Here is a 52,985-nt window from a genome sequence, read left to right on the forward strand (position 1 = left end):
CCAGCCGCGGATGCCCGAGACCTTCCTCCGCCTGCTCCTGGGCACACTGGCCGCCGGACTCGGCACCCTCTACGCGATCAACGCGCTGCGCTGACCTGCCTCGTCAACCCACCACGTCGGCAGGTCGGAAGAGGCAGCACGGCAGCTTTCGTGCACGGTGTCACCACCAGTGAGCGCGATTCCTGCCCGCCCGGCGAATCTGCCGAGCGATGGTCTTCCCCGACTCCATGAGGTATTGCCTGCCGTCAGACGTGCTGGCCTCGACCTCCACGATCCGATGCTGCAAGCGTGGCGGCAGATGTTCACAGTGATCCGATCGCCTCTGTCGCCATCTAGTGGTCGAAGCCAGAGACAACGCGTAGACCTCGCCGCGCAGGTCCCGGTAGTACAGCATCCGGTGGGTGAGAACGAATTTCCCCTCCGGCGCCGGAAAGCACGAAAGGACGACCATGCTGGCCACTTCTCAACGGCGTGAGGTGCCTCGCCGCCGCCGGCATAGGGTGATCGGCCGACCGCATCGCTGGCGGGAAGCTGACCAGACTCAACTCCCGGATCCAGGTCCCGCCTCCAGCGTTCCGACTCACTTTTTCTCAGGGCATAGACGACCCGGGGAAAGCGGTCATCCCGCTCCTGCCCTGCCCTGTCTCGTCGGGGGCCGGCCATCGGTCGCATCGCGCGGGAAGACGCGGTGCTGTTCCGGATGGCCTCTTTGAGCGCGAACCGAAATCGGGTCGGCAGTCAGGCCGCAGTGGCGTCAGCCGTTCTGACGGCGGTATCGACGCGGGCGTGCACTACCAGGCCCCCACCCTGAGCAGCGGCCTGCGCCTGCAGGGTACGGCGGGCAGGAGCACTGGGCGTCGCCACCGATATCAGCACATCCGATCGCCTGCACCTGCGGTACGCCTCCACAACCGCCTCGATCACCTCATCGGGCACCACGGTCCCAAGAACGACGACCGCGGGCGTGGGATCGTGCACGTGGACCAAGTCGCTGATCAAGGCTGCCAGATTCTGCTCTCGTAAGCCGGGCGCGTCCTCCACCGTGAGGACCAGCACGCCGTTCTCAAGCCTGTGGGACAGCATGGCCCTCTCCATCCCGAAACTTCGTATCACCTGCAGGTGCAGGGCGTGCTCGGTGCTGGTGGTCCCGGATCGCCTCTTCCAGGGCTATGCGAAGTCCCAGATTGAGTTCACCAGTGGGCACCCAGGCGGCGAGCAGTTCGGCGACTCGGCCCAGCGTGATACCCGTGCGATCAGAGACCTCAGACAGGACAGTTCCAGCCTTGCCGGCGTCGAACCGTCCCAGAGCCATCACCACACCCGTCGCATGCTCGACCACGGCCTGCCGCACCCCATCTCGCTGCGGCTGCGCGGCCTGCGGTATCTGCTCATTCTCCGTGCGGGGCGCGGGCTGCTCGCTGGGGCCGTGCGTCAGTAGCTGACTCATCAGCGCGCCCTCCTTCACTTCCGGGCCTCCGGTCACTGCGCCAGGGCCCCTCGGCGTACGCGGGCGCAGCTGCGGGAGATGAGGCGGGAGACGTGCATCTGCGAGATGCCGAGCTTTTCGGCGATGCGCCCTTGCGTCATGTCCTCGAAGAAGCGCATGTAGAGGATGGTCCGCTCCCGTTCGGGGAGCCGGCGCAGCTCCTGGGCGGCCGCCTGGCGGTCGACGATGGTGTCGAAGGAGGAGTCGGTGCCGCCCAGGGTGTCGCCGAGGCTGTATCCGTCGTCGCCCGCGCCTACTTCCACGTCGAGGGAGAGGGCGCTGAAGCCTTCCATGGCCTCCATCCCGGCACTCACCTCTTCCTCGGTGAGGCGGGCGTGGGCGGCGATCTCAGCGATCGTCGGCTCGGCCGGGCCGGGCTGCTGGCGGAGTTCCCGGCGGGCGACCCGGACACGGTTGCGCAGTTCCTGGACACGGCGCGGAACCCGCACGGCCCACATCCGGTCCCTGAAGTGACGTTTCACCTCGCCGGTGATCGTCGGGACGGCGTAGCTCTCGAAGGCGCCGCGGACCGGGTCGAACCGGTCGACGGCCTTGATGAGCCCGAGGGCTGCGACCTGGCGCAGATCCTCGATGGCTTCACCCCGGTCGCGGAAGCGGCCGGCGATCCGGTGCGCCATGGGCAGCCAGAGACCGACCAGCTCATCGCGCACTGCGTCCCGCTCGGGCCCGTCCTCCAGTTCCACCAGCCGGATGAACAAAGCGCCGGCTACGGGTGAATCGTCAAAGCCTCGGTCTGCAGCAACCGCAGCGGCGTCGGCCGGCTGGGCCTCGGAGACGGCGTCGGTGTGCGGACGGACTGCGGGGTTCTCTGTAAGCACGCGGGATCCCTCCTGGACGGCGCGTCCGGGCGGTGCGCGAGGACAGCGGCGCGGGGCCCGAACGAGGGTGATGGGACATGCCGCGCAGAGAAGGGCTACGCAGACCGCAGAAGAAGCCGCGGCCGCGCGGATCAACTCCGCTTGGCTCGCGCCTCCGGTCCGAAGCACACACCCCGCCTGCCCCGCGTCCACACCCGCAAACGGCCCCCACGACGCCGCCTGTCCCCGGGTTGCCGCGACGCCTCGTCGAACAACGCGCGGGATCCTGGCCGCTTGTCGGCGCGGTGCCGGCCACCTGCTGGCCGTGGAGCGTGTGCAGTCGGGAACCGACTACCGCGCCAGTGTCGCTGTCGGCACGCCTCGGCAGCGCCTGGCTCATCCGGCATGGCCCCGTCTCATGAGGCGTTGGCTGCAGCGGCCACACACCCAGCGCACCCACAGCAATTCGTTTCCTCTCCTGAACGAGGCAGTTCGGGGTACTCGCCCAGTCATCAAAGCCCGGGCTGCCGCGGCGGCCCGGTCGGCAGGAACAGAGACAGGAGGTGATCGCATGTCGAGTACACAGCCGTACAGCCCGAACTCGGTCCAGCATTCGAACGACGTGGGGCATGAGCCGGTGGGCGAGCTGGTCCAGCGGGCCTCGCAGCAGCTGACTGAACTGGTGCGCGGCGAGATGAAGCTGGCGCAGGCGGAAATGAAGGAGAAGGGCAAGCGCTACAGCAAGAGCGGCGGCCTGTTCGGCGGCGCCTCGCTGGCCGGCCTTCTGATGCTCCAGGCGCTGGTCGCTACTGCGATCGCAGCCCTTGCGCTCCTGCTGCCGCTCTGGACTGCGGCCCTCATCATCACCGCCGTCCTCGGCGTGATCGCCGCAGTCCTGGCCCTCAGCGGCAAGAAGCAGGCCGCCGCGGCATCCCCCCTCACCCCTGAAAGCACGATCGAGAACGTCAAGGCCGATGTGGCTGAGATCAAGAGGAGCGCACACCGATGACCCACACGCCCGCCGAGCAGCACACCACTCCCACACCGGCCGAACTCCGCGAACAGATCGAGCACACCCGCCACGAACTCGGTGTCCAAGACCTAGCGGACAACGACGTCAAGGCCCGCACTCAGCAGAAGGCCGGGGAGCTGAAGGATCAGGCGTTCCTCAAAGCCGGCGAACTGAAGACGCAGGCCGCGAAGGCCGCCTCCCAGATCCAGGACAAACTGCCCGACCCCGTCAAGGAGAAGGCCGCTCAGGCAGCCGGGCACGCCCGGGCCGCGGCGGCCCAGGCCGGACGGATGTGGGAAGAGAAGACACCCCAATCCCTGCAGGACAAGACGGCTCAGTATGCGCATCAGGCACGCGACAACCGCACCGCGCTGCTCGTAGCCGCCGCGGGCGTCGCCGTGCTGTCGCTCGCCCGCCGCCGCAGGAAGAGCTGAACACAAGGGCATGTGCGAGGTGGCTAAGGGCCCGAACGCGATAGAGATGCGGGCCCTTGGCCGCTTCTGCTCCAGGGCCAGCCACCGTCCTGGTGTGTTTGAGGTAAGTCACGAGTTGCTGCGCGTGGCGGGTGACGCACGTCTGCTTCGTCTTCGCTGTCCCCGTCGGGGCTGCTCAGTTCGTGGTCCACGACCGTGCCGATGGCACCGACCGAGTGAAGCGAACGAAATGATTGATCCATCTACCGGGGCGGAAGCCGTGAAGGGATGCGAACGCCCGCCCGCCGGCGGCTCTCAACCACAAGCAGGGGCAGCGACGCCAGGTCGGCTGTGGGGGCAGTTCCCTCCCGCGGTCGTCTTGGAAATGCGCATACGGTGCAGCAGGGCGCGGGTGAGGCGGGTGTCGAGCGTGGTGCGCCAGGTGATGCGGGGTACTGGGAATGCAGGCGTGATAGTGCCCTGGTGCTCAGTCCGCAGTCGCGGAAGGGTTCGTCCAGGGTGACATCGGTGATCACGCCCTCGGCGCACGTGTCGCATGCGCGATAGGTCACCCGCCCGATCACCCTGCGGATGTGCACCAGCAAGAGACACTTCTCACCCGCGTCCCCCGGCGAGGAAGACAGCAGGATCTCGACACCGCGATAGGCAAGCAGCCTGCGATGCCACCGGCCCCGACGCCGTCCTGTACGCCGGTGCCTTCCCTCGGCAGGCCGTGGTGCGGGGTGCGCCCAAAGCCCGGCCCGAACAAGAGGGTTACTCCTGGCATACGTCTGATTTACCTGCATAGCCATCGCGAGTGCCCGCTTGTCACGGACACATGTCACGCCGCAGCAAAGGGCCTTCGCGGCTTACGGCACCTGGAGCAAGCGAGCGAGGGGCGCGCCGCCATTCGCGTGGGCTGTGCGAATGGCGGGTGACCGTGCTGTTGTCGGCTTCCAGCAGCCGGCGGTACGGGGCTGGAACCGTGAGAGGGGCCTGACATGACGGCCCGGGAGGATGTCAAGCTGTGACCTGCAGCCGCCGCGTGATCGTTTGCCATCCCGCACCGATGATCAACAGTGGCCGTTCCTGCCGTCGCCAGCAGGACAGAACGGCTCATCAAAGGGGACGCAGTGCTGGGGTTGCTGGGCTTCTACGACGAACTCGAGAAGGGCTCCGGCCAGCCGAACGGATCGATCCGCGATGCTGTCCGGTCCGTCGGCGAGCCGGACGAGGCGGACCTGGCGGCTTATCTGGACGCCGGCCATGTGCTGATCGACGTCATGGAAGCCGGGCGCGACGCCATTACCGGCAGCCCTCACCGTCACTCCCCGGGATGCTCGTCCCTGATGACCGACGGCACCTGGTTGTGGCGCCAGGACTTCTCGCACTACCTGGAGATCCACCACGTCTCGCTGCCCGAGAGGTTCCTCGAACACGTCCGCGGCCTGGCCTATCGGATGCCCACGGTCGACGTCGCGCAGTTCGCCCCGCATTACGACAAGACCATGCCCCTGGTCGGCTGGGCCTCGGCTGTCCCTTGGCGATCGACGTCGACCACACTCGTCCCTGAACCACGAGCCGCCACCAGCAAAGCCCAGTTTGACGCGATGATGCTGGAGCAGGACCGGAACAGGCCACAAGGCAGCTGGGGCAAGCGACGCAAACCGCGGCAAGCGTAGGTAGCAGCAGCCCACGCGCGCTGGCACAATCCGCGTCCTCAGGGCAGCACCTGAGCTGAGGTCGCACGACGGCGTCCACCGCTCCAACACCGCCCGGTCCCATGGACAGGGCCGGTGGTACGGGGCGCCGCAGAGCACGCTCCTGCGGCCTGAAGCACGACGCCCTCGATTCCCTTGAGCTCTCCCTGGCAAACACCGGTTCCTGCTCGGCCCGACCGCGGGGCGGGGCAGCACGGCAGGTCTGCATACCTCGGCGCAAAGGTGGCACCTGCGCGTCATGGCAGAGGAGCTAGGCCGTTTCGTTTAGATCATCGGATCGTTGGTCCGGATGTGCCGTTAACTGACGCGCAGTGGGCGCGGATCGAGCCGTTGCTCCCGGACCGGACGCCGGTGCGGGGTGGCCGCTGGCGGGATCACCGCGAGGTGATCGACGCGATCGCCTTCAAGTTCCAGACCGGGACCCAGTGGGTGCACCTGCCGGAGAAGTACGGCAACTGGCGAGGCGTCTACAACCGGCTGCGAATGTGGGCCATCGACGGCACTTGGGAACGCGTCTTCACCGCGCTGATGGCCCAGGCCGATGCCGACGAGGACCTCGGCTGGGCGGTCTCGGTGGACTCCACGATCGTGCGGGCCCACCAGCATGCGGCCGGTGCCCGCAAAAGGGGGCCCCGGCCGGCGAACCCGACGACCATGCCATCGGCCGCTCCCGCGGCGGACTGACCACCAAGATCCACCTCGCTGCTGATGCCCGCTGCCGGCCCCTGGCGTTCGTCCTCACCGCCGGACAGGCGGGCGATGCACCGGCCTTCACCGCTGTCATGGCCCGCCTGCGTGTTCCCCGACGACGCGGGCGGCCGCGCACCAGATCGGACGTGGTCCTGGCCGACAAGGCCTACGCATCCCGCGCGATCCGCGAACACTTGCGCCGGCGCGGCATCCGTGCCGTGATCCCCGTGCCCGCCGACCAGCGCGGCCACCGGCTGCGGCGCGGCAGCCGAGGCGGCAGGCCACCGGCCTTCGACCGCGAGGCCTACAAGCAGCGCAACACCGTCGAGCGGTGCATCAACCGCCTCAAGCAATGGCGAGGCATCGCCACCCGCTACGAGAAGACAGCCACCATCTACCTGGCCGGACTCCACATCGCCGGCATCTTCCTCTGGCCCACACGATGATCCAAACGAAACCGCCTAGGCGTCCGCCGCCCCGTCCGCCGCCAGCCTGGAGACGATGTTCGGCGGGAAGGGGCTGGAGCGGATGACCGAGTTCTTCACGTCCGTGCGGGACGGCGCGTGACGGGACTGCTCCCTCCCTGACGGTGACGTCCGGCACCGGCGGCCGTCACCGGAGGGCGCCGAGCCGGGTGATCTGCTGGGCCACGCTCCTTTCGATGACGGCGGCGAGGTCCTTCGCCCGCTCGGAGCTCCCTGACGTGCGTTCACTCGCGCACAGCATGCGGACCTGGACCAGATGGGCCCGCAGACTCTCGGTGAAGAGGCGGTCGAAGCTCTCCCCCGTCACCGTCCTCGCCCTGCGCACTGTGTCGAGCGTGACCATGCCCGGCATGTTGTGCCCCTCGTGGGGGCGGGTGTCGGGAACACCCGAGACCTCCAACAGCTCACGCAGGTCGACGAGTTCGTCCTTCAATCTCCTTCCCGCCTCCTCGGCCCAGCCGGCCAGGGCCGGGCGACCGGCGCGGGCGGGCGCCAAGTCGATGAGCAGCGAGGCCCGTTCGTCCATGGGGATCATCAACTGGATCCATGCCGTGTCGGTGTCGTTGAAGGCGGCGGGCGCGGGCCTGTCGGCCGCCGGCTGCGGGGTGCAGCCGGCGGCCGCCAGGCCCAGGAGCAGGGCGGCCGCCGTCCGCCGGGTCAGAACGTTCCGGCGGAGTTGCACTTGGCGCTCTGCACGATGCAGTCCTTCACGCGCTGCCCGAGGGCCGCGGTGTCCCAGGCGTTGAAGAAGTCACCGTGGATGGACGAGGCCATGCCCGACGCCAGGCTGAACCCGTCGGCGCTCCCGCTGGTCGGGTAGCTGATGACGAACGACACCGAGGGGATGGCGACCGGGTAGGCGCCGCTGCACTTGCCGTCGTAGGTGAAGGCGACGTGCGACTTGTGGTCCGGGCTGTCGAGGTGCTTACCGTCCCAGCAGTCCGGGAAGACCAGCTGGTACACCAGCTTGGCGGTGGGGGCGCACAGCGGCCAGTTGCCGTCGGCGCTGCGGCCGGTCTCGCCGCCGGGTCCGGCGCACCAGAACTGGTTGGGCGAGCCGGCCGGGGTGGCCACCTGCAACTTGGCGCTGCCCGCGATCATGCGGAAGCCCTGCGGGAAGGGCACGGTCGCCGTGGAGTCGGGCAGCCGCGACCCGTAGTAGACGATCATCCCGTCGGGTTCGACCGCCTTGCCGCGCTCGTAGAGCGTGGGGATCCAGTACGCCGAGAGGTCCTTGGCGGGTGTGCAGGTCGTGCCCGTGTTGCCCAGCAGGCTCTGGGTGGTGGTGAACGCGTCGGTGCTCTTGTTGCCGAAGAAGCTGTGCATGTGGGACGCGCCGGGCAGGCCCGGGGCGACGATCGGGTCGTCCGGCTTGGAGTGGCTGTAGGTGCAGGTGGCGTTGAACTCGGGGACGCGCACGGCGTTGGCGGGCACCGGCGCCGGGGTCATCGCCCGGAACTGGGTCAGCTGGGCCTGCCACTTGGTCTGGTCGACGTCGACCCAGCCCGGCGCGGGCTCGTCGCCGCCGCTGACGAACGAGAACCAGTTGATGTTGACGAAGTCGCCGGGCGTGGTGCTGCGCAGCACCACGAACACGGTCTGGGCGCCGGTCGGGTGGGTGGTGACGTCGGCGCTGCGCGTCGCCCAGGTCTGCCAGCCCCCGGTGGGGCCTGTCTGGATCACGGCGAGCAGGGGGCCGGTCAGGGAACCGGTGCGCAGTTCGACGGACCCGCTGCCCGTGGCGGCGGCGATGCGCGCCGACACCGTCAGGCGGCCGGCGGGCCCGAGGTCGACCTGGTCGAAGCGCATCCAGTCGCCGTCGGCGAGGTAGGCGGCATTCTGCCCGCCGCCCATGTCGGCGGTCGTCTCCAGGGCGACGCCGGACTGCGCCGCGTAGGACTCGGCCTGGACGGTGACGGTGGCGGCCCGCGCTGCGGGGGCGCCGAGGGTGATGCCGAGGGCGGCGGCCAGGGCGATCGCCAGGGCACCGACCAACACGGGATAGAGGTGTAACGGGTGTCTGCGCATGTCACTTCCTCATCGGAGGGGGTGGGGCGTGGTGCGGCTGCGGTCCGGCCCGGAACCGAGGTGTCCGGGCCGGACCTGACAAGGGGGCCGGTGCCGGCTGCGCTACTGGTACACGCGCACGTAGTCGACGAGCATCCGGGACGGGAACGGCGTCGACGCGTCGGTCGGGCCGGGCCAGTCGCCGCCGACCGCGAGGTTGAGGATCATGTAGTGCGGGTGGTCGAAGATCCAGGGTCCGCGCGTACGCTCCACCTGGTCCTTGTCCAGGGTGAACACGGTGCGCCCGTCGAGGCTGAAGACGATGCCCTTGCTGTTCCAGTCGGCGGCCCAGGTGTGGAAGTCGTCCGAGAAGTCGGCGCCCGAGGGCAGCCGGTACGGCGAGCCGATCCCGTTGCCACCGTTGTAGGCGGGGGCGTGCACGGTCGAGTAGGCCGTTTTCACGTCTTTGCCGAGGACCTCCATGATGTCGACCTCGCCGTTGTACGGCCACGGACGGCCGGTGAGGAAGTCGGCGCCCATCATCCAGAAGGCGGGCCACAGCCCGTTGCCCTTGGGCACCTTGATGCGGGCCTCGACGCGTCCGTAGGTGAACTGGAAGGTGGCGCCGGTGTTCATGCGGGCCGATGTGTACTGGCAGGTGGTGCTGCCGGTCAGCGGGTCGGGCGGGCAGGCTCGGCCGGGGCTGGCCTCCTTGCGGGCCTCCATGACGAGGTGGCCGCCGCCGTCGAGCGCGGCGTTCTGCTGGTCTGTGTAGTACTGCAGCTCGCCGTTCTGGCCGGTGCCGGGGTCGGCGCGCCACTTCGCCGGGTCGGGCTTGCTGCCGGCGGCCCCGTCGAAGTCGTCGCTCCACACCAGCCGCGGCGGCTGCGCCGGGTCCGGCGGCAGCGGCGGCGCCGGGACGGGGGCGCCTCCGGTGCCGTACACCTGGAACTCCCAGAGGGAGTAGCCGTAAGGGGTGGCGCGTTCGGTGCCGTACATGCGGACGTAGCGCCCCGTGCCGGAGACGGCCAGGGTCTGTTTGAAGCCGGTGCCGGACGTGGTCGAGTAGATCGGCGTCCAGTCGGTGCCGTTGGGCGAGACCTGGATCTGGAAGGACTTGGCGTAGGCGGGGTCCCACTGCAGGACGACCTTGGTGATCTGCGCGGTCGCGCCCAGGTCGACGGAGATCCAGCCGGGGTCGGTCCAGCCGGTGGTGGAGCTGGTCGCCCACCGGGAGGCCGGGTCGCGGTCGAAGGCCCGGGCCGGGGTGCACTCCCAGCAGTTGCCGTCGCTCTGCGACGAGGAGGCCGCGCCGGTCTTCCCATACGACAGCAGGGTGTCCCCGCCGCCGGGGTCGCCGCCGGTGCCGGCCGTGCCGTACACCTGGAACTCCCAGAGGGAGAAGCCGTATTGAGTGCCGCGCTGGGTGCCGTACATGCGGACGTAGCGGCCGGTGGCCGTGAGGGTCAGGTTCTGGGTGCCGCCGGTACCGTCCGCCGTCTCGTGGACGGTGGACCAGGTCTCGGCGTCGTCCGACACCTGGATACGGAAGGCCTTGCCGTAGGCGGCCTCCCACTGGAGGGTGACACGGCTGATCCGGGCCAGGGCCCCGAGGTCGACCCTGATCCACTGCGGGTCGGAGAAGGCGCTGGACCAGCGCGTCGCCGGGTTGCCGTCGACGGCTCCCGGCGCGGTGAACGGGTCCTCGGTGCTCGACGCGACGACGGGCCGGCCCTGCGACAGCAGGGTCTCGGCGGCGTGGGCGCGGGGTGCGGGCAGGCTGACGAGGGTGAGCAGGACGGCCGCGACCAGGGCGGGTAAGCCGAAGCGGTGAAGCAGGGGATGCACGGGCGACTCCTCAGTGGGGGAAGGGTGAGGGAGCGCTCCCTGAGGGGTGAGAATGGGCCGATGCCGGTGGCCTGTCAAGGCTTTCGGCAACAGGCCCGTAACACCCCCGACGCATGTGCTGCGTGTCAGGGAACGGTTCCTGAGATCCACTGCGGCGGTGCGCGCGACGCCGGCCGACCGGCGCCGGAGACCGGCCGGTTGAGGCGAGAGACCATCAACCAGGTGCACGGGAGGCGTCGTTGACAGGCGGATCGGGCCGAGGTCATCCTGGGGGAAACGCTCCCTGGACTCGACGACCGGGCACCGATGATCGGAAGGCGATGAAACGACCCACGCTCACGGTGGTCGCCGCCCGGGCCGGCGTGTCCAAGTCGAGCGTCTCCCGGGTCATCAACGGGGAGACCACCGTCGCGCCGGAGATCCGGGACGTCGTCATGCAGGCGGTGCGGGAACTCGGCTACGTGCCGAACGCCGCCGCCCGCAACCTGGTCACCCGCCGCACGGACGCCGTGGCCGTGGTCGTGTCCGACCCGCCCAAGGGCGTGGTGTCCGACGACCCGCTGTTCTCCACCGTGGTGCGCACCGTCAGCCGGGAGTTGGAGGCCGTCGGCAGACGCGTGGTACTGATCCTCGCCGAGTCCGACGAGAGCCGGGCCCGGGTGGAGCGCTACGTGGCGGGGGGCCACGTGGACGGCGTGATGCTCGTGGCGCTGCACGGCGCCGATCCCCTGCCGGCCGCGCTCGCCCGCATGGGCCTGCCCGTCGCGTCCTTCAACCGCACCGCCGCGACGGACGTCCCGTACGTGGCGCTGGACAACGCGGGCGGTGCGGAGCTGGCCGTACGGCACCTGCTGGAGCGGGGCAGACGCCGGATCGCCACGATCACCGGGCCGCTGGACCTGTACGAGTCCCGCGAACGGCTCGAGGGGTACCGCGCGACCCTGCGGGACACCGGCCGCCGCTCGATCGTCGCGCTGGGCGACTTCACGCGGGTGTCGGGCGCGGAGGCCATGCGGCAGCTCCTGGAGGATGACCCGGACGTCGACGCGGTGTTCGCGGCCAACGACCTCATGGCCATCGGGGCGCTGCGCACCCTGCACCAGGCGGGCCGCCGGGTCCCCGACGACGTGGCCGTGGTCGGGTTCGACGACATCGAGGCCGCCGCCTACACCACTCCCGCGCTCACCTCGGTGCGCAGTTCCATGGCCGACCAGGCCACCGCGACGGTGCGCCTGCTGCTGGCGCTCATCGAGGGCGGCCCCAGGAAGCCGGTGATCATGCCGAACGAACTCGTGGTCCGCGAGTCCAGCTGAACGGAGGGCCCGGGCCCGTTTCCCCGCGCCTTCCCCCGGCCCTGCCCGCACACGAGGTCGTGCTCCGGACGCGGGCGGCCGGCGGGCGCGTCGGACACGCCGGTGTCCACCTCGTCGAGCGACGACGCGGCCGGCTCCTCGGGCGCCCGTGCGGCGATGCCCTGCCGTGCGGGGATCACCAGGGCGGCAAACGCTCCGAGGACGACGAGCAGCGCGACGACCGGGCGGCCGCCGAACCGATCTGAGCCGATATCCCCAGCCTCCGCAAGATCACCTCCTGGATCATGCGGCCCCGGAAGGCCCTCACCGAGAGCCAGGACCAGCGGCTGCTTCAGGTCCGGCTCGCCTGCCCAGACATCACCCGGGCCTGCGACCTCGCCCGCGCCTTCGCCGACCTGGTCTGTCATCGGCGTGGATACCTCCTGCTGGAGTGGATCCGCCAGGCCGAGCAGGACGCCCCAAAGCCCATGCAGGGCTTCGCCGGCTTCCTCCGCCAGGACCTCGACGCCGTCACCGCCGGCCTCACCCTCCCCTGGAGCTCCGGCGTCGTCGAAGGACACGTGAACCGGGTGAAAACGCTCAAGCGAGCCATGTACGGCAGCGCCTCGTTCGAACTCCTTCGGACCCGCGTCCTCACCCAGCCATGAGTCCCGGGGTCAGGAGAAGGCACCAGGCGACAGCACAGCATGTACGAAATCGGTCGGCGGCAAGTAGCTGTGGGCTTCGACATAGTGAGCAACCAGCTCAGGAGCAGCGTAGGCGACGCCGTTCCTCATAACGCGTATCTCTGAACTGCCCCGTGGACTGTCGCCCCGCGGTCCGAGCAGTCTCGAGGCACACCAAGGGCAGAAGTGATGGCCGCGCGTCTGCTGGGCCCGATGCGTCTGAGTCATACGCTGCAGTGCGTCTACCAACCCCGAAGGGGGTGCCCCCTTTGCGTAGATCTTACTGCGGCTGAGCCAGCCCACGTTCAGCAGCGGGACACCTCGCCAGCAGCCTGACGCTTCTGGATCCCAATTGTCCCTGTCGTACGTGTACGGAGTCAGGTCTGCGTAGTAGGTCATGACGATTGTCTATCAACCAGAGTTGATCGCATCGCATGTGCCGGGACACGCCCACGCCACAACGCGCTCGAGGATCACGGAACTGCGGCCAGAGCCCTGAATTCGACCAGGGGCGCTCGTCGCCTCACATGCTCCGGCGGTCAACGGAGTGGGGAGCTTCAGCGAGCGTCGAGTGCCTCCGCACAGTCACCGCGACCGCACCGGCGTCGGGCCCGCACAGCCGCTCACGACCAGCTCAGGAACACCGTGTGTACGTCCAGTTCCGCGTCGGCGAGATCGGTCGCCGTTCCTCCCCGTGTGGCCGGCACCACCCGGAAGTCGGGCGCGTTGTACCCATAGTCGGGGTCCTGCTCGGCATTGGGTTGGTGGACGGAGGCGATGAACTTCGTCCCGTCGGGCGATACCAGCATCCCCTCCGCGACGGTGCCGTCCTGCGGGCCGACCACGCTGATCGGGGCGCCCGCGGCGCGACCGGTGCGGGCGTTCATGGTCCGGAATGAACCGGACGACGTGCGGCACAGCACCCGGTCGTCGCTGACCCAGCCGACGACGGCGGCGCATCCGCTGAGCAGCACGGCCTCGCGTGCCGACGTCCTGCTGAGTGGGCCTGAGGAGTTCCAGGTGTCGAAGACGGTGCCGAAGACTTTGGGTGCGGTCGCTGTGAGCCTGCGGCCGTCCGGCGCGAGGTGCACCATGTTGGCCTGGACGGCGCGCACGGGCTTGCCCGTGATGGTCAGGGGCAGGTCGTTCCCCGCGCCCGGTCCCTCGGCCGACAGGTGGTGGTCGCCCTCGGCGGACCGGGAACCGATCCTCTTCCGGCCTTCCCGGTCCGTGTAGGTGAACCACACGGTGCGCCCGTCCGGCGACATCACGGCGTTCTGCTCGTCGTCGCCCGCAGCACCGCTCAGGTGCACGAAGTCGTCCTGTTCCGCGTCGCTCTTCACGAAACCGACGTGAGAGGCGGTCTTGCTTCCGGGGTCGCGGAGGACCACCGCCATGCGTGTGTACGACAGGTCGAAGAGCGCGCGGACCCGGGGAGTGATGTGTTCCAGGCTGTCTGTGGGATAGGGGCCCGGTTCGTCCGCTTTCTCGGCGCAGAGGTCTACGAGTGGGCTGTGGATCGTCTTGGCGCCGGGATAGTTGGTGAACGCTGCGTCCTCCGGAACGGCGAACCACCGTGTCGCGCGCGGCTTCCAGCTCTGCGGATCCCACGCCGTCACCACGACGCCGACATAACGGGCGCCCATGTCGCACCTGGCGGTGACGACCGTGTCCTTGCGAGTGAAGGGACTGTCCGAAAGGGCGTATCCGCGGTTGCCCAGGTAGGGTGCCGAGCGCGCCGAAGACCCGGACGCAGGCTTCTCCGAGCTCGGTTGAGGTGTGCAGGCCTGAAGGGACAGGACCCCGAGGGCCGCGAGAACCGCGGCCTTTCCGGCTAGACCATGTCGCACAACGACCCCTCCTCGAGCTTCTGGTGGCACGCCGTCCAGGGGACGGACCCGAAGACCCACTTCTGCCGGGGGTCGGCTGGGACGGACTCCGTGCGGATACGCAGCGCGTTCCCGGCGCTGTCCTTCAGCTGGAGCCACTGCGCCTTCTGGTAGGCGTCGACGTAGTGGACCTTGATCCCCCACTCGCACGACTGTCCTTGTGGCGCGATCGCCTCCACTCGCATGGCGCCCGAGGACTGGCCGTTCCCGACCTCGATGATGTGGCTGTCGAAGTAGGGCTCGCCCTGTCCCTCGTCGTCATCGGTCAGCACCGGCTCGCCGCCCCGGGGCGGGACGTGGACCCGGATCCCCTGGTAGGCGGATCCGCCCTGCAACGGATGGCCGACGACCGTCTTGGCGGTGCTCGGCCGACAGGTGACGCCGGTGGCTTTCCAGCCGTCGATGACCACGGCGGCGGACCGGGTGCTCAGCAGTCTCAGCTTGAAGGTGCGGGAGAATTCCGTATTGCCGGTCGACGTCCCCTGCGGGTACCGCTTCGGGGCGTGTTCCAGGTAGGACGCGTAAGTGAGCAGGCGGCCACCGAGTGACCTGAGATACGCGAAGGCGGCGGCGTCATCGCTGGAGGTCAGTTTCCGCGTCTCGCCCTCGGTCAGCTCGCGGTCGAGGACCATCACCCAGTCCTGACGGGGGTCGCCCAACTCGGTTTGCACGGACGCCGTGAAAGGCGCCTGGGAGGCGTCGTACCCCTTGTTGGAATCGTTCTCCCTGGTCACGCTCGGCTTGATCATGTAGTAGCCAAGGAGCGCTCCGCCCAGGACGCTCAGGAGAGTGACCGTCGCCGTCACCGACAGCCAAAGGATCTTCTTGCGCCGGGAGGCAGCAGGGTCCACTCCGAGAACTTCGGAGGTGATCGCCCCTAAGCTCTCGTCGGCTCCGCCTCCCGTATCGGCGGACCCCTGCGGCGGGGGCTGATCAGCGGCGGACGGCGCGGGCGCATCCGAGCCTGCTTGCTGCCCCGTCGGCTCCGAAGCGCTGTCTCCGTCGGCGCTCGGCTGCGGTTCCGGTGTCCCGTCCGTTGGCGCGCTTGCCGTCATGCCGATTCCCCCACGTCGTGATACGTCCTGTGCGCCCGGTACTGGACACAGGCCGTACAGAACCCAGCTGTACCGGGCGCCCACCGCGCCTCGCGGCCACATCTCGTCGTCCCGGTCTTACCCGCCCGTCGCGTCCACGGCAACGCCCGAAGGCGCCAATGTCCTTCACCTCACCCCGAGGCACCTGCCTGGCCCGGCTGTTGGTCGCGCAGTACCTGGACACCTGGCACCATCCCTACGACAGCGATGTCAACGAGATGCCGGCCGCTCCTGCCGATCGGTGGAGAGATCCAGCGAGCAAGTCTGGGGTACCGCCGAGCAGCGGTTGGCCGTTTTCAAGGAGCGCCATCACTCCGGGACCGGGAGCCGTCCCGCATCGGCTGCCCTGGGGGCAGGTCACCTGAGCTCAACGCGGTGGGCGCGGCCCTCGCCGCCGGCCGCAACAACGACTCCTACGTCGTCATGTACGTCGCCCAAAACCCCGTCCGCATCGAAGGCAAACCGGTACGGCTGCGTGTCGCCGTGCGCAGGATGCGGCCGACGGTGGTGTGGCGCACCGTCGTCCCCGCGCCCGCGGGGGTAGTTCGTCCCACCGGAAGCCTCGGCGGCTGCACACGGCGTCGTCCCTGCGCCCGCCGGGGTAGGTACATGTGGTCCCCCGCGCGACGCGGCGCCCGCACGATCGCCTCGGCTTTGGTTCTGCGGCATGGCCTCGTGCAAGATCCCCTCCAGGACCACCGCGACGCCGGCCTCGACTCTCTGAAGCACCGGACGTCCTCGCGGCCGATCCGACGCCGGTCGTGGGCGGAGTTGCCGTGCTTCCCCGCCCACGAGGGTGCTTATCGTCCGGCCTGCAAGGCTGCCCAGGTCTGCGGGCCGACGTCGCCGTCGACGCCGAGGCTGCGGGTGGTCTGGTAGTCGCGCACGGCTTGTTCGGTGTTGGGGCCGAAGTCCCCGTCGATGCCCACGGTTCGGCCGAGTGCCGCGGTCAGTGCTCGCTGCAGTCGGCTGACGTCCGCGCCGGTCGACCCGTTCTGCAGCGCCGGTGTCGAGCCGTACGACAGCAGGGCCGTCCAGGTCCTGGGGCCGATGTCACCGTCGGCCGTGAGACCCCGGGCGGACTGGAAGGCCATCGTCGCCGTTGCGGTGTCGGGCCCGAAGTCGCCGTCCGGTTCTCCCGGATTGTGTCCGGCGGCGATCAGTCGGCATTGCGCCGCCTTGACCAGACTGCCGTTGGATCCCTGCTGGATGAGGGGGTACGCAGTCAAGTCGAGGTTGACGCCGCTGCAGGTGGGCGCTGGTGTGCCGCCGCAGTTGTTGCTGGTGACGTTCCGCCAGGTCCGGCTGTTGGCCTGGCCGTACTCGACGCCGTTGAACCAGGGGCGGATCCGTTCGGAGGTGGAGTTGCCCCAGGTGGCGGATCCGTTGTTGTCGGCGTCGTAGGCGAGTTCGAAGTGCAGGTGCGGGTGGTCGTTCGAGGTAGGCCCCGTCCTGCCGACCCGGCCGATCAGCTGGCCGCGCTGCACCGTCTGGCCGACGCTGACATCGCGGCTCTGCAGGTGCAGGTATGTCGTGAAGTAGCGCTGCCCGTGGTTGATCTGGATCACGTTGCCGGCGTTGGAGTGGTAGAAGGACTGCCGGACCGTGCCGGAGGCCGGAGCCAGCACCGGTGCTCCTTCGGTGCCGACCTGGTTGGGCTCGCGAACCATGTCGAGCGCGGGTGCGTGTGCCCAGCTGTCGAGTCGCCACTGCTGGCCGCAGGTGAAGGGCAGTTGGAAGGCGATGGGCGGGGCCGCCGCGGCGGCCGGCGCCGCGGCCTGCCAGGGCAGGACGACGAGGGCGGCAACAGCCACGAGCAGTCTGCCGAGCAGCCCTGGGCTGAGCGTGCGGATGAGGGATGTCAACGTGCCTCCTTCTTTGGTGCCGAGTTCATGCGTGTCCGGGACGGGGTGTGCGCGCGGCGATGGGACGGCAGGTGCCCATCCGCTATGGCTGGGCGCTGCGGGACGGCCGCGTCCGGTCGCGGTGTGTCGCCCGCATGGCGGTCACGATGAGGGCCGAGTTGGCGGTAGCCGTGTACGGCCCTCATCGTGAGCTCGCCGGCGGGGGGAGCGACCTGTGCGCTGAGCGTGCCCCGCGTCGGTATAGCGCGGGTATTTCCGAAGGTCACCCGGTCGCCCTGGGCGGTGGTGCCGGCCACGGACCGCTTGCAGGGGAGCATGCCGCGCCGGCGGCGTGCCCGGGTCAGGGCTGCGGGCAGAGCGCGCCGGTGTCCTGGCCGGGGAGGTGGCGGTCGAGTTGCGCTGCGGTGGGCGGTAGGGCGGTGGCTCGGCAGATGCGCCGGATGGCTTCGGTCGCGGTCAGCGGCCAGTGGATGATGCGCTGGTCGGCTCCCGCGGACAGCAGGGTTCCGTCCGGGGTGAACGCCAAGCCCTGCACGTCTGCCGAGTGGCCGGTGAGGGTGGCGATGCGCCGGTGGGTTCGTACATCCCAGACGACGATCGTGTGATCCTCACCTGCCGAGGCGAGGAGGCGTCCGTCCTTGCTGAAGGCGAGCGTGCCGACCGCTGCGGTGTGGCCGGTCAGGGTGCCCCTGCTTTTCCATGTCCGGGTCGACCACAGGCGCACCGTGTGGTCCGAGCCGGCGGTGGCGATCAGATCGCCCGCCGGAGTGGCCGCGATGTCCTGCGTGGACCCCTGCGTGGCCGGAAAGGCCTTCACCAGCCGGTCGTCGGCGGTGCTCCACACGGCGATGCCGCCGGCCGGTGTGCTCGCGACTAGGAGGCCGCCCCGAGCGGGGTAGGCCATGGCGGTCGAGGTGCGCGGGCCGGTCGGCGCCGGCAGTGGACGGGGGTGTGCCGGGTCGCTGACCCTCCAGCGGAACGTTCCTCCCAGGGACATCACGGTGACCGTGCTGCCGTCCGGGCTGAAGGCGACGTCCGTGCCGGTGCCCATACCGGTGAAGGTGATGGTGGTGTGGCGCCGACCGGTCGACGGGTTCCACAGAGTCAGGGTGTGGTCGCGCGTCACCGCCGCCAGCACCGTGGCGTCCGGGCTGAACGCGACTGCCTTGACATGGTCGGAGTGTCCGCCCAGCAGCCGTTCGGCAGCACCGGAGGCATTCCAGATCCGTACGGACCTGTCGTCGCCGGCGGAGGCGACGAGCCGGCCGTCGGGGCTGACGTCCACGTCGTTCACGGCGCCGCCGTGACCGCTGAAGGGAAGGGCCGTCCGGCGCACCACGATGGTGCGTCCCAGACCGCCCGAGACCACCGTGCTCGCGTCCGGTGCCAGGTCCAGAGCCATGGTCTCCGAGCGGTAGCGGTCGGCGTGGCGGGCGATCTGCTCGCGGCGCCGGTAGTCCCAGATCGAGATCATGCCCTCTTCGTCGGCGATCGCGATCCGATCACCGACCGGCGCGGAGATCATCCAGGGGAAGGCCGTCTGCACCGGGAGGTCGGCGAACTGGCGGGCCGAGCGGCCGGTCAGCCGCCAGAACCTGATGCCGTGTTCTTCGGAGGCCGTGGCCAGGACATCGGATGTGGAGCCGAACCGGGCCACCTGGGCGCCTTCGGTGTTCAGCTCGAAGCGACGGCGACCGGTTTCGATGTCCCAGACGGCCACCGTCCCATCGGTACGGGTGACGGCGAGCGAGCGCTGATCGCCGGCCAGGCTGAGTGCCGCGGGCATACCGGTGGGCAGGAACACGGCCTTGCCACCGCCCAGCGTGGCTACCCGTGTGCCCTCGCCGGTGCCGTAGGCCACGACCGTGCCGTCGGCGCTGAAGGCCAGACCGTTGCTGAGGTCGCCGGACACTACCTGCTTGAACAGCACCTTCCTCGACCGGACCTCCCGCACGACGACCGAGCCTCCGGTCGGCTGCTTCGGATTGTTCAACCGGGCCAGGGACGCCAGCCGGGTACCGTCGGCGTTGAAGGCCACCCTCAGCGCGAAGAACCCCTGGGGGAGCGGCTTGACGACATGCTCGGTGAAGGAGGCCAGCCTCCTGTGTCGTTTCGGATCCCACAGCTCCACGGTGCCGTCGCTGGTGGCCGCGGCCACCAACGAGCCGTGAGGGGACAGGGCCAGGCCGAACGACGCGGGCCCGTTCGTGTTGAGTACGACGCTGGGCTGCGCGGACGCCGACGTACTGATCACCGCGCCCAGGGTGTCGGCGTCGGGATGCAGCCGATAGGCGGCCAGGGCGAGGGACCGGGCGACGTCCGGGTCGGTGGCGACCAGCGAGCGCGATGTGAGCGCGGCCTGATGGGCCAGGACGGTCAGGTGCTCGCGCTGTGCCACCTGCCGCTGCTGCCAGGCGGCACCGCCCCCGGACACGGTCGCCGCCAGCAGCACCGCCAGCACTATCGCCAGGACCCTCAGCCGGCGGACCCGGCGCCGCGCCGCAGCGAGTTCGGACTCGGCCAGCGCCTCGCTGGCGTCGAGGAACTCACGCTCCAGAAGGTTCAGCTCCGAGCGGTGGGGGCGCGCCTCGGCCAGCCCCAAGCCCCGATAGAGCCCTCCGGCGTCCCGCCCCGACTGCTGCCAGACTCGGGCCGCGGCAGTGAGCCGCTGCCGTACGACCAGGCGCCGGCGGTCCTCGCTCAGCCAGGCCCGCAGCCTGGGCCACGCCACGATGAGCGCCTCATGGGCGATCTCCACCCGATCCTCGTCCACGACCACCAGGCGCGCCGCCACCAGCTCGTCGACCACATCCGCGACCGCCGCGGCCGGGCCCATCCCGTCGAGTTCGGTTTGCGGGACCCGTCGCCGACTGTCCCGCACCCCGTCCTCGTCCAGGCTGATCAACCGCTGCATGAGCCGGCGCACCAGGTCCTGCTCGGCGGGTTCGAGCTCGGCGTAGACGTGTTCGGCGGTCTGGGCGATCGCATCGTGCATCCCGCCCCCTGCCTGGTACGCCGCGAGGGTCAGGGTGCGGCCGGCCCGGTTGCGCCAGGTCTCCCGCAGCGCGTGGGACACCAGCGGGAGCGCGGCGGCAGCGCCGGAGGCCTCCGCCACCACGGTCGCCAGCAGATCGGCGTCGACCGAGCAGCCCTCAAGATCCGCCGGCCGGACGATCAGCTCTCGCAGTTCCGCGGCCGACGGCGGGCCGACCAGCAGCTGCGCCTCGCTCATCAGCGCCGGCGCCAGCTCGCTCAGCCCGGTCATCTGGACGAAGAAGTCCGCACGGACACTGAGCACGACCTTCGTTCCGGCACGGGACGCCGCTAACAGCCCGGCGACGAATTCCTCCCGTACCGCGGGATCGGAGCACACGGTGAACAATTCCTCGAACTGATCGACCACCAGCAGCAGTTGACCGGCAGGCCGGTCGTGCTCGGCGAGCGCGGCCGCCAGCTGCTTCACCGGCTGGTCGGTCGGCGTCATCATGACCGGCTGCCACCGAGCGGTCGTATCCCGCCGGATCCGGCCCAGTAGGCCCGCCGCCAGCAGCGAGGTCTTCCCCGATCCCGACGCGCCGAACACGACGACCATGGGGAAGCGTTCCACGCGCTCCCACAGCAGCCCGCACAGCCGGTCGCGGCCGAAGAACCGGTCGTGATCCGAGGAGGTGAACGCCGGCAGGCCCCGGTAGGGGTTGGCCCCGACCGGCACCAGTGCCGCGACGGGGACCGGAGAGGGTATGAGGCCCTCATCGCCGCGGAGCATCGCCTGGTGCAGGCGCTGCAGACCCGGGCCGGGCTCGACGCCCAGTTCGGTCCTGTACAGCGCATGGGTCCGCCGGTAGAGCTCGAACGCCTCGGCCTGCCTGCCCGAGCGATACAGGGCCGTCATGAGCTGGCCGCGGAGCGACTCCCGAAAGGGATGCCGGGGCAGCAGCCCCGTCAGCTCCACGACCACCTCGGCATGCCTGCCGAGGGCCAGACCGCAATCGGCCCACCGCTCATGCACGGCAAGACGCAGCTCCTCCAGCCGGGCCGCCCGGGTCGCGACGGCTTCGGTATCCAGGAACTCCGCGAACGCAGGCCCGTTCCAGCACCGCAGCGCCTCACCGTGCAACTCCTGCGCGCCCGCTGTCTCACCCTGTCGCAGGGCCTCCTCCGCCTGGAGGGCCAGCCGTTCGAACCGCGTGGCGTCCAGCGCATCACCCGCCACCACGCGATAGCCGTCGCCCTGCCGTTCGATACGCTCCGGGCCCAGGGCCTTGCGCAGTAGATGGACGTACAGCTGCAGGTTCTTACGCGCCGAGCGCGGCGGTCGCTCGCCCCACAGTGCGGTCATCAGGAGCTCCGAAGGTACGGGCCGGTCGGGCCTGCTCAGCAGGACCGCGAGCAGCAGACGCACCTTGGGCGATCCGATGTCGACCGGCAAGCCCTCGCGACGGACCGCCAGATCCCCCAGAATCCCCAACTCCACTCGGCCGCCCCCCAAGGCTGCATGGATCAACGCCGGCGGCCCGAAGGTACACCAGCCTCTCCGACTCGGACCCGCGCCTGCCCGCCCGAGCCACGCATGACGCCGCACTGACGTGGATCAGCGGACTGCCGCCCGGTGCGGCCTCCCCGGCCGGCACCCCCTTGCCGCAGGCCCCAAGGGTCCGCGACGCGCAGCCGGCCGAAGCCACGCCCGATCACCTGCCGCACGCATCCCCATCAGGGCATATACGGCTCCTATACCGCGTCTCACAACGATCGCTTCCCGTACCGGGCCCACCGGCTCCGGGGCCCCTCCGATCAAGGAAGGAACGGGTGCGCCCATCCAGAACGACACCGACCAGTCCAACAGGCCCCCCGCCGTGGAGATGACGTCGGAGTCGCAGAGAACGCGAAGAAAGGACACAGCGTGAAGCTCAGGTTCAGCTCGGTAAGCGACCAGAACACCCATCAGCGGATCACCGGGAAGGCAGGACAGCGCATGCGTACAAGGCTCGCGGCAATCGCAGGAGTTGCCGCCATGACCGCCACGCTCGCACTGGTCGGCGCGTCCCCCTCGGCCGCCGGCCCCAACTGCGCCGACGGCAACCACTGCGTCTTCTACACCGACATCAACTCCGCACGGCAGTCCTTCTTCAACTCCGACCCGGACTTCTCCAACGACACCTTCGACGAATACAACGTGAGCGGGAACGGTCTCAACCGCCCGGTCAACAACAACGTCTACTCGGCCAGCAATTCAAGCACCGGGAACTACGAGAGCCACTACTGGGACAACACCAACGGAACGGGCTTCCTGTTCTGCCTGAACCCCGGTCACTACGTCAACTCCGCCTCCACCGTCGACCAGGCGGGCACGCAGAGCGGCGATCCGCTGCCCTCCGGCCTCCGGGACCGGGCCAGCCGGCTGACGCTCCCGGGCCGGACGTCGACCGACTGCTTCTGACCTCGGCGAACGTGCGGGCCCGGCGCAAACCGGGCCCGCACGTTCCGGACCTCGACAGGATTCACATGGCCCTGAGCTTCCACGGCACTCGCCGGCACATCGCCGCCTGCGTCCTGACCGCCACGGTGGGCGCAACGATCTGGGCGCTCGCCGACGCGAGGGCCCAGAACCCCGAACCCCGGCCCCATCGTCCGCCGTCCCCGGCCGCACTCGCCGAACAGGGCTTGCGTCCGCCGATCTACACCCAGCTCTACGCCTGGACCCAGGGCGGCGAACAGATCGCGACCGCCCAGCAACAGGTCCTCGTCGCCTGTATGGCCGAGCGCGGATTCACCCTCGAGCCCGCTCCCGTGGCGAAGGCGGGTGACGCGGCGGTGTCCCGCCCGACTCCGTTCGGTCTCGAGACCCTCGAAGAAATCGGGGCGGACAGCCAGACGCTGGCGCCACCGGAGCAGCCGCAAGGAGAGGCCTTCAACCGCGCCCTCTACGGCAAACCCGGAAACGAGATCTCCGTCAAGGGCAAGCTGCTCAAGGTGACCATGCCGGCGAGCGGCTGCCAGGCCGAGGCGGAGAAGCACATGCTGGGCGACGGCCGGGTGCGGTGGACTGAACTGCGGATGCAGCTCAACGAAGGGGAGCAGACAGCGTACAAGTGGCTCAAGCACGACTCCCTCTTCCGCAAGGCGAACGAGGGCTGGCGGCAGTGCATGCTCACCAACCGCGTCCAGGCCAAAGACCCCCTCGACCTGATCAGAGCCTTGCCGCCCGACGCGGACATCCGCACCCACCCCGCAACCAAGGCGGACGTCCACTGCAAGCAGGACACCGGATACCTGCGCACCGCCTACGCCAGACTCGCCGTGATGCAGCAGCGCTGGCTCGACGATCACCCCGACGTGCTCAAGGACCGCACCGCGCTGCGGGACAGGCAGCTGAGAATCGCCCGCCAGGTCCTTCAGGGGCAGATTGGCTGAGCACCCGGCGCACCCGATCTGCCCCGGCCCGGCTGCACCGGGTGCTCACGGCTGGGTGTGGTGGCGGAGGTAGACCACGCCGCTGGTGAGCCGGCGTTCGTCCAGGAGCTCGAAGCGGAGCCGGGCCCTGTCGGGGAGGAAGGGCTTGCCGCCGCCCAGCACGGCGGGGCCGACGAACAGGTGGTACTCGTCCACCAGCCCTGCGGCGATCGCGTGGGCGGCGAGGGCGGCCCCGCCGACGGTGAGGTCACGTTCGGAAGATGCCTTCAGCCGCCGAACCGCCTCGGGGTCGAAGTCGCGTTCGATCCGGGTCTGGGTGGTGGAGGCCGACTCCAGCGTCCTGGAGTACACGACCTTGTCGGCCGCCTGCCAGATCTCCGCGAACTCCCGCGCCCGGGCGACTGGCCCGCGATGTCATCGCCGCGAAGGGCTGCGTCTGGGACTGCCGCGGCTCTGGCGATTCCGCCCGGCCCGTTCGCGGACCCGGCCGCGCAGCCGGTAGTCCAGCTCGGTGACCAACGCGCCGTCGCGCCCACGTTCGACAGGCGGCGGCATCGTCCCAGCCAGGCGAACGTCCGCTCTACCACCCAACGCCGCGGGACCACCGCGAAGAGGGGTACTGCCGGAGGCGGTGCCCCTGCCTTCGCCCAGGTCGAGCGGAATCCTCCGTCGCGGCGCTGCACGACCTCCACAGTGAGCTTTTTCAGAGTGGCCACTGATCGAGTGATGGCTGGGCCGAAGCACGCTGGTTGTCACAGAGGCGGGCTTGCTGTCGCTGTGGCCGGGGCTGCATGCGTTGGACTTGACGAGCTGAACACCGTTGTCACCGTATCTGGTTGAGGCGGACAGGGGTTGTCAGTGGCTGGTGGCAGGATCACCGGCATGGTTTTCGTACGTACTACTCCGCCGCGGCCCGTGGACGTGACCGGGGTCTTTCCCGAGCTGGCGCCGTTGGCGCGTCCTGCGATTCGACTGCATCCTCGTCCCGGGTCGCCTTCGGTCGGGGAGAGCTCGGTCGGGGGGCCGTTGCTGTGGCCGGCCGATGAGCCGTGGCCGCACTGCGAAGCCTCGCACCTGCACGTGGACAGCGGGTTCCGCCAGTCGCCGGCCGACGTGCGGCTCAAGAGACGCATGCAGGCCCGGTGGCACCATGATCACAATGGCCGTGGGACAACGGCCGAGGAGGCGGCGGTCAAGGAGCGGAACGCCGCGATGCTCGCGGAGCGATTCGCCGTCGGCCCTCCGCCCGCGGACTGCCCGGTCCCCCTGCTGCCCGTGGCCCAGCTGTATCTGCGCGACATACCCCTGTTGCGGCCGCCCGGACAGGCCGATCTGCTCCAGGTTCTGTGGTGCCCCTACGACCACGATCCGGATCACAAGCCGTCGACCGCACTGTTCTGGCGGTCCGCCGCCGAGGTCGTCGACATCCTCGCCACACCGCCCGAACCGTATGAGGTGAACGATGACGGCTATCTGCCGGAGCCGTGCGTGCTGGCACCGGAAGCGATCACCGAGTACCCCGGCAGCCTCGACCTGAGCCCGCAGATGCGGCTGGCGGTGGGCGACTGGGGCAGATGGCAGGCAGCCGGCGCCGACGTGGACAGCTCCTACGCGGACTATCCGCGGGAGTTCTATGACGTCCATCTGGCTGACGCGCCCGGCTGGAAGGTCGGCGGCTGGCCTCCGTGGGGCCGCACCGACCCGTATCGCCGATTCTGCGCTGTCTGTGATGTACAGATGGTCCCGCTGCTGACCATCGCCTCCTTCGAATGGGACGGCGGTGAGGGACACAGCTGGGCACCTCACGAAGAACAGGCCGCCGCCTACGCCGCCAACACCGTCGGTAGTTGCTGTGGCCAGCGCCCCTCGCAGCCGACCAAGGTCGAAGTCGGCAGCACCGACAACATGCAGATCTACGTCTGCCCGACCTCCCCCGAGCATCCCCACACCGACCTGATCCAATGAGCTGCCAGGTCTGTCACGTACCCTCCCGCAGCCGGTTACAGAAGTGCCGCCGCGTCAGGATGGGTGACAGGCCGCTCACCTCACGGTGGCGGGACCCGCAACGCACGAAGCTCCTGTGCCGTTGGGGGGTGTTCGAAGTTCCAACCCGTCGGTGCAGGAGCCTCGTTGGTTCCCCACCCTGCCGCACTCGACCTGCCGCACGCGCTGGTCGAGTGGGTCACCATGCTCATCGTCACCCGTGAGGGTGACCGCCGCTGCAAGCTCCCACCGCACCAGCGCGCGCTGGTCGCTCTGGTGTACCTGCGCAAACACGACACCCTCGCGCAGATCGCCGCAGGCTTCGGCATCTCGGTGGGCACCGCCCACGCCTACACCCACACCGTGGTCGACCTGCTCGCGGCCCGGGCACCCGGCCTGCTCAAGGTCCTTCGTGAAGCCGACCCGGACTTCGTCCTGCTCGACGGCACCCTCGCCGCATGCGACCGCCTGGGCGATGGCCGGACCGACTACTCCGCCAAGCACCGACGCCACGGGGTGAACGTCCAGGTCGTGACCGACCCGGCCGGCCGGGTTCTGTGGTTTTCACCCGCCCTGCCAGGCCGGACCCACGACCTGACCGCGGCCCGCACCCACCGGATCATCCCGATCTGCGAACGCCAGGATGTCCCGATCCTCGCCGACCGCGCCTACCTTGGAGCCGGCCCCTGGGTGACGACACCGGTCAGACGCCCACCCGGTCGTGACCTGTCACCGACCCAGCGCACCGTCAACCGCGCGCTGTCGGCAACACGGGCACCAGTCGAACGAGGCGTGGCCCGCCTGAAGTCTTGGCGGATCTTCCATCACGCGCGCTGCAGCCCAAATCGAATGTCGTCAATCGCGGCTGCGGTCCTCACCCTGGAGCGGCAACGCTGAAAGAGCTCAGTGATGCCGGTGGCTTCCTGGGCCCAGGTATGGAAGTCGGTGCCGCGGTATCCCTGGTCCGCCCACACGTGCCGAAGGCGCGGGAAGGCATCAGCGGCCTGGGAGAACAGCACCGCGGCGCCGTCGCGATCGCCTACGCTGGCCGGGCTCACGCAGGTGACCAGGACGGTGCCACGGGTGTCGACGAGCAGGTGGCGCTTGATGCCGCTGACCTTCTTGCCGCCGTCGTATCCGTGCAGGCCGCCGCGTTCGCCGGCCCGAATGCTCTGGCTGTCGATGATGGCCGCGCTGGGAGTGGGATCGCGGCCGAGCTGCACACGTTCGTGCTCACGCAGCGCTGTCGGCATCCGCTCCCACACGCCTTCTTGCTGCCATCGCCGCCAGTAGTGGCAGACGGTCTGCCACGGCGGCAGGTCATGCGGCAGCAGTCTCCAGGCGCAGCCGGCCCGCAGCCAGTACGCCAGTGCGTTGAGGATCTCCCGCCGGGTGTGTTTTGCCGGTCGTCCACCAAGCTTGACCGCCGGAACCAGCGGACAGAGGATCTCCCACTCCGGATCGGACAGATCCGTCGAGTATCGGGTACGCAGCCCGCACACCCCAGCCCCCGAAAGTGCGACACCACCCCGCTACCAGGCGACTTGCCCGCTGACAGGCTTTTCAGACGCCCTCTAGCCGATCGCCCGCCGGACACGCCTAAGGTGCAGCATGAGGGTCGGGCTCAGCTGGACTCAACCAGCCTCCGTGACCAGTCTCATGTAGCACTTTGCCAGGAACGGAGCCGGTCGGCGATGTCGTAGACGGTGAGCCGTAGCGCGCGAATGTCGGTGATCAGGTCCCGCCACGGCTCGAAGGAGTCGTCGACTTCCTGCCCCGAGGCTCGGATGTAGGCCACCGCGACGCCGTATGCGAAATAGGCGTTGCGGGCCGGCAGCGGGCGCAGCAGGACCAGTTGCTCCAGCAGGGCGGCGGCCCGCCAGTAGGCATCGGGCTCGCCGGAGTCCAGCTGGGGTGTGTTCACCCGGTGCCGGGCGACAGCGGCCACCAGGCCGGAGTAGTCCCGGACTCCGAGCTCTTTGCCGAGTAGTTCCTCTTGTCGGTCGAGGAGCCATCGGATGTCGATGTGCAGTTCCAAGGGTCAGGCCGCCCGCCCCGCGCTGGTGTGGCGGCCGGGTGCGTCGTCGGGGAAGGCGTCGTCGAAGGCCTCGGCCAGGCCGGGGCGGGCAATGATGCCGCGGAACTCAGCCGTCGCCCTGCTCAGCGCGATCTGGTTCTCTTCAACTCTGGCCAGGTCGGCCAGGTAGGCGCGCACGCTCTGCCCGCGGGCTGCGGCGACCGCAGCGAACCGGTCCCTGGTCTCGGAGTCAACCTTCACGGTGGTGTCAGCCATACACCGAGTATGCACCCATGGGTACCTTTGCGAATACCCGTTGCGCAATTCCGGCCTCTGACTACGTGTGGCTGAGCATTTCAGTCGGCCTTTTCGGCCGACTGAAATGCTCAGCCACGCCGGGGAGCCCCAGCCGTGTGGAACCGAGCGCTCGGAGCCACACGTCTCCCGTGCATGCTGACCATCCTGGGGATACTCTTCGCCGTCGCGCCCACCGTCGTCTGGGGGATGATCGCCCGCACCCGCTCCGTCGGCTTCGCGATCGGCGGCGTGCTGCTCACCGGAGCCGGTCTGCTGATCAGCGTCCAGCAGGGCTGGATCGACGCTCCCAGGCCCGACGCCCATCTCGTGTTCACGGCCCTCGCGCCCCTGCTCATCGCCTGCGGCGCGGGACTGGAAGGACGACACGAGAACTCCCCTCCCCCGGAATGGATCCCCCGCCGCAACGGAGCGATCGGCTTCCTGGGGACGCAGTTCGCCCTCACCCTCGTGGTCGGCCTCCTGTACGCCCTGATGATCAGCGAAGGCTCGGACCCCCCGTCGTCCAAGGCCCTCCCCTCATTACCGCCAGGCATCACCCTGATCGACGAAGGCACCAGCTGCGGTTCCGGCGGCTGCTGGCGCGCCGCGACGGTCACCAGCAAAGACGGCCTGTCCCACTCGGAGATCATCCGCGTACTGGGCCTCCAGCAGGAGAGCTGCCACTCCAGCGGCTGGCTGCTCGACTGGCGTGACGTGTGCATCGGAGCCAGGGACAACGGCGAGAACGTCACCATCTACGCTGGCTGGGGATACTGAAAGAACGCTGCATCCGCCAGTCACAGCGAATTGCGAATCGCCATCGGACCGATTCCGAGCATCGGCGCCCAGATGCAGTGCGCAGTCACACCGGAGGATTCTGCCTGCGCACGATAGTTGGCCCTTAAACGCGCTACTCGGCCCCTGTGTGCGATGGATGGCCCACGCGAGAGCCGCAGGGACGTGCTGAGCTGGGATTTCTGAGTTCATATGGTCTGCGGCGTGCAGCGCCCTGGCTGCCCGGTCGCTTTGCCTGGTCCGGATCACCCATGATCCAGTCTCTGATGGATTCGACGGGGGTGTGGCGTGGGGGACTGGCGGACCGATCCGACGTTCGCGATGTACAGGGGCTCTGGTCGACGGGGCGGATCTGGCATCGTTCGCGGGAGGCCCATTCGACATCCGGGCCGTGACAGCGACCATCCGGCCCGAGAACATCGACGGAGCCGACCTCGACAACCTTCCCTGGGGAAACTTCCCTCACGGGGAGGACGCCCGGGAGGCCGTTCGCCTGCTGCACACCAAAAAACGGGTCGGCACGTAGAGCAATGGGTGTACTGATCGGCATGTGCGCCGACGACAGCCGGGCCGCCGCCGCTCTCGCCGTCCCGTTCCTGATCCGGATCGCCACCGACCCGCACCATCCACACCGCACCGTCGCCCTCAGCGGTCTCGCCGCCCCGGCCCGCGCCTGATACTTCGGTGTCGCCTCCCGCGCAGAACTCCTCCTCCACCGCTCCGGCACCCGGCACCCGGCACCCGGCACCCGGCACGACGACTACGACGACTACGGCGTCGAGGTGACCGGCTACCCGGCAGGCTGGTCGGTGACCGCTGCCCGAGCCGCGATCACCACCGGAACCCCCCTGCTCCTGCCCCTCCTCGACGACTTTGACCCTGCCCTCCGGTCCTCACAAGTCGATCAGTTCCTGTCGTGGCTCCCGCGGCGGTCCCGCGTCCTCACGCCGGGCCGCCGCGCGCCGTATGAACCACGGAACACCGGCGCCGAGAGCCAAGCCCACCGCGAGTCCGGGCAGCACCCACCGCGCCCGGTCCACCGCGTCCGGCTCCGCCACGGCGGCCACCGCCGCGGGCCGGGAACCGAATAGCCTCCCCTCCTGCGCCAGTTGCCCGAACATCGCGCTCGGCGCCCGATGCCAGCGGATGTCGTCGTCCACCACGTCGGGCGAGGGATCCGAACGCACCCACAGCGTTCCGCCCGGCGTGAGGAACAGCTGGTCCTGGCGCTCGACGGCGACATCGCCGCCGGGCGCCCGACTGGTCTGCGGCCAGCCCCCGACACCGGTCAGCCCCCAGATCACGGTGACCCGCACCTCGGGAAAACGGCCGTGCGTCCACGCTTCGGGCACCCTCTCGGTCCCCGTGTACCGGGGCGACAGCAGCCGCCACAGCCGTCCGAAGTCCCGCTCCTCGGCGTGCAGCGTGGTCGTCCGCCCCGTGTCGCCCGCGATGACCAGGGCCATGTCCGGGCTGTCGCCCTTACCGAGCCCCCAGGCACCCGCCGAGGCAGGGGCCTGTGCTGCGCCGAGCGCGGCCAATGCCATGGACACGAGTAACAGGACCCGCACCCCGTTCCTGATCCGTTCGCCCCGGCCCCTCATACGTCCCCCTCGATCCGGCCGGCACCTACACGTCCCGCAGCTCCTGTCGAGGCTCCCCCTTGTGAGGCCGTCGTATCCGGGCCAGCACGGCTCCTGCCGCCGCCCCGGGTATCGCCCACCACCAGTCGGTGCCGTCGCCGGTCGCGGCGGCGGTCCTCGTGGCCGGCCCGGCGGCGGGAGCGGGCGTCCGCGCGGGTGCGGGAGCGGCGCTCGTGACCTCCGGCGTCTGCCAGGGCCCCGGGCGGATTCCCCCGTCGCCCCGCTGCTTCGCCTTGCCCAGGACGCCCAGCTTCTTGAACAGCGCCCGCACCTGGGCCGGGTGCTGGGCCTTGTGCCAGTAGCTGTTCATGGTCGTCATGTCGGTCGTGGTGTTGATCCAGACGTCCCGGCTCCGCGGAGCGTCCGGATAGACACGGTCCACCCGCCAGGCAGACACGTCATGGACCAGCCACGTCACATTGAGCTGGTGTCCGTCGGCGACGCCGAGCCCGGGTGGATCCTTTCGGCTGCCCGAGCTCGCCTCGCCGAGGAGCCGCATCAACTCGCCGTACCGCGCGTCCGAGTAGTAGAGAGCGGCGCCCTCCGAACTCTCCGGCGAGACCACCAGCACACTCGTCGGGCCGCCGGCGAGGGCGGACGGCGCCGCTGACAGCGCCACCGCGAGAACCACCACCAACGCCCCCACCACCGTGAGCAGTTCACGAACTCTGCGCATGGAACCCCCCGAACCGGCCGGTCGATCGACGTGCGGCCCGCCCGCACGTCGCGTGTCACTTCTGGTACACCGCTCGACCGGCCGGGGTTCCCGTCCGCAGCCCACGCATTCCGAGCCGGGTCCGGAGACGGCGAACCCGGCTACTTCAGCGACCTGGCGATCTCCAGTGCCCGGGTCCTCGAGGACACGCCCTCCAGCCGGAGCGTCACCTCGCTTTCGTGCATCCACAGCAGCGTGGGCCCGGCGGTCCGCTCGGAGCGGGTGAAGCGGCCGCCGTCCGCGCCGACGAGCCAGAAGCTCAGACGATGCGGCCTCGGGAACCACAGCGCCGGATCGCCGAACTCCTCGTCGCCGTCCAGGCGCAGCCACTCCGGCGGCTCCCGGACCGTCTTGGTGAAGCCGATGTCCAGCCGCGCCGGATACGCGTCGATCCGGACCGTGCGCCCGTGCTCGATCCAGCACAGGCTCATCAACAGCCGGCCTCCCGGTTCGGGTGTCACGGTCACGGCGTCCGGCGCGCCGAGGGCGTCGGGCACGAGAGGTTCGAACCCGGCCCGTCGCCCGGCCTGCGCCAGGGTCAGCGAGGGCCCGGGGCAGCCCGGCACCCGGGCCCCGGCCGAGGGCACCGCCGACGGGTCGTAGCGCACCTCGACCCCGCCGAAGCCGAACCAGTCGACGACCGCCGCCCGCACCGGGGGCGTGAGCACCAGGACCGCCAGCACTCCGCACAGGCCCGCGGTGAGCGCGCGCCGGCGGGCCCTCGCCCAGCGGCGCACCGCGCGCAGCCGCTCACGGGGGCCCCGAGCCCCGTACGCCGGGTCCGGGATCCCCTCCCGCCGCCCGGAAGGCGCGGGCGGTACCCCCATCGCGAGTATGTCCTCCAGCACCCGCTCGACCATCGACTCCTCGACGCCGGCCCCCGGGCCGTCCAGCGACCGCCCGAACGCCCGCAGCTCGTCCGGCAGCCGGGAGACGTCCGCACGGGCTCGCCGGGCCCCCTCGCGGCCGGACTCCGCATCGTCGGCGCCTCCGCCCTCGTACGGCTCACTCATGCTCGTCACCCCCTTCCCGAGGCTCCCGAGGTTCGAAGGCGGGCAGCAGCCGGCCCAGCTTGCGCAGGGCGCGGTTGAGCCGGGACTTCACCGTGCCGCGCGGCCAGCCCAGGGCCTGGGCCGTCTCCGGTTCGTCCATCTCCAGGAGATAGCGGTACGTGACGACGAGACGGTGGTCCTCGCTCAGCTGCTCCAGAGCCGCCAGCAGCGCGGAGCGCCGCTCCGACTCCAGCGCCGCGACCGCCGGGTCCGCCGATTCCGGTATCAGCGGCGCCGCCTCCGCCAGCGCCGCCTCCCGGCCGGCCAGCGTCCGCTGACGCACCGCCGTCCGCACTGTGTTCCTCGTCTCATTGGCGACGATCGACAGCAGCCAGGGCTTGAACGCCGAGCCGTCCCGGAAGCGCCCCAGCGAGCAGTACGCCTTGATGAAGGCCTGCTGCACCACGTCCTCCGCGTCCGCGCCCGCTCCGAGCGCCCTGGCCGCCCTGATCGCGATGCCCGTGTGGGCACGGACCAGCTCCGCGTACGCCTCCGACTCCCCGGCGCGTACCCGTGCGATCACCACGGCCTCGTCGACGACGATGCGGCCCCCCTCCCGCGTCCTCACACTCTTGCTACACCGCCCGCGGCCCATCGGTTCCCACCCGCGGCACATCTGTTTCCGGCCAGTTCCGGAGCGGGCCCCTGTACCTGAGAGAATGGTGAACATGGCCTCTGACAATCCTCGCGTGTCCCTCCCCTCGTAGCGTGGAGTCCGTGATTGCAGGGGAAGTTGGGGTTCATGGGGTCCAAGCAACGGACGTACACGCCTGAGTTTCGTGAGGGTGCTGTACGCATTGTGATCGAGACGGGCAGGCCGATCCCGGAGGTCGCCGAGGAGCTCGGTGTGCATTCCGGCACGCTGCACAGCTGGGTGTCGCGGTGGCGGCGCAACGGATCGGCGTCGTCCGACCAGCCTGCCGAGCCCGCACCGGGCGGGCGGCTGCGCGAAGCCGAGCGGGCCGAGCTGGAGCGGCTGCGGCGGGATGCGGCGGAGAAGAACAAGCGGATCCGCGAGCTGGAGATGGAGCGTGATGTCCTCAAGCGATGCATGGTCCTCTGGGTGAAGAGTCCTTCTCCATGCCGGTGGCGAAAGAGTGGAGGCCCGGAAGCTCCTCGGCTCGCGCGCTGAAGACCCAGTCCTTCAGATGCTGGCCGGTGCGAGTGGTGAGGATGGCAGCGAAGCTGCGGACGAGGCGGTGGGCCGCCTCGAGCTCCGGGCAACGGGTAAGGACTTCGGTCAGCTGTTTTCCCTCACTCTCCGAGAGCCGGTCGGGGTGCCGCATGATCCACCCAGTGACTTGTCGGAGTCCTGGTGGCGCGGGCCCGACGACGCGGATACGGCGTCGGCGTCGTGGCCGTGGATAGTCGCTGATGATCTGGTAGCTGCCGCGGTAGCCGAGGTCCTGGAGCTCGGAGTGGAGCTGGATCGCGTTGGTGCACCCTTCTGCCCAGCGTTTGTCCAGGTGGGACTTGTAGGGGTCGAGCTGGCTTGACCGAGGTTGCTGTCGGCCGCCGAGCAACTCCTCAGGAGTTGCCGCGCGGGCGCATCGGCGGACCGTGTTTCCACCCATGTGTAACTCACGAGCGATCTCCCGAATGCCATGGCCCTTATGGAGGAGCGCGTGGACGATGGCGTGACGTTCACGGATACGGGCTTCGATCGGCGACATCTCCCTTGCCGACGGCGGTTCAATATCCGGCAGTTCACCCAGGCCGGAGCCGGGTGACCGCAGGCAGACGGCGTGCCAGCGCACGCATTGTTCCACCGCGGTGCCAAGGTTCTGCCACAGGTGAAAGCGGTCAGCGACCTGGACTGCCTGTGAGGCCCCAGCGCGGGCGCCCTCAGCGTAGGAGCCGGCACGATCCCGGCAGATCACCTCGATCCCAGGATGCTCACGCAGCCACGTGGCCAGCGTCCGCGCGTCCCGTCCTGGCAGCAGGGCGAGCGGTTTGCGGGTCTCGCAGTCGATGAGCACGGTCCCGTAGTGCTGCCCGCGGCGGGTGGCGAAATCATCGACCCCGAGCACCTTGGGCGCTTCCCAGTAGGGATCAGGAAGGGCCATCAGCAGCCGCAGCAGCGTTGTCCGGCTGACCGCACTGTGCAGTGTTACGGCCAGCCGGGTGCCAGCGCGGCCTGCGAGCGCGACGGCCAGTGCCTCCAGAACCCGGCGCGAAGCAGGCCCCCTGACGGGCTGTGTCGCGGAGCGTCGAAAACGGGCCCCAGGCGTCGTCGCTGCTGCGGCGAGGGACGTGCCGGGGCCCGTTTCTGGTGATCGTTGATCAGGTGTTGCAGCCGGTTCCGGTGGTGGGGTTGGTGCAGGCATTGTGGCCGGTTCCGCCGTTGTTGGTGTTGGTCCCGGGTCCGCCGTTGAGAGCGTCGTTGCCGGGTCCGCCCTCGATGGCGTCGTTGCCGTTGCCGCCGGTGAGGGTGTCGTTGCCGTTGCCGCCCTCGACGCGGTCGTTGCCGTCGCCGCCGGACAGCACGTCGTTGCCGTCGCCGCCGCAGATCAGGTCGTTGCCGCCGCGGCCGTCGACCACGTCGTTCCCGGCGAGAGCGAAGATCACGTCGTCGCCGGGGGTGCCGGTCAGGACGTCATTGCGGTTGGTGCCGGTGATGGTGGCCGTGGCGGTCGCGCAGGTCAGCGCCGGCTGGGGCACGACCCCGATCGCCACCCCGAACGGGAGGTCGCCGACGGGGACGGTGGCCACGACGGTGTTGGTGTTCGTGTTGATCACGGACACCGTGTCGGCGTTGGCGTCGGTGACGTAGGCGCGGGTGCCGTCCGGCGACACCGCCACCTCTCGAGGCGCATCGCCGACGGGGACGGTGGCCACGACCGTGTTGGTGTTCGTGTTGATCACGGACACCGTGTCGTCGTCGGCGTTGATGACGTAGGCGCGGGTGCCGTTCGGCGACACCGCCACTCCCTGGGGCGCATCGCCGACGGGGATGGTGGCGACAACCGTGTTCGTCGCCGTGTTGATCACGGACACCGTGTCAGCGTTGAAATTGGTGACGTAGGCGCGGGTGCCGTTCGGCGACACCGCCACCCCGAACGGGAAGCCGCCGACGGGGATGGTGGCGACGACCGTGTTCGTCGCCGTGTTGATCACGGACACCGTGTCGGCGTCGGAATTGGTGACGTAGGCGCGGGTGCCGTTCGGCGACACCGCCACCCCGATGGGAGCAGCGCCGACGGGGACGGTGGCCACGACGGTGTTGATGTTCGTGCTGATCACGGACACCGTGTTGGCGCTGAAGTTGGTGACGTAGGCGCGGGTACCGTCCGGCGACACCGCCACCCCCAGGGGCTCAAGGCCGACGGGGACGGTGGCGACGACTGTGTCGGTCGCGGTGTTGATCACGGACACCGTGTCATCGGCGCGGTTGGTGACGTAGGCGCGGGTGCCGTCCGGCGACACCGCCACTTCCCACGGCGCATCGCCGACGGGAACCGTGACCGCCACCGTGTTCGTCGCTGTGTTGATCACGGACACCGTGTCAGCGTTGAAGTTGGTGACGTAGGCGTAGGTGCCGGGCGGCACGGCCTGGGCGGGCTGCGGAGCCACCATGGGCAGGGCCAGGCCGGCCACTACGACGAGACCTGCCACCAGCGCCCGCAGCAACCCACCCCACCACGAGCGACGCACTCGAAGACCAGGCGGAGCCGGCGACGGGAGGGCCGCCAGACCAAGATCGCGCAGGCTACGGACGGCGGTGTTGCGTTCAGGCATGGCGGAGCTCCTTCAGGGACGGAAAGAGGGGCTTGGCCGACGTAGACGGCGACCCCCGCACACCCTCACCGGACTCCAAGCGCCCCGCCATCACAGCAGATCAGACGGGTGAACAGACGAGCCCCAGCAGCAAGGCCCGACCTGTCGAGCGCCGGCGCCCTCGCCTGCGCCACCGCCCGCGAAACCCACACCAGCAACCTGGTGCGGTCCGCGGGCGGCGACTCGATACGTACCACGTCAGTCAGCGCCTGCCGGTAGCGCCGTAGCTCTCGCTCTGCTGCCGCCGACTCGTCGATTGTGCAAGCCACCAGGAGCAGTGCACCGTCCTGCCCGCTATCGACGGCGAACTCGTCCTCCACGTCGCTGAACTCAGTGCACCCGGCCCGCCGCAGAACCTTGCGGATCCTCTCAGCACCCCGGCCACGCGGGTCCGATAACAGGCGCAGGCCCCGCCCAACCTGCGGCCGGGCGACTTCATGCGTCGTTGTCATGGCCCCCAGTGCGGTCAATGCCGCTTGACCCCGAGCAGCAACTGACCTTCAACAACCAAGATCAGCCGTTAAATTGACACACCCGATACCTTCTGGGCGAGCGTCGTCGTCGCTGTGGTCGGCTACCTCATTCGCCGCAGGCTCGAGGAAACGCCCGCCTTCACCCAGGTGCCCACCGGCCCCAACGTACTGATCACGGTCAGCTATCGGCATGCCCACCAGAAGCCCGCCGAGGGCACCCTCACCGCAGGTGCCGACGTGCACATCAAGAACGGAACGGTGCTCAGTGTCACCGCCACTGACAAGTCGTAGCCCCGATCTGAAGCGCTTGGTGGACGAGGGGTACGAGGTAGAGATCCGCTCCGGGATGCTGCTGGTGCACCATGTCCCTTACCTGGACCGCGGTCGCACCGTGCGGTACGGGACCCTGGTGTCGGAGCTGTCCCTGTCCAATGACGTGACCGTGGCGCCCAACACTCACGTGGCCATGTTCACCGGCCTCGAACCGTGCGACGGTCTCGGGCAGCCTCTGGAAGCTCTCATCAACAGCCGGGGCCGCCAGACGCCTGCACAGGATGTCGAGATCGACTTCGTCTTCTCCAGCAAGCCGGCCGCTGGATACCCGGACTACCACGCGAAGATGACCACCTACATCGCCATCCTGGCCTCCCCTGCCCAGCAGTTGGACCCAGAAGCGACCGCGACGACCTTCTCCGTCCCTGGCATCACCGGGGAAAGGTCCGTCTTCCGCTACGCCGACACCGCCACCGGCCGGGCCGGCATCGGCACGGCTGCGGCACGCCTGGCAGGACATCGCATCGCCATCGTGGGTCTGGGCGGCAGGGGGAGTCACGTCCTCGACCTCGTCGCCAAGACGCACGTCGCCGAGATCCACCTCTATGACGGCGACGTCTTTCTGCAGCACAACCCGTTCCGCTCCCCCGGCGCCACGGCTCCCGAGGACCTGGCCGGCTCCCCCAACAAAGCCGAGCACTACGCGGCTCTCTACTCCCGCATGCGGGACGGGGTCGTCGCCCATCCGGTCCGTGTGGACGACGCGAATGTCGGTGGACTGCGTTCTTCGGATTTCGTCTTCGTCTGCGTGGACGACAACGGCGCGCGCCGGCTGATCGTCGAGCATCTCGAACAGGGCCAGGTCCCGTTCATCGACGTCGGGATGGGCATGTACGAGACGGACGACGGCCGGCTCTCGGGCTTGGTCCGAGTCACTGCCAGCACTCCGTCCCCGCGGGAGCACGTCCACCGCAACCAGCGCATCCCGCTCGCCGACGGATCCGGTCCCAACGCCTATGACCGCAACATCCAGATCGTCGACCTCAACGCGCTCAACGCCGTCCTCGCAGTCATCAAGTGGAAGAAGCTCCAGGGCTTCTACCTGGACCTGGAGGAGGAGATGCACAGCGTCTATCAGATCGACGGCAACGTGCTCACCAACGAGGACACCCCGTGAAACCGGTCCGCCTCACCCACCGCTTCGTCGACTACATCCCCGAGCCCCTGGAACGCGGCGTTCTGTACGTGTCACTGACGTTCACAACCGCGGTCCATCTGTGCGCCTGCGGATGCGGCAGCACCGTCGTCACCCCGCTCAGCCCCACCGACTGGTCCCTCACGTTCGACGGGACAACCGTCAGCCTCTCCCCCTCCGTCGGCAACTGGAGCTACCCCTGCCAATCCCACTACTGGATCCGCCACGACACCGTCTCCTGGGCCAGCCGCTTCACTCCGGCGCAGATCGCCGACACGCGCGCACGCACCGGACGCACCGACTCCCCTCCCAGCGGACGACCACCCCTGACCGTCCGGATACGTCACCGCCTTCGCCGCGCGCTAGATCGCTCTAGGACCCCCGGTCCCGAGGCCAGGGAGTGACGCGCGCGGGGTCGTCGGTCGCCACTGGTACAGCCCAACTCCTCAAGGAATTCGGTGAGGAGGCTGTCGCCGGCAGAGCGTCGCTATCATCGGCACCTTCGACGGCCGCATCCTGGCCGGAGAAGTCAATCCCAGTCCCGATGACTTCAATGCAGAGCAGATCGTCCACGAAGCTCTCAGATATCATCTGATCGCGCTGTGACCTGCAAGCTCCGTCAGCCAGCGGCCACCCCCGCTGTTCGGCGCGGGCGCGGGTTGCTGACGAAGCCACGCCGACCCTGCTGCCCGGGGCGGCAGGGTCGGCGTGGCTCAGCGCTGGAAGGTCGCTGTCGCCACAGGCACCGCCAGCAGCAGGCTGAGCCCGATCAGGGGCAGCCGGTCCAACCACAGGACGGCGGCGAACTCACGCAGGGTCGCGGAGAGCCAGTACGCGGGAGAGGTCGGCGCCCCCACGACGTGGACAAGGACGCCGGCGCGACGGGCCAGCAGGGCCGTGCGGTAGACGTGGAAGCCGCTGGTGACCACCGTGGCACGGTGCCCGGAAGCGGTGCGGTCCATGAGAGCCGCGCTGAAGCGGAGGTTCTGCCCGGTGTTCACGGAGCGGTCCTCCCGCACGATCCGGTCGGCAGCCACCCCGCGTGCGCGCAGATAGTCGGCCATGGCGTCCGCCTCGGAGCGCACCTCGTCGTCGCCCTGGCCGCCCGAGACGACGAACACCACACCGTCTGCGTCCGGTGCGCCGGCGTCGTCGACCGCGAGGGCCCGCTCCAGTCTGCGGCGCAGCAGCGGACCGGGCCGGTCGCCATTGAGCCCGGCGCCCAGGACGACGACATGGGTGGTCTCCGGCGGCGGGGTGCTGCGGCCCTGGACGAACACGTAGACGGTGAAGGCGAGGAAGAGCAGGCTGAGGTATCCGGCGGCCGCGTTCACCGCCACCATGAGGGCACCCGCCACCTCGCCCCCGGCAGTCTGGACGACCGCGTCGAGGCCGAGCACCGCCAGCAGGGCGCAGCCGGCGGCGCCGGTGGCCAGCAGGGACGCCTGCGGTCCGTAGCGCCGGACCAGGACGATGCTGTCGACCAGCAGGAGCAGCCCCAGCGCGAGGGTCATGAGCAGGGCGGCGACGGCGAGCACGGTCACGACGGTGGGGTGAGTCTCCGCACTGCGGGCGGCCCCGCCGAGCCCGGCCGACGTCACCGCGAGGCAGAACAGGACAGCGGTGGAGAACCGGTGCGGCGCCAGCACGGCATGGACGACGACGCCCACGGCGAACACCGCCGCGGCAACGTACTCCGGGTACTCCGGCACGTCCCCCACCACTCCGCTCTCCTGCCCGCCGGTCCCGACCCCGTCCGCCCGTCGCCGCCTGCGCATTTCCGGACCCGCGCAGCGCTGCGGGGCCCGGTGCGGACGCCGCCGGACATCCTCGCAGACCCGTCGGGGCGCGCCGTACGCGGGCGGGCGCCGACGCGATCAGCCGGGACCGGCGTACGCCCGTCGCCCAGGTCAGATGCACCAGGAGCGCAGGACCTCGGCGACGGCGTAGATGCTCAGCCGGGTGTGTATTGACCCGCAGGGTTGTTGACGCGGGTGATGGGTGGCTGTCCGCCGAGTGCGGTGTGGCAGCGGTGGTGGTTGTAGGTGTGAAGGAAGTCTGCCAAGGCTTCGGCTCGTTCTTGGTTGCTGATGTAGGGCCGTAGGTAGGCCCATTCGTCGGGCAGGGTGCGGTTGAAGCGTTCGACCTTGCCGTTGGTCTGGGGCCGGTAGGCGCGGGTGAGCTTGCCGGTCGCGCCGAGGTTGGCCAGTGCGGCCTTCCAGGCAACGCTCTTGCGGTAAGCCCAGGCGTTGTCGGTCATGACCCGCTCGATGTGGGTGATGCCGCAGGCATGGAAGAACGCGGCCGCGCGGGTCAGGAAGCCCGCGCAGGTCGCGGCTTTCTCGTCGCTGTGGATCTCGCTGTAGGCGAAGCGGGAGTGGTCGTCGACGGCGGAGTGGACGTAGTCGAAGCCCATCCGGCTACGGGTGGCCCGGCCGGCCCGGCGGCCCAGGGGTCTATCCACTTGTGGGCCGTGACGCGTAAGACGCCCATCTCGGCCGCCACATGCGCGACGGGCCGACCTGCGCGGACACGCTCGACGAGCAGTCGCCTGCCATGAACGGTCAGCCGGGCATTGCGGTGGGACACGAAGACCTCCGTGCGGTGTGTTCCTAAGGGCTGTCCCGTAATCCCCGGCGGGCGCGCGACGACAGCTACGGCACCTCGCCGCATTGTCGGATCGCCCGAATACGCCCAGTATGAGAATGACCTTCCGCCTTGCGATGCACCGCATCTGACGCCGCGCGCTGATCCACCGGGGATTACGGGACAGCCCTTAGACAACTCCACCACATCGGAGGTCTTCGCCATGATCAAGCCCGGCAAGTGTCAACGACGCTCGTGATCAATACACCTAGGACCACCGGTCCACCCGGAAGTTCTCGCGGGCCGTGAACGCCACACAGGCGCCAACGGATGCGACGCAGCTCGCGAAGGAGAGCACGTCGCGCTGCGAGTCCTCGACGGCCACCTCGTACTCGGCCCTGGTCAACTCGACTTCCCTGTAATGATGGTTGCGGCCGTACTCGGCCCAGTACCGGTCGCCGTACGCCTTCGGGCCGGACAGCTCCGGGTCGCCGTGGGCCAACGACAGGACGAACGAGGCGACGGCCGTCAGCACCAGCCCGAGGAGCACTCGGCGCAGGGGCCGGGGCAGCTCCTTCCGGAAGACCGGCCACAGTTCGACCCCCACGTCGTTCAGCCGTAGCCGCACGACGACGGCCACCGGCACGAGGACGACGGCCCCGACCATGACCATCACCGCCCACCCGGTGCCGTCCCCCGGTGACGGTCCGGGCAGCCAGGTGACCGCGACGAACAGCAACAGGGCTACGGCGAGCGCCGCCGCGAAGACGCTGTGCACCCTGAAAGATCCACTCACGCCCCGGAGGGTCGCACACCCGTCCGAACCCCGCCGCCCTTTTCCCCCAAGCCGCTGTTCGTCGGCGCCGCTACGTCGGGTCGGCGCAGAGCGGGCCGTCGCGGGCGCGGCTGCGGCAACCGTCTCCGACGGCTTCCGCCCCGGACCCGTCCGGAGGTCCCTCCGGCCCTCCGGACGACGGTTCAGTTCCCGGCGCGGGACCGTCGGGAAAGTGCTACGGCCGCGCCGCCGGCCAGCGACAGCGCGCCGGCCGCCCAGGCGATCCAGCCGCCGCCGAATCCGGTGCCGGCCAGCGGCCCGGACCCTGCCGAAGTGCCGCCCGAGACGGAGCCGTTCTGCGCCAGCCGCAGGGTCAGCGGCGCGCTGTCGTTGGAGGCGTCGGGGTCGAAGCCCTCGAAGAACTCCTGCGTTTGGATCTGGCCCGTGGAGACGGCCGGGGTACGGGGGCCGATGGCGAAGGTGAACGACAGGACGTGTCTGTCTCCCGGGGCGGGGTCGCCGAAGTAGCACTCGTAGGTGGTCCAGCCCAGCCGGGGGCCGTGGTACGACCCGTCCGTGCCCGGCGGGTAGCAGTCGTGCGGGATCTTCGTGGCCTTCGTGCCCGGCGGCAGCTTGACGAGGACCGAGAGGCCGGTCTCGTCGTCGAGGAGGTCCTCCACCAACGCCGGCCCCCGGTCGACCACGGTGACGTGCAGCGTGGCGTGACCGCCGCGCCGCCCGGTGGCGGTGTCCCCGGTGACGGCGAAGTCGGCGTGGTTGACGCTGTCGACGTAGGTGGTGAAGGACGGCTCGTGGTTCCCGTCGGACGGCGTCGCGCCATCGGGGACCAGGGTCAGCGGGGTCCCGGGGCCGTTCGCCGGGGCGGCGTCGGCGAGCGGGGTGACGTCGTAGTAGATCTTGTCGTGCAGGGCCTCGTCGCCGACCTTGACCCGCAGCGGTGACGACAACGCGTACTGCCGGCCGGGCTCCACCGGGGTGGGGAAGTCGCACAGGGTCTCGTGCACGATGTGCCCCCCGCGGCTGCTCGCGGACACGTCGCGGCAGTTGGCCCAGGAGCCCTGGAGGTGCAGCCCGGCCGTGGTGTCGATCCGCAGTTCCACCCCCTGGGCAGCCGGGAGTTGGCCGGTGTTCCACACGTCGAGCGGAAAGGTCAGCATGTCGCCCGGCACCTGGTCCAGCTGCTCGGCGGACTCGCTCACCTTCAGCTGCGTCTTGCCGTTGGTCAGGGTGACGTGGTCGCCGGTGACGGTGGCGTCCGACGCCGTGCCGGAGACGCTCAAGGTGCCGCTGCTGCCGATGGCCGCACCGGGCTTCGGCACCAGCGTGATGGCGTGGTAGTCCGAGGTGGCGGACGGCAGGTCCAGCGTGCAGAGGTTGCCGTCGCAGTGCTCCGACGGTGCCGGCTCGGCGAAGTCGGCCACTCCGGACAGGTCGACGGCCAGGTGAACGTGGTGTGCCGCGCTCTCGCCCGCCACCTTCCACCGGTAGGCCACGAACACGTTCGCCGGCTCCGTCCCGATGAAGAGCTCGTGCTCGACGAACCGGACCGTCATCCCTCGTGCGCCGTCCGCCGCGTCGGCGCGGGCCGGATCCGTGCCGAACAGCCCCGCCATCAGCGCCAGCGCGCCCACCGCCGTCGCGACCGCGCGCACCCATGATCTTCGTGCCATCCGCCCCGGACCTTCCCGTGCGCCGGGAGGGTCCCGGCCCGCCGTGCTGCACAGGTGTGACCCGCGAGGTGCGGGAATGGTTGCGGCCGGGCGGGCTCGGATGTATGCGCCGCCATGCACGAAAGGGCGGCACCCCCACACAAGGGTGCCGCCCCTTCCGCGAGCCGGAGCCGCCGCCCATCGGTCTTGAGGGTCGGGGACAGGCAGCGGCTCCGGGGTCTTGTCGCCGTCCGGGCTAGGTCGTGTCCGCAAAGTCAGGGGAGCCAGAGTCGTAGGCAGGCGATGGTGACCAGGGCCTGGTAGTGGCGGGCGCGTTTGTCGTAGCGGGTGGCCAGGGCTTTGTTGTGCTTGAGCCGGTTGAAGCAGCGTTCGACGACGTTGCGGCGGCGGTAGGCCGCGCGGTTGAACCGGCACCGGCTCTCCCCGCGGCTGATGCGGCCGTTGATCTGGTCGATCCGTTCGGGGATCGCCGCTTTGATGCCCCGGCCGCGGAGACAGGTACGGATCTTCGTGGACGAGTAGCCCTTGTCCGCGGCGACCAGGACGGGCCGGGTGCGCGGACGGCCCGGCCCGCACCGCTCGATGCGGATGCGGGCCATCACCTGCTCGAACTGGGTGCAGTCGTTGACGTTGCCGGCGGTGAGAGTGAAGGCCAGTGGCCGTCCCTGACCGTCGCAGGCGAGATGGATCTTCGTGGTCGGTCCGCCGCGGGACCGGCCGATCGCCTCGCCCGGCCAGGTCCCCCTTTTCGGGCCCCGGCGGCATGCCGGTGGGGCCCGCACGGTCGTGGAGTCGACGCACACGATCGACCAGTCAACGGCCCCCACGGCGTCGGAGTGCTGCTGGACGTGGGCGAGCAGACGGTCCCAGGTCCCGTCGGCCGACCAGCGACGGAAGCGCTCATAGACGGTCTTCCACGGACCGTAGCGTTCGGGCAGGTCCCGCCAGGCCGCCCCGGTGGCCAGCTTCCACACAATCCCGTTCACCACCTGGCGACGGTCCCGCACCGGCCGACCCATCCGGGCAGGGGCCAGCAACGGCTCGATCACCGCCCACGACTCATCAGTCAACTCATGACGACGTACCACGAACCAACCAACGAGCCAACGACTTTGCGGACACACCCTAGGGCGCTGTTTCCCGGATCATGTGCGGAGCCAGATCATGAGGGCTGCGAGGGCGACGGTTCCGAGGTAGATGTAGGCGCGTTTCTCGTAGCGTGTGGCGACGGCGCGGAAGCCTTTGAGTCGGTTGATGGCACGTTCGACGGTGTTGCGCTTCTTGTAGTGCTCGCGGTCGAATCCGGTGGGCCGGCCGCCTTGCGATCCTCGGTTCTGCCGGTGTCGTTGCTGGTCGAGACGTTCGGGGATGGTGTGCCGGATTCCGCGTCTTCGCAGGTAGCGTCGGTTGCTGCGGGACGTGTAGGCCTTGTCGGCCAAGACGCGGTCGGGCCGGGTGCGAGGCCGACCGACTCCTGGCCGGGGCACGGAGATCCGCTCCAGCACATGCTCGAGCTGGGGGCCGTCACCGTGGTGTCCGGGTGTCAGGACGAAGGCGAGAGGTCGGCACCGTCCGTCGGCGACGAGATGGATCTTGGTGGTGAAGTCGCCGCGGGAGCGTCCCAGGCATTCGCCGATCTGACCACCTCCTCCAGCCGGACGGCCAGTTTCCGCAGGACCGGATCGACCAGGTTCGTCCCCGAGCCGGTCCCCTTTTGAGCAACCGGGGCGGGCGGCGCCTTCCGCGCGCCGGCGGCATGCTGGTGAGCCCGCGCCGCGGTCGAGCCCACCGACACGTCCCAGTCGATCCCGCTCACGGCATCCTCGGCGGCCTGGATGCGAGACAGCAGCATCTTCCACGTTCTATCGGCTGACCAGCGACGATGCCGCTTATAGGCCGTCTCCCACGGCCCGAACCGTTCCGGCAGGTCCCGCCACTGCACTCCCGTCCTCGCCCGGTACAACACCCCGTTGATCACCCGACGGTGATCGCTCCACCGACCTCCCCGTACACCACCAGGAGGTAAGAGCGACTCCAGCCGAGCCCATTCCGCATTCGTCAGATCCCCACGGCCCATGACGCCAGCCTGACCCCAACACCCCACCCACGTCGGGAGACCCGAGAAGCAGCGCCTAGGAAGAGATCAGCAAGGCCGAAGCCGCGATCGCACGACTGCACCGTCCGCCCGTCCTGCTCGACCGCCTGCCGCGACAACTGGGCTACTCCTTCCGGGACATGACGGCTCTGGAGGAGTGCGACCGCCCGACAGCCCGTGACTGCGCCCGCATCCTGACGGGGTGGGCCGACCCGGCCCAGCTCGCGATCGTTCCGTCGTCGGCGTCCGCCCTGCGTTTCGTCCCGCGTCGTTGGTTCCAGTGCTGCGGCCGCCGCAACCCGGACCGTGTTGGGGAGGGCCTGGTAGGTGGCGAGCCGGTAGGCCACGGTTCAGCGGGCCATCTGTTCGGCTTCGCTGACGCCGCTGGGCGTGAGCGGGAAGACGGCGGCCTCGTACACGGTGATGCCCGCGACGACCGCGTCGGCCAGTCCCGCCTGCGTGCCCCCGCGCTGGGACCAGCCGGCACGATCCAGGTCAAGCCTGTTCGATCCCTCGTGCGCAGGGGTATGCCCTGCCTTGCCGACCGCATGTCAGGGCTCGGACCGGATCTGGCTGATGGGGGAATCGTGCGCACTCGCGTGTCCGGACTGGGCCTCGGTCCGATCCGAGGGGACTACGCCCTCATGACCCCGTTGGCGGGCACCCTGCTGCAGATACTCCGGGGATTCCTGCTGATCGCCTGGGTCCTCATGGCCGGTTTCACCGTGTTCACCCCCGACCAGGTCGACGGGAACCTCGCCTGGACGACGGCGGTGGTGATCGCGGTCTACACCGTGACGTTCGGATGGCGTCTGCTGACCGCCCGGCTCGGCATGAACCGGTGCTACCTCCTGGCGGAGGGGGTGGCCGTGACCAACCGCTTCGGCCGGGTGACCGATTCCGTGGCCTGGAGCGACGTGACCGGTATCCAGCAGACAACGGTCGTGGACCTCTACATGGGAGCGCACCGCATGGAGATCCACCGGAACCAGACCGCCGAACCTCTCACGTTCCTGGCGCCGGGCGTGAAATCGCAACTGGTGGAAGCGCTGCTCACCGAGGGCCGCCGCGCAGGAGCCCTGCAGTGAGGGGCATCGGGGTCCCGGGCGTGGCCACTTGCTATGGCAAGCGCGGATACATCTACCTCGGAGCCGTCGCCCTCGCAGCCCTCATGATCTGGCTCCGCACATGATCCGGGAAACAGCGCCTAGGCCAGGCCGGCTTGGGTCCTCGTGGTCCGGTGCGTGGCACCGGCGCTCGCCAAGCCTTCAAGCCTCGATGTACGCGACGATCGCACCGGTTATCTCGGGTCTGTGTGGCCTCGTTGCAGTTCAGGGCTTCGCTGCTGTGTGAGGAACGTTAGCGACGGTCCCGCTTCAAATAGGGTGACGGTGTGTCTCAGAGTCCTGATCAGCCGGTTCTGCCGTCTCGTCATCAAGTTGGCAGCCTTCGTGACTTCCTCCATGGAAGGACGTACTCGGCTGCCTCAGTCACCATCCGCCTCGACGGTGCACCGTCCCATGCTGCGGGCTCGCCTCTGGATGACGTGAGCAAGGTCTCGAATGCCCTGTATGAGGTTGTCGACGGTCTTGCCAGGCGGGTGCTGGACGCGCTTTTTTCCGGGCAGCCGAACGCCGAGGCGCGTGACGCATGGGTCGCGCTCTTGCTGATTGCCCAGAACTGGCGGGACTCACCTGATCTGCCGGCAGACCTGAAGACCGTGGTTGATGAGGCCCTTCCACTCTGATAGGCGGTGGTAACGGGTGGATCGTCACCAGCCAGAACGCTCGTCAGGTCACGGCTCCTGGTGTCCAGCTGCGCGAAGTCTGGCAGCGGCTTCAGCGGGTGTGTCGTAGTAGCCGGGTCGAGCCAGGAGGACCGAGTTGAAGTAGTAACCCTGTTCTTCGTCGGGTTCGTCGTCCGCTTCGAAGGGGCGCCAGAAGCTGAGAAGAAGGTCTGGTGCGATGAAGGAGGCCGGGTCGTCCTCGGCCTCGGTGATCGTGGCGAGTCCTCGCAGCAGGGTGACTACCTCGGCAGCGGGCAGGCCGAAGACCTCGATGCCGCGGAACCGGACAATGTCCTGGCCGCTGGCGGGTCGGCCCAGCTCGATTGCTTCGAGCTCACCGCGCGAACAGTGAACGCTGACCATCAGGCCGCATGGCCGGAAGACGAACCTGCCCAACTGGTCTGATTCCGAGATCGCTGAGGGGTCTCGGAACGAGGCGAGTGCCCGGTCTGCTGCCTCGCGGGGCATGCCGATGGCCAGGGCGCCGAGACCGGTGGGCGGCGTGAGTTCGAATTCCATGCGCGAATGATTGAACCGATGATCGGCGGGATTCAGGGCTCCGATGGCAACCGATTCTCGCTGCGGATCATGCGGCGAAGGCTTATGCGGGCGGGTGACCTGGGACTGGTTGAGCGGGTGGATCTCCACGCGGGTGCCGCGGCTGTCGCGGTTGAGGCGGGCGAGCAGGTAGCGGGCCACGTTCTCCCGGCGGACCGCGCGATAGGCCCGCTCGATCGCGGCGAGGCCGGCGCGGGAGGGTGAACGGGTGCCGGCGAGCCAGGCCTTAATGGTGCGGGGAGCGGCGGTCAGGCCTGCGTCCCCTGCCGCGATGCGGGCGTGGTCGGTGCGGGTGAGGTAGTGCAGGCGGGCGGTGATCGAGGTGGCGATGTACCCGGCGAGGGCGTCGAACTGGCGGGCGACGGCTTCGTGGCCCTTGATGCCGCGCGCGCCGAACTTGCCGAAGCCGAGGTTCCTCTCGGGCATGTCAGGTCTTTTCCTGGGGTGCGGGATCGGCGTGGCCGACGGTGCAGACCTCCTTGACCTTGACTTCGGTCACGCCGCGTCCTTCGGGAAAGACGGCGCGCCAGTCGCCGATGACGTGGAGTTCGTCGGTGCCCATGGCGCGGACGACCGTGAGGCCTTCGGCGTAGACGCGGTGGGCTTTCCACCACAGGTTGGCGAAGGCCTGGGAGCGGATGAGGTGCATCCAGGCGGTGCGGTAGAGCTCGCGGTTGTAGTTGGACTCACCCATGGTGGAGACGAACTTGGAGTACATGGCCTTGACGTACTCCAGCGCCCCGGACTGCTCAGGATGCTGTGCCCTCTACGAGGAGAGCACAGGCCATTGTCGTTTCCCGAGAGCAGTTGGCAACAAGACGGGCAGTTCCCGCGTCGAGCGGTGTTCAGCCTGCGGTGAGCCAGCGGACCTTCACTCGGAGGCCGTGGTGAACCTGCCGCCCATGGTCATTGCCCGGCCTGGTCCCGGTCAGGATGCCGGGGCGGTCAGGACGGCCTTCGCGGCCAGCCGGAGATTCCTGATCATCGGATTCGGGGCGCCCTTGCGGCTGACCAGGACGACCTGGCTGGGGGGAGCGCCCTCGATCGGGACGGTGACGAGGTCGGGACGCAGTGAGCTACGCCGATCGCCGACCGGTAGCACGGCGATCGCCCTGCCACTCGCAACGAGTTCGAGCTTGTCCTCGTAGCTCTCGATCGGCGGCACGCCGGCCCCGAGGATCCGGTAGGAAGCCCAGTCCGCGGTCTCGGACGCGCACGGCGCCGCCTCTTCGCCGGCCAGTTCTTCCGCGGTCACCGACGCGCGGTCGGCCAAGGGATGGCCGCGCGGGACCACGAGCATCCGGGGCTCCTCGTACAGCGGGGTGGTGAACACGTCGTCGGCAACGAGCGGCAGCGGGGCCCGCGCGATCAGGGCGTCGACGCGCTTGTCGGACAGTGCCCCGACGTCGCGGCAGTTCAGATGCCGGGTGGCGATCTCGGTGTTGGGGTAGCGGTGGCGCAGTTCCCGTACGGCGGCAGTGATCACCAGGTCTTCGACGTAGCCGATGGCGATTCGTTGGGTCTCGGCTTGTTCACGCACGGCCAGCTCGGCCTGGCGGGCGGCCTGCAGCAGGGCTTGGGCCCGGGGGAGGAAGCTCTGGCCGGCCGGAGTGAGCCGGGTGCCCTGGGGCGTGCGGTCCAGCAGGCGTGCGCCGAGATATTTCTCGAGCCGTTGGATCTGGCGGCTCAGCGCCGGCTGGGCCACGTGCAGTTCGGCGGCGGCCCGGCCGAAGTGCTGGTGCGCCGCCACCACGGTGAAGTAGCGCACCAGCCGCAGTTCCAGGTCCTGTCCGAGATCGTTCACCCTTGCAGGGTATGCGTCATGCCGTTTCGGAATGATCAGGTTGCCGAACCGGTCTTGGACGGCCGTGCCGTCCCGGGCTTTGACTGAAGGAGCAACGTTTCCCCGAGAAAGCGACAGGCGTGATGAAGGCGATCCAGTTCCACGAAGCGGGCGGGCCGGAAGTTCTGCGGTACGACGAGGTACCGGTTCCCGAGATCGGCCCGGGCGAGGTGCTCGTCCGGGTGCACGCGGCGGGCATCAACCCGCCGGACTGGTACCTGCGTGAGGGGATGAAGGTCATGCCGGCCGAGATGAGGCCGGCGCTGGAGTTCCCCCTGATCCCCGGAACGGACATGTCGGGCGTGGTCCAGGCGGTCGCTCCGGACGTGCTGGGGTTCGCCGTCGGTGACGAGGTCTTCGGCATGCTGCGGTTCCCCGGATTCGACGGCCGGACGTACGCCGAGTACGTGGCCGCGCCTGCTTCTGACCTGGCTCACAAGCCAGCCGGTATCGACCATGTACAGGCGGCCGGGGCGCCGATGGCCGTGCTGACGGCCTGGCAGTACCTGGTTGATCTCGGCCACGACGTGCCGTCTCCCTTCACCGGCCAGGTGCACCAGCCGGTGCCGATCACGCCAGGGATGACCGTGCTGGTCAACGGGGCCGCCGGTGGAGTGGGCCACTTCGCGGTGCAGCTGGCGAAAGGGAAGGGAGCACACGTCATCGCGGTGGCCTCAAGCCGGCACGAGCAGTTCCTGCGCAAGCTCGGCGCCGATGAGTTCATCGACTACACCACAACGCAGGCAGCGGACGTGGTCAGCGGCGTCGACCTGGTGATCGACACCGTCGGCGGCCCGGACAGCTCACGCTTCCTGACCGTGCTCAAGCGCGGCAGCACCATGCTTCCGGTGTTCTTCGCCCAGTACGACCCGGAAGAGACGACGCGTCTGGACATCACCGTCTCGAACATTCAGGTACGTTCCAACGGCCCCCAGCTCGCCGAGATCGGGCACCTGTTCGACGAGGGCAAGCTCCAGGTCGGGGTGGACAGCACCTACCCGCTGTCCGAAGCGGTCAGCGCACACACGCGAGCCGCGCAGGGCCACATCCAAGGCAAGATCGTGCTGACGGTGGCCTCATGATCGCCGAACTCCGGCAGGCGGTGGCGAACTACGCCCACGCCCTGTCAGGTCGCCGATCCGGCCGAGGAGCTCGAAGGCTGATACGACACATCACCAGACTCCCACCCACAGACCCACCCCATCCACAGAACCAACGAAAAGGCCAGCAGGCCATGTATCGAACGTGTGCCTCGGGAACGGCCTGGTGATGGTGGGCCACCTCGGGACAGGACAGGCGCGGGTGGGGTAGTCGGTGTGGTCGCCGCCGCAGAAGGTGGCGGAGTTGGGGGTGTTGAAGGGGCTGCCGGCGGCACGGCGGGTGGACAGGTCGAGGTTGGCGATGAACTGAGCGCCGCGGCCTGCCCTCCCCTACTTCCGAAACTGACCGGCGGCTGACAGGTTCACGCGTGGGACGGGTGGCGCGGCAGCAGGCGGAAGGCGGGAGGTCTGTCGGCTTCCCCGCAAGCGCCTCCATAACGCCTCGCATTGAGGCATTATGGAGTGTCGTACTTGAAGCTCACTGCTCGCCAGCCGGCCCGTACCGGAAACGAAGAGGACCAATGCCCGACACTCCCTCCTCCCCCACGCCCGCGTCAGAGGAGTTGTGGACCGTCTCAGCGGTGGCCGCCTACCTCGGGTTCACGGGGGAATCGGCGGCCGGTTCGGCCCGCAGGCAGTTGTCGCGCTGGGGCATCGCCGCCAAGGGGCGCGAGCCCGGCCGAGGCGGACAGTCGTTGCATCTGGCGTCGCAGGTCCGCGCGGCCAACGAGGCGCGCCCCGGGCGCGGCCGTCACGGGGCCCGTAGAACAGAGGGCGGCCGCTTCACGGGGCCCACGGACGCCTAGGGACCGGCGCGCCCGCCCTGCACAGTCCAGCTGGGCGGTCGTCCACTGCCAGGCACACGGCCGCCCGCCCGCCCAGTCACCAGAGCAGTTGCCTGACCAGGAGGACCACCGTCGTGACCGTCACTCTTCGCCCGCATCAAGTCGAAGCGGTCGACGCGGTGCTGCACCGTCTCTCCGAACAGCCCGGACAGGGCATCCCGTTCGAGGGGCTGCGCACGCAGGTCATCGCCGCCACCGGCTCCGGCAAGACCCTGATCGGAGTGGCGGCGGCCGACCGTCTCGCCGCGCGGCGGGTGCTGGTCCTGGTGCCGACCCTGGACCTGCTCCTGCAGATGGCCGGCGCCTGGCGAGCGGGCGGCCGCCGCGGAGCGATGATCGGCGTGTGCTCCCTGCGCGGCGCCGACAGCCAGGGCGTGCCGTCCGTGCCGATGAGCACGCCCGGCACCCCGCCCCGGAGGAGCTGATCCCGCTCAGCTGCAATGAAATCCGGCGCGTGTTCGTCGCCCTGGCCGTGCGCCCCGTGCACGACGACGCCCACTGGCTGAGTTGGTCCGACTGGCGGCGACGCCATCAGGCTGGTCCCGAGTCGGCCATTACCGTCGGCAAGCCGCACACCAGACCTGATGTGCTGAGCAGGCCGGCTGGCCACTGAGCACCCTCGTTGGCACTTCCGTGCTCAGTGGGCGAAGGGCATCTGTTCAGTCGAGGATCGCGGTGGCTTCGATCTCGACCAGGTGGTCGGGGACGTCCAGGGCCGCAACACCCAGCAGCGTGGCCGGCGGGACCGGGGTGATGCCCAGCTTCGCGGACGCCCGGGAGACGCCCTCCAAGAGTGGGGGCATCTTGTCGGGGGTCCAGTCGACGACGTAGAAGGTCAGTTTCGCCACGTCGTCGAAGGAGCCGCCGGCCTCGGCCAGAGCGGTGCCGATATTGAGGTAGCACTGCTCGACCTGCCCGGCGAGGTCGCCTTCGCCGACCGTGATCCCCTCGGCGTCCCAGGCGACCTGGCCGGCGATGAAGACCAGCTTCGACCCCGTTGCGATCGACACCTGCCGGTAGACATCGATCTTGGGCAATCCACTCGGGTTTACCAGGTTGATGGCCATGCTGCCTGCCTCCTTGTCCTGAGCGCTTGTGGGCTCGTGTCCACCCGGCCAAGGCGCCTTCGGTCTCTTGTGGTTACTCAGGAACCGTAGGAGAGTGGTGGCTGACATGGAAGAACGCACTTTCCAGTGACTGGGGAACCTGATGGTGACCAAACAGATCAAGGGCCCATCCGAGGAAGCAGACCTCAGGCGCGCGGACTCATTGGCGCGAGAGATCTTCTCCGACGTTGCCAACAAGTGGGCGTTCCTGATCATCGAGACTCTCGGTGAACGCACCCTGCGCTTCAGCGAACTGCGGAACGAGATCGAGGGCATCAGCCACAAGATGCTCACCCAGAACCTGCGCATGCTGGAGCGCAACGGTCTGGTCGAGAGAAACGTGCACCCCACCGTCCCGCCGCGTGTCGAATACACCCTCACCGAGCCGGGCCAGGGCCTACGCGCAACCGTCGACGGAATGTGCGACTGGACGCACCGCTACTTCGGGCACATCGAGGCCGCCCGCCACCGCTTCGACGCCTGACGGCTGACGGCTGACGGCTGACGCCTGACGGCTGACGGCTGACGGCTGACGGCTGACGGCTGATCACGATCTACAGCTGGAGTACTAGTGACCTGAGTCAGAGATTCGTCGTTGGTCAGGCATGAGTCGTCCGGGTCCGAGGATTCCGCCGTTGTCGGTCACTGATGCCCAGCGGGCGG

At 69.3% G+C, this 52,985-nt stretch carries 49 protein-coding genes and 6 pseudogenes; 23 read left to right on the forward strand and 32 right to left on the reverse strand.

Annotated features, from left to right (window positions below; translation table 11 throughout):
- Nucleotides 1-738 precede the first annotated feature (738 nt).
- Genes ACFYW9_RS36090 through ACFYW9_RS36100 form a run of 3 tightly spaced genes read right to left on the reverse strand, consistent with a single transcriptional unit; the run spans nucleotide 739 to nucleotide 2,325 of the window.
- A complete protein-coding gene (locus ACFYW9_RS36090) occupies nucleotides 739-1,083 on the reverse strand; it encodes a hypothetical protein (protein ID WP_389159349.1) in 345 nt (114 codons plus the stop codon).
- Nucleotides 1,064-1,447: an ANTAR domain-containing protein gene (locus tag ACFYW9_RS36095; RefSeq protein WP_389159350.1), complete on the reverse strand. Its 384-nt coding sequence runs from the start codon at nucleotides 1,445-1,447 to the stop codon at nucleotides 1,064-1,066. The genes ACFYW9_RS36090 and ACFYW9_RS36095 overlap by 20 nt, the downstream gene beginning before the upstream one ends.
- Nucleotides 1,448-1,479: 32 nt before the next feature.
- A complete protein-coding gene (locus ACFYW9_RS36100) occupies nucleotides 1,480-2,325 on the reverse strand; it encodes a SigB/SigF/SigG family RNA polymerase sigma factor (protein ID WP_389159351.1) in 846 nt (281 codons plus the stop codon).
- A gap of 550 nt (nucleotides 2,326-2,875) precedes the next feature.
- Between ACFYW9_RS36100 and ACFYW9_RS36105 the strand changes: the two genes are divergently transcribed.
- The 4 genes from ACFYW9_RS36105 (at nucleotide 2,876) to ACFYW9_RS36120 (ending at nucleotide 6,586) form a co-directional block, all read left to right on the forward strand.
- Nucleotides 2,876-3,313 (forward strand): phage holin family protein, encoded by a 438-nt coding sequence (locus ACFYW9_RS36105; RefSeq protein ID WP_389159352.1) that lies wholly within the window; start codon nucleotides 2,876-2,878, stop codon nucleotides 3,311-3,313.
- Nucleotides 3,310-3,750, forward strand: coding sequence for a hypothetical protein (locus tag ACFYW9_RS36110; RefSeq protein WP_389159353.1), 441 nt, complete (start codon nucleotides 3,310-3,312; stop codon nucleotides 3,748-3,750). The genes ACFYW9_RS36105 and ACFYW9_RS36110 overlap by 4 nt, the downstream gene beginning before the upstream one ends.
- 1,112 nt (nucleotides 3,751-4,862) lie before the next feature.
- Nucleotides 4,863-5,411 carry a hypothetical protein gene (locus ACFYW9_RS36115; protein ID WP_389159354.1) on the forward strand — a complete coding sequence of 183 codons (549 nt, stop codon included), beginning with the start codon at nucleotides 4,863-4,865 and terminating at the stop codon, nucleotides 5,409-5,411.
- 330 nt (nucleotides 5,412-5,741) lie between these two features.
- A protein-coding gene (locus ACFYW9_RS36120) for an IS5 family transposase (RefSeq protein WP_389159355.1) occupies nucleotides 5,742-6,586 on the forward strand; the annotation gives its coding sequence in 2 pieces (ribosomal slippage) (nucleotides 5,742-6,072 and nucleotides 6,072-6,586; 846 coding nt in all).
- A gap of 166 nt (nucleotides 6,587-6,752) precedes the next feature.
- Here ACFYW9_RS36120 and ACFYW9_RS36125 read toward each other — a convergent pair.
- From ACFYW9_RS36125 to ACFYW9_RS36135, 3 genes are all read right to left on the reverse strand, one after another.
- Nucleotides 6,753-7,307 carry a DUF305 domain-containing protein gene (locus ACFYW9_RS36125; RefSeq protein ID WP_389159356.1) on the reverse strand — a complete coding sequence of 185 codons (555 nt, stop codon included), beginning with the start codon at nucleotides 7,305-7,307 and terminating at the stop codon, nucleotides 6,753-6,755.
- Nucleotides 7,283-8,653 (reverse strand): DUF1996 domain-containing protein, encoded by a 1,371-nt coding sequence (locus tag ACFYW9_RS36130; RefSeq protein ID WP_389159357.1) that lies wholly within the window; start codon nucleotides 8,651-8,653, stop codon nucleotides 7,283-7,285. Before ACFYW9_RS36130 ends, ACFYW9_RS36125 begins: the two co-directional genes overlap by 25 nt.
- A 102-nt stretch (nucleotides 8,654-8,755) precedes the next feature.
- Nucleotides 8,756-10,480 carry a discoidin domain-containing protein gene (locus ACFYW9_RS36135; protein ID WP_389159358.1) on the reverse strand — a complete coding sequence of 575 codons (1,725 nt, stop codon included), beginning with the start codon at nucleotides 10,478-10,480 and terminating at the stop codon, nucleotides 8,756-8,758.
- A 320-nt stretch (nucleotides 10,481-10,800) separates the two neighbouring features.
- On the opposite strand from ACFYW9_RS36135, the gene ACFYW9_RS36140 reads away from it, so the two are divergent.
- Both ACFYW9_RS36140 and ACFYW9_RS36145 read left to right on the forward strand, forming a co-directional pair.
- On the forward strand, nucleotides 10,801-11,793 hold the full coding sequence (locus ACFYW9_RS36140; protein WP_389159359.1) for a LacI family DNA-binding transcriptional regulator: 993 nt from the start codon (nucleotides 10,801-10,803) through the stop codon (nucleotides 11,791-11,793).
- Between the two features lie 284 nt (nucleotides 11,794-12,077).
- On the forward strand, nucleotides 12,078-12,440 hold the full coding sequence (locus ACFYW9_RS36145) for a transposase (protein ID WP_389159360.1): 363 nt from the start codon (nucleotides 12,078-12,080) through the stop codon (nucleotides 12,438-12,440).
- 641 nt (nucleotides 12,441-13,081) lie between these two features.
- Here ACFYW9_RS36145 and ACFYW9_RS36150 read toward each other — a convergent pair.
- The 5 genes and pseudogenes from ACFYW9_RS36150 to ACFYW9_RS36170 form a co-directional block, all read right to left on the reverse strand.
- Nucleotides 13,082-14,104 carry a hypothetical protein gene (locus tag ACFYW9_RS36150; protein ID WP_389159361.1) on the reverse strand — a complete coding sequence of 341 codons (1,023 nt, stop codon included), beginning with the start codon at nucleotides 14,102-14,104 and terminating at the stop codon, nucleotides 13,082-13,084.
- Nucleotides 14,105-14,292: 188 nt separating this feature from the next.
- The gene (locus ACFYW9_RS36155; RefSeq protein WP_389159362.1) at nucleotides 14,293-15,198 is read right to left on the reverse strand and encodes a hypothetical protein; all 906 of its coding nucleotides are present in this window, start codon (nucleotides 15,196-15,198) and stop codon (nucleotides 14,293-14,295) included.
- Nucleotides 15,199-16,241: 1,043 nt separating this feature from the next.
- Nucleotides 16,242-16,652: pseudogene (locus ACFYW9_RS36160) on the reverse strand (peptidoglycan-binding protein); the annotation flags it as partial.
- 198 nt (nucleotides 16,653-16,850) lie between these two features.
- Nucleotides 16,851-17,111, reverse strand: a pseudogene (locus ACFYW9_RS36165) (M23 family metallopeptidase); the annotation flags it as partial.
- Between the two features lie 535 nt (nucleotides 17,112-17,646).
- Nucleotides 17,647-21,780 (reverse strand): BTAD domain-containing putative transcriptional regulator, encoded by a 4,134-nt coding sequence (locus tag ACFYW9_RS36170; protein ID WP_389159363.1) that lies wholly within the window; start codon nucleotides 21,778-21,780, stop codon nucleotides 17,647-17,649.
- 537 nt (nucleotides 21,781-22,317) lie between these two features.
- On the opposite strand from ACFYW9_RS36170, the gene ACFYW9_RS36175 reads away from it, so the two are divergent.
- Together ACFYW9_RS36175 and ACFYW9_RS36180 are read left to right on the forward strand one after the other, a co-directional pair.
- Nucleotides 22,318-22,743: a hypothetical protein gene (locus ACFYW9_RS36175; RefSeq protein WP_351875398.1), complete on the forward strand. Its 426-nt coding sequence runs from the start codon at nucleotides 22,318-22,320 to the stop codon at nucleotides 22,741-22,743.
- Nucleotides 22,744-22,808: 65 nt separating this feature from the next.
- The gene (locus ACFYW9_RS36180) at nucleotides 22,809-23,717 is read left to right on the forward strand and encodes a hypothetical protein (RefSeq protein WP_389159364.1); all 909 of its coding nucleotides are present in this window, start codon (nucleotides 22,809-22,811) and stop codon (nucleotides 23,715-23,717) included.
- 45 nt (nucleotides 23,718-23,762) lie between these two features.
- Here ACFYW9_RS36180 and ACFYW9_RS36185 read toward each other — a convergent pair whose 3' ends face one another.
- Nucleotides 23,763-24,068, reverse strand: coding sequence for a dihydrofolate reductase family protein (locus ACFYW9_RS36185; RefSeq protein ID WP_389159365.1), 306 nt, complete (start codon nucleotides 24,066-24,068; stop codon nucleotides 23,763-23,765).
- 188 nt (nucleotides 24,069-24,256) lie between these two features.
- Nucleotides 24,257-24,454: pseudogene (locus ACFYW9_RS36190) on the reverse strand (hypothetical protein); the annotation flags it as partial.
- A 145-nt stretch (nucleotides 24,455-24,599) separates the two neighbouring features.
- On the opposite strand from ACFYW9_RS36190, the gene ACFYW9_RS36195 reads away from it, so the two are divergent.
- Both ACFYW9_RS36195 and ACFYW9_RS36200 read left to right on the forward strand, forming a co-directional pair.
- Entirely contained in the window at nucleotides 24,600-25,682 is a 1,083-nt protein-coding gene (locus tag ACFYW9_RS36195) for a hypothetical protein (RefSeq protein WP_389159366.1), read from the forward strand.
- Nucleotides 25,683-25,847: 165 nt separating this feature from the next.
- Nucleotides 25,848-26,597 (forward strand): transposase family protein, encoded by a 750-nt coding sequence (locus tag ACFYW9_RS36200; protein WP_389159367.1) that lies wholly within the window; start codon nucleotides 25,848-25,850, stop codon nucleotides 26,595-26,597.
- Here the strand turns inward: ACFYW9_RS36200 and ACFYW9_RS36205 are convergent.
- From ACFYW9_RS36205 to ACFYW9_RS36215, 3 genes are all read right to left on the reverse strand, one after another.
- A complete protein-coding gene (locus ACFYW9_RS36205) occupies nucleotides 26,525-27,202 on the reverse strand; it encodes an IS5 family transposase (protein WP_389159368.1) in 678 nt (225 codons plus the stop codon). The genes ACFYW9_RS36200 and ACFYW9_RS36205 overlap by 73 nt on opposite strands.
- A gap of 155 nt (nucleotides 27,203-27,357) precedes the next feature.
- The gene (locus ACFYW9_RS36210) at nucleotides 27,358-27,738 is read right to left on the reverse strand and encodes a toxin Doc (protein ID WP_351875380.1); all 381 of its coding nucleotides are present in this window, start codon (nucleotides 27,736-27,738) and stop codon (nucleotides 27,358-27,360) included.
- A 3-nt stretch (nucleotides 27,739-27,741) separates the two neighbouring features.
- Nucleotides 27,742-27,993, reverse strand: a complete 252-nt coding sequence (locus ACFYW9_RS36215; RefSeq protein ID WP_351875377.1) for an antitoxin MazE7 — start codon at nucleotides 27,991-27,993, stop codon at nucleotides 27,742-27,744.
- Nucleotides 27,994-28,167: 174 nt separating this feature from the next.
- Here ACFYW9_RS36215 and ACFYW9_RS36220 point away from each other — a divergent pair, with 174 nt between their 5' ends.
- The 3 genes from ACFYW9_RS36220 to ACFYW9_RS36230 all read left to right on the forward strand — a co-directional run bounded on the left by ACFYW9_RS36220 (nucleotide 28,168) and on the right by ACFYW9_RS36230 (nucleotide 29,486).
- A complete protein-coding gene (locus ACFYW9_RS36220) occupies nucleotides 28,168-28,791 on the forward strand; it encodes a hypothetical protein (protein ID WP_389159369.1) in 624 nt (207 codons plus the stop codon).
- A 409-nt stretch (nucleotides 28,792-29,200) separates the two neighbouring features.
- Nucleotides 29,201-29,335, forward strand: coding sequence for a hypothetical protein (locus ACFYW9_RS36225; RefSeq protein WP_389159370.1), 135 nt, complete (start codon nucleotides 29,201-29,203; stop codon nucleotides 29,333-29,335).
- Nucleotides 29,336-29,339: 4 nt separating this feature from the next.
- Nucleotides 29,340-29,486, forward strand: coding sequence for a hypothetical protein (locus ACFYW9_RS36230; RefSeq protein WP_389159371.1), 147 nt, complete (start codon nucleotides 29,340-29,342; stop codon nucleotides 29,484-29,486).
- A gap of 216 nt (nucleotides 29,487-29,702) precedes the next feature.
- Here ACFYW9_RS36230 and ACFYW9_RS36235 read toward each other — a convergent pair whose 3' ends face one another.
- The 4 genes from ACFYW9_RS36235 to ACFYW9_RS36250 all read right to left on the reverse strand — a co-directional run bounded on the left by ACFYW9_RS36235 (nucleotide 29,703) and on the right by ACFYW9_RS36250 (nucleotide 32,742).
- The gene (locus ACFYW9_RS36235) at nucleotides 29,703-30,356 is read right to left on the reverse strand and encodes a hypothetical protein (protein ID WP_389159372.1); all 654 of its coding nucleotides are present in this window, start codon (nucleotides 30,354-30,356) and stop codon (nucleotides 29,703-29,705) included.
- Between the two features lie 82 nt (nucleotides 30,357-30,438).
- A complete protein-coding gene (locus ACFYW9_RS36240) occupies nucleotides 30,439-31,128 on the reverse strand; it encodes a hypothetical protein (RefSeq protein WP_351875368.1) in 690 nt (229 codons plus the stop codon).
- Nucleotides 31,129-31,268: 140 nt separating this feature from the next.
- On the reverse strand, nucleotides 31,269-32,180 hold the full coding sequence (locus ACFYW9_RS36245) for a hypothetical protein (protein ID WP_389159373.1): 912 nt from the start codon (nucleotides 32,178-32,180) through the stop codon (nucleotides 31,269-31,271).
- Nucleotides 32,173-32,742, reverse strand: coding sequence for an RNA polymerase sigma factor (locus ACFYW9_RS36250; RefSeq protein ID WP_351875407.1), 570 nt, complete (start codon nucleotides 32,740-32,742; stop codon nucleotides 32,173-32,175). Before ACFYW9_RS36250 ends, ACFYW9_RS36245 begins: the two co-directional genes overlap by 8 nt.
- Nucleotides 32,743-32,961: 219 nt before the next feature.
- Between ACFYW9_RS36250 and ACFYW9_RS36255 the strand changes: the two genes are divergently transcribed.
- Nucleotides 32,962-33,351 carry a transposase gene (locus tag ACFYW9_RS36255; RefSeq protein ID WP_389159374.1) on the forward strand — a complete coding sequence of 130 codons (390 nt, stop codon included), beginning with the start codon at nucleotides 32,962-32,964 and terminating at the stop codon, nucleotides 33,349-33,351.
- On the opposite strand, the gene ACFYW9_RS36260 is transcribed toward ACFYW9_RS36255, so the two are convergent.
- Together ACFYW9_RS36260 and ACFYW9_RS36265 are read right to left on the reverse strand one after the other, a co-directional pair.
- On the reverse strand, nucleotides 33,260-34,285 hold the full coding sequence (locus tag ACFYW9_RS36260; RefSeq protein WP_389159375.1) for a transposase: 1,026 nt from the start codon (nucleotides 34,283-34,285) through the stop codon (nucleotides 33,260-33,262). The two genes, ACFYW9_RS36255 and ACFYW9_RS36260, sit on opposite strands and share 92 nt — an antisense overlap.
- A gap of 217 nt (nucleotides 34,286-34,502) precedes the next feature.
- Nucleotides 34,503-35,957, reverse strand: a complete 1,455-nt coding sequence (locus tag ACFYW9_RS36265; RefSeq protein ID WP_389159376.1) for a beta-propeller fold lactonase family protein — start codon at nucleotides 35,955-35,957, stop codon at nucleotides 34,503-34,505.
- A gap of 605 nt (nucleotides 35,958-36,562) precedes the next feature.
- On the opposite strand from ACFYW9_RS36265, the gene ACFYW9_RS36270 reads away from it, so the two are divergent.
- Genes ACFYW9_RS36270 through ACFYW9_RS36280 form a run of 3 tightly spaced genes read left to right on the forward strand, consistent with a single transcriptional unit; the run spans nucleotide 36,563 to nucleotide 38,341 of the window.
- The gene (locus ACFYW9_RS36270; RefSeq protein WP_389159377.1) at nucleotides 36,563-36,760 is read left to right on the forward strand and encodes a hypothetical protein; all 198 of its coding nucleotides are present in this window, start codon (nucleotides 36,563-36,565) and stop codon (nucleotides 36,758-36,760) included.
- A complete protein-coding gene (locus ACFYW9_RS36275) occupies nucleotides 36,735-37,919 on the forward strand; it encodes a ThiF family adenylyltransferase (RefSeq protein ID WP_389159378.1) in 1,185 nt (394 codons plus the stop codon). The genes ACFYW9_RS36270 and ACFYW9_RS36275 overlap by 26 nt, the downstream gene beginning before the upstream one ends.
- Nucleotides 37,916-38,341, forward strand: coding sequence for a DUF6527 family protein (locus tag ACFYW9_RS36280; RefSeq protein ID WP_389159379.1), 426 nt, complete (start codon nucleotides 37,916-37,918; stop codon nucleotides 38,339-38,341). Before ACFYW9_RS36275 ends, ACFYW9_RS36280 begins: the two co-directional genes overlap by 4 nt.
- A gap of 309 nt (nucleotides 38,342-38,650) precedes the next feature.
- Here ACFYW9_RS36280 and ACFYW9_RS36285 read toward each other — a convergent pair whose 3' ends face one another.
- From ACFYW9_RS36285 to ACFYW9_RS36310, 6 genes and pseudogenes are all read right to left on the reverse strand, one after another.
- Nucleotides 38,651-39,658: a YdcF family protein gene (locus tag ACFYW9_RS36285; RefSeq protein ID WP_389159380.1), complete on the reverse strand. Its 1,008-nt coding sequence runs from the start codon at nucleotides 39,656-39,658 to the stop codon at nucleotides 38,651-38,653.
- A gap of 233 nt (nucleotides 39,659-39,891) precedes the next feature.
- Nucleotides 39,892-40,526: pseudogene (locus ACFYW9_RS36290) on the reverse strand (integrase core domain-containing protein).
- Nucleotides 40,527-40,791: 265 nt separating this feature from the next.
- A complete protein-coding gene (locus ACFYW9_RS36295) occupies nucleotides 40,792-41,319 on the reverse strand; it encodes a hypothetical protein (protein WP_389159381.1) in 528 nt (175 codons plus the stop codon).
- 182 nt (nucleotides 41,320-41,501) lie between these two features.
- The gene (locus ACFYW9_RS36300; protein ID WP_389159382.1) at nucleotides 41,502-42,989 is read right to left on the reverse strand and encodes a hypothetical protein; all 1,488 of its coding nucleotides are present in this window, start codon (nucleotides 42,987-42,989) and stop codon (nucleotides 41,502-41,504) included.
- Between the two features lie 254 nt (nucleotides 42,990-43,243).
- Nucleotides 43,244-44,077 carry an IS5 family transposase gene (locus ACFYW9_RS36305; RefSeq protein WP_389159383.1) on the reverse strand — a complete coding sequence of 278 codons (834 nt, stop codon included), beginning with the start codon at nucleotides 44,075-44,077 and terminating at the stop codon, nucleotides 43,244-43,246.
- A gap of 57 nt (nucleotides 44,078-44,134) precedes the next feature.
- Nucleotides 44,135-45,066 (reverse strand): IS5 family transposase gene (locus tag ACFYW9_RS36310; RefSeq protein WP_389159384.1). Its coding sequence is split into 2 segments (ribosomal slippage): nucleotides 44,135-44,662 and nucleotides 44,665-45,066, totalling 930 coding nucleotides; the frame shifts between segments, so codons are not numbered across the junction.
- Between the two features lie 605 nt (nucleotides 45,067-45,671).
- On the opposite strand from ACFYW9_RS36310, the gene ACFYW9_RS36315 reads away from it, so the two are divergent.
- Both ACFYW9_RS36315 and ACFYW9_RS36320 read left to right on the forward strand, forming a co-directional pair.
- Nucleotides 45,672-46,172, forward strand: coding sequence for a hypothetical protein (locus ACFYW9_RS36315; RefSeq protein ID WP_389159385.1), 501 nt, complete (start codon nucleotides 45,672-45,674; stop codon nucleotides 46,170-46,172).
- A gap of 458 nt (nucleotides 46,173-46,630) precedes the next feature.
- A complete protein-coding gene (locus ACFYW9_RS36320; protein WP_389159386.1) occupies nucleotides 46,631-46,831 on the forward strand; it encodes a hypothetical protein in 201 nt (66 codons plus the stop codon).
- A 639-nt stretch (nucleotides 46,832-47,470) separates the two neighbouring features.
- Here ACFYW9_RS36320 and ACFYW9_RS36325 read toward each other — a convergent pair.
- The 3 genes and pseudogenes from ACFYW9_RS36325 to ACFYW9_RS36335 form a co-directional block, all read right to left on the reverse strand.
- Nucleotides 47,471-47,854 (reverse strand): annotated as a pseudogene (locus ACFYW9_RS36325) (transcriptional regulator); the annotation flags it as partial.
- Between the two features lies 1 nt (nucleotide 47,855).
- A pseudogene (locus ACFYW9_RS36330) lies at nucleotides 47,856-48,164 on the reverse strand (transcriptional regulator); the annotation flags it as partial.
- Between the two features lie 192 nt (nucleotides 48,165-48,356).
- Nucleotides 48,357-49,232, reverse strand: coding sequence for a LysR family transcriptional regulator (locus ACFYW9_RS36335; protein ID WP_389159387.1), 876 nt, complete (start codon nucleotides 49,230-49,232; stop codon nucleotides 48,357-48,359).
- A gap of 122 nt (nucleotides 49,233-49,354) precedes the next feature.
- Between ACFYW9_RS36335 and ACFYW9_RS36340 the strand changes: the two genes are divergently transcribed.
- From ACFYW9_RS36340 to ACFYW9_RS36350, 3 genes are all read left to right on the forward strand, one after another.
- Entirely contained in the window at nucleotides 49,355-50,353 is a 999-nt protein-coding gene (locus ACFYW9_RS36340; protein ID WP_389159391.1) for an NADP-dependent oxidoreductase, read from the forward strand.
- Between the two features lie 539 nt (nucleotides 50,354-50,892).
- Nucleotides 50,893-51,177: a hypothetical protein gene (locus ACFYW9_RS36345; protein ID WP_389159388.1), complete on the forward strand. Its 285-nt coding sequence runs from the start codon at nucleotides 50,893-50,895 to the stop codon at nucleotides 51,175-51,177.
- A gap of 113 nt (nucleotides 51,178-51,290) precedes the next feature.
- Nucleotides 51,291-51,641: a DEAD/DEAH box helicase family protein gene (locus tag ACFYW9_RS36350; RefSeq protein WP_389159389.1), complete on the forward strand. Its 351-nt coding sequence runs from the start codon at nucleotides 51,291-51,293 to the stop codon at nucleotides 51,639-51,641.
- A 234-nt stretch (nucleotides 51,642-51,875) separates the two neighbouring features.
- On the opposite strand, the gene ACFYW9_RS36355 is transcribed toward ACFYW9_RS36350, so the two are convergent.
- Entirely contained in the window at nucleotides 51,876-52,283 is a 408-nt protein-coding gene (locus ACFYW9_RS36355; protein ID WP_389159390.1) for a RidA family protein, read from the reverse strand.
- A 142-nt stretch (nucleotides 52,284-52,425) separates the two neighbouring features.
- On the opposite strand from ACFYW9_RS36355, the gene ACFYW9_RS36360 reads away from it, so the two are divergent.
- Nucleotides 52,426-52,806 carry a helix-turn-helix domain-containing protein gene (locus tag ACFYW9_RS36360; RefSeq protein WP_099498680.1) on the forward strand — a complete coding sequence of 127 codons (381 nt, stop codon included), beginning with the start codon at nucleotides 52,426-52,428 and terminating at the stop codon, nucleotides 52,804-52,806.
- Nucleotides 52,807-52,985: the final 179 nt, after the last annotated feature.

This window comes from Streptomyces sp. NPDC002698 (genome assembly GCF_042888945.1).
Lineage (GTDB): Bacteria > Actinomycetota > Actinomycetes > Streptomycetales > Streptomycetaceae > Streptomyces.

Bases quoted from the DNA above. Each gene is read 5' to 3' on its own strand.
- ACFYW9_RS36300 (WP_389159382.1), bottom strand. From the start codon at position 42,989: ATGGCACGAAGATCATGGGTGCGCGCGGTCGCGACGGCGGTGGGCGCG.
- ACFYW9_RS36240 (WP_351875368.1), bottom strand. From the start codon at position 31,128: ATGCGCAGAGTTCGTGAACTGCTCACGGTGGTGGGGGCGTTGGTGGTG.
- ACFYW9_RS36360 (WP_099498680.1), top strand. From the start codon at position 52,426: ATGGTGACCAAACAGATCAAGGGCCCATCCGAGGAAGCAGACCTCAGG.
- ACFYW9_RS36345 (WP_389159388.1), top strand. From the start codon at position 50,893: ATGCCCGACACTCCCTCCTCCCCCACGCCCGCGTCAGAGGAGTTGTGG.
- ACFYW9_RS36340 (WP_389159391.1), top strand. From the start codon at position 49,355: ATGAAGGCGATCCAGTTCCACGAAGCGGGCGGGCCGGAAGTTCTGCGG.
- ACFYW9_RS36145 (WP_389159360.1), top strand. From the start codon at position 12,078: ATGCGGCCCCGGAAGGCCCTCACCGAGAGCCAGGACCAGCGGCTGCTT.
- ACFYW9_RS36260 (WP_389159375.1), bottom strand. From the start codon at position 34,285: ATGGCCCTTCCTGATCCCTACTGGGAAGCGCCCAAGGTGCTCGGGGTC.
- ACFYW9_RS36130 (WP_389159357.1), bottom strand. From the start codon at position 8,653: ATGCGCAGACACCCGTTACACCTCTATCCCGTGTTGGTCGGTGCCCTG.
- ACFYW9_RS36255 (WP_389159374.1), top strand. From the start codon at position 32,962: ATGGGGTCCAAGCAACGGACGTACACGCCTGAGTTTCGTGAGGGTGCT.
- ACFYW9_RS36265 (WP_389159376.1), bottom strand. From the start codon at position 35,957: ATGCCTGAACGCAACACCGCCGTCCGTAGCCTGCGCGATCTTGGTCTG.
- ACFYW9_RS36140 (WP_389159359.1), top strand. From the start codon at position 10,801: ATGAAACGACCCACGCTCACGGTGGTCGCCGCCCGGGCCGGCGTGTCC.
- ACFYW9_RS36355 (WP_389159390.1), bottom strand. From the start codon at position 52,283: ATGGCCATCAACCTGGTAAACCCGAGTGGATTGCCCAAGATCGATGTC.
- ACFYW9_RS36180 (WP_389159364.1), top strand. From the start codon at position 22,809: ATGGCCCTGAGCTTCCACGGCACTCGCCGGCACATCGCCGCCTGCGTC.
- ACFYW9_RS36095 (WP_389159350.1), bottom strand. From the start codon at position 1,447: ATGAGTCAGCTACTGACGCACGGCCCCAGCGAGCAGCCCGCGCCCCGC.
- ACFYW9_RS36175 (WP_351875398.1), top strand. From the start codon at position 22,318: ATGACCGCCACGCTCGCACTGGTCGGCGCGTCCCCCTCGGCCGCCGGC.
- ACFYW9_RS36105 (WP_389159352.1), top strand. From the start codon at position 2,876: ATGTCGAGTACACAGCCGTACAGCCCGAACTCGGTCCAGCATTCGAAC.
- ACFYW9_RS36110 (WP_389159353.1), top strand. From the start codon at position 3,310: ATGACCCACACGCCCGCCGAGCAGCACACCACTCCCACACCGGCCGAA.
- ACFYW9_RS36220 (WP_389159369.1), top strand. From the start codon at position 28,168: ATGCTGACCATCCTGGGGATACTCTTCGCCGTCGCGCCCACCGTCGTC.
- ACFYW9_RS36235 (WP_389159372.1), bottom strand. From the start codon at position 30,356: ATGGCATTGGCCGCGCTCGGCGCAGCACAGGCCCCTGCCTCGGCGGGT.
- ACFYW9_RS36230 (WP_389159371.1), top strand. From the start codon at position 29,340: ATGGGTGTACTGATCGGCATGTGCGCCGACGACAGCCGGGCCGCCGCC.
- ACFYW9_RS36150 (WP_389159361.1), bottom strand. From the start codon at position 14,104: ATGGGCGCCCGTTATGTCGGCGTCGTGGTGACGGCGTGGGATCCGCAG.
- ACFYW9_RS36195 (WP_389159366.1), top strand. From the start codon at position 24,600: ATGGTTTTCGTACGTACTACTCCGCCGCGGCCCGTGGACGTGACCGGG.
- ACFYW9_RS36090 (WP_389159349.1), bottom strand. From the start codon at position 1,083: ATGCTGTCCCACAGGCTTGAGAACGGCGTGCTGGTCCTCACGGTGGAG.
- ACFYW9_RS36215 (WP_351875377.1), bottom strand. From the start codon at position 27,993: ATGGCTGACACCACCGTGAAGGTTGACTCCGAGACCAGGGACCGGTTC.
- ACFYW9_RS36245 (WP_389159373.1), bottom strand. From the start codon at position 32,180: ATGAGTGAGCCGTACGAGGGCGGAGGCGCCGACGATGCGGAGTCCGGC.